Source organism: Marivita sp. S2033 (assembly GCF_046592965.1).
In the GTDB taxonomy this organism is placed as follows: domain Bacteria; phylum Pseudomonadota; class Alphaproteobacteria; order Rhodobacterales; family Rhodobacteraceae; genus Marivita.
On record NZ_JBISBV010000008.1, the window covers coordinates 56390 to 112951 of the forward strand.

Consider the following 56562-nt stretch of genomic DNA (forward strand, 5'->3'; position numbering starts at 1 on the left):
ATCAAACATTCCAGGCATTTCAAACTGCGAGGATGCGCGATCCAACAATGGGTTGTGGTCTGGCCCACAGTGCGCAACGCTACGGCATGACAGAACAATCCACATTCGACGAGATGTGGGGCCACGACGGACAGTTGCGTGAGCCTTACAAGAATTACCACTCCTGGTTCGATCAGGAGGATCCAAAACGATTGCGCGCCAAGAACCGTGAGGCCGAAGAATTGTTCCGCCTCACCGGAATCACGTTCAATGTGTATGGTCGATCAGAGGCCGAAGAGCGGCTCATCCCGTTCGATATAATTCCACGGATCATCTCTGGCGCGGAATGGGCAAAGCTGTGTCGCGGCATCGAACAGCGCGTGCGCGCCATCAATGCCTTTCTGCACGACATCTACCACACGCAGGAAATCCTGAAGGCCGGTCGTATCCCCAGAGAGATGATCGCGAGAAACGAGGCATTTCTGCCCCAGATGATCGGAGCCGATGCGCCGGGGGGCATTTACACCCATATCGTCGGAATTGACCTCGTGCGCACCGGGCCGGGCGAATTCTTCGTGCTCGAAGACAATGCGCGAACGCCCTCCGGGGTGAGCTACATGCTCGAAAACCGCGAAACCATGTTGCAGATGTTTCCAGAGCTGTTTTCCAAAAACCGGGTTCAGTCGGTGCAACAATATCCAACTGACCTGCGCCGCTCGCTTTCCGCATGTGCGCCCAAAATGACGGACGGCACACCGACGGTCGCTGTTCTGACACCCGGTATTTATAACTCTGCCTATTTCGAGCACGCCTTTCTTGCCGATCAAATGGGCGTCGAGCTGGTGGAAGGGCATGATCTACGTGTCGTCGACGGTCGGGTGGCCATGCGAACGACGTGTGGATACAAGCCCATCGACGTGCTCTATCGCCGCGTCGACGACGAATTTCTCGATCCGCTGAACTTCAACCCCGCAAGTCAACTTGGCGTGCCGGGTATCATGGATGTCTACCGCGCGGGCGGCATCACAATCGCGAATGCGCCCGGAACCGGAATTTCCGACGACAAGGCGATCTATTCCTACATGCCCGAGATCGTCGAATTCTACACCGGCGAACGTCCGCTGCTGCAAAACGTGCCGACGTGGCGCTGCTCTGAACCGGATGCTTTGGCATATGTGCTCGACAATCTGGAAGATCTTGTCGTCAAGGAGGTGCATGGTTCGGGTGGCTACGGCATGCTCATCGGACCGACGGCGAGCAAGAAAGATATCGCTGCTTTCCGCAAGAAGCTGAAGGCGCGTCCCAAAAATTACATTGCTCAGCCAACCCTCAGCTTGTCGACCGTGCCGATCTTTACAAAGCATGGTCTTGCACCGCGGCATGTCGATTTGCGGCCCTATGTGCTGGTCAGTCCGGACGGTATCAAGATCACTCCGGGTGGGCTGACGCGCGTGGCCCTGAAACAGGGGTCGCTGGTCGTCAATTCGTCTCAGGGGGGCGGAACGAAAGACACTTGGGTGCTGGAGGAGTAACGACATGCTGGGCAAAACCGCAAACGGGCTCTTCTGGATGTATCGCTACATGGAAAGAGCCGAAAACACTGCACGTCTGATTGAAACGGGACAGCGCATCGCATTGACCCGTCTCAATCAAACCGATGGCGAATGGGCGTCGGTGCTTAAGTCGGGTGATTGTTGGGCCGGCTACAACGCGGCCCATGACGAGGTGAGCCGCGATCTCGCGATTGACTGGATGCTGCGCGACAAGGACAATCCGTCGTCCGTCATCTCGAGCATTTCGGCCGCGCGGCAAAACGCACGACTGGTTCGCACCGCGATCACCGGAGAAGTGTGGGAGGCGGTGAACTCTGCCTTCATGTCGCTCAAGCAAAACCTGTCGCGTCGGGTGGGTGAACGGGATTTGCCCGCCATTCTGCGGCTGATACGCCAGCATTCCGCTTTGGTGCGCGGTGTCACGATCGGCACAATGCAGCGCAATGATATCTATGATTTCGCGCGCCTTGGCACGTTCCTCGAGCGCGCCGACAACACGGCCCGCATACTTGATGTGAAATACTACGTTCTGCTGCCCTCGGCCCGTTCGGTCGGCACGTCGCTCGACAATGTTCAATGGGAGACGATCCTGCGGTCCGTTTCGGCGCGCGGCGGCTTCCGTATGGAATATGGCGGCGGCGGCGGACCGCGGGATATCACGCATTTCCTGATCCTTGACCGGCGAATGCCACGCTCGCTTGCCTTTTGCGCAAGCAAGCTGTGCAACAACCTCAAGTACCTTTCGGAAAACGGAGAGTACGGCCAGGCTTCTATCGATAGGGTCGGCGCGTTGCAGAACGGCCTTTTATCCAGAAACATCGACGACATCTTTGAACACGGCCTGCACGAATTTCTGCAGCAAACGCTTCGGGAATTGACGGGCATTTCACATCAGATCGAGCAGGATTTCAGGTTTTATGACTGACATTATCATCCGGACAAGCTCATGCGATTGAGAATAGAGCACACAACCCGCTACCGGTTCGACACACCGGTGATCTACGGGCTTCAGCAACTGCGCAAAACGCCGAAAAGCACATATAACCAGACCGTCGAGCGCTGGGAAACCCGAATAGATGGCGGCAAGAAAGAGGTCGTGTTCGAGGATCACCATCGTAACACGACCGAGTTGATCAGCTTTGCGCCGGATGCACTGGAACTGTCGGTGCTCAGCCAGGGGGAGGTCGAGATTGAAGATACAGGCGGAGTGCTCGGAGGCCATATCGGCAACACGCCGCTGTGGCTATACGAGATGACCACGCCGCGCACTCAGGCCGGAGCGGGCACGCGCGCTTTGATCAAGGGGTTTGCCGACACCGCAGATGTCGTTCAACTTCACGAGTTGTCAGAGCGTATTCGCACGGCGGTGCCCTATACATTGGGCGCGTCGGAACCGAATTGGTCGGCCGAGGACGCGCTCGCGGCTGCGCAAGGGGTCTGCCAGGATCACACTCATATCTTTATCGCCTGCGCGCGCGCGCTTGGCATCCCGGCGCGGTACGTCTCGGGCTATCTGATGCTTGACGACACCACCGCGCAGGACGCGATGCATGCCTGGGCCGAAGCCTTTGTGCACGGTCTTGGTTGGGTCGGCTTCGATGTCTCGAACGGTATTTCGCCCGACACACGTTACGTTCGTGTCGCAACAGGGCTGGACTATTCCGATGCAGCGCCGATATCTGGCACGCGGATCGGCGGGGCCAGAGAAAACCTACAGGTCCGTATCAACGTGGTACAACAATAAGGGCCGACCAAGTGACATATTGCGTGGGAATGATGCTTCGCCGCGGGTTGGTTTTCATGTCGGACACCCGCACCAATGCCGGGCTCGACAATATCTCGACCTTCAAGAAAATGGCGATTTGGGAAGAGCCGGGTGAACGCGTGATAACGCTGCTCTCGGCGGGGAACCTGGCCACAACCCAAGCCGTCATCAGCCTGCTGGACGAACGCAGCAAGCAACCCGAGGATCGTACGTCGTCGCTCATGCAGGCGCCTTCCATGTTTCAGGCCGCCTGTCGCGTCGGTGACACACTTCGCGAGGTGATCAAGGATCACACCGACACCGGCCAGCGCGCGGAGTCGTTCGGGGCGACACTCATTTTGGGCGGTCAGATCAAGGGCAGCCCGCCGCGCATGTTCCTGATCTATCCAGAGGGTAATTTCATCGAGGCCGGAGAAGACACGCCGTTCTTCCAAATCGGTGAAATAAAGTACGGGCGCCCCATTCTCGTGCGCGCCTATGATCCGGACCTCTCCTTTGAAAGCGCGTTGAAACTGCTTTTGGTCAGTTTCGATTCAACGCTCAAAGCCAATCTTTCGGTGGGTGCGCCGCTGGATTATTTTTGCTACGAAACCGACAGTTTGCGCAGTGACAAGACTGGACGCGTCGATGCCGAAAACCCACAATTCCAGTTGATTTCCAATGGGTGGGGCGATGCGCTGCGGCAGGCGCTCGAGACGCTGCCGGACGTGTCAATAGGAGCTGACGGCGGCATCCTTACAGGAGATTGACACTATGAGCACACGTCCTGTCATTGGCGTCGGCGGAGAGAATTTGATCGATCATGTAACGCGCGACGGCGCGGTGACGGCGTTGCCGGGGGGATCACCCTTCAACGTCGCCCTGGCTCTGGGTCGGCAAACTGCGGATGTGCGCTATCTCACACCGATCTCGACCGACCGCTGGGGTGATCTTCTGGCCGAAACGCTTGAAGCTTCGGGAGTGACGCTGAGTGGTGGGCGTGTGGCAAAACCCAGCACGATTGCCCGTGTGACAGTGACCAACGGGATTCCGACCTACGATTTCGAGCGCGACGGCACTGCGGAACGGGCTGTCACACCGCAATCTCTGGCCGCCATCATGCCCGACGACATCGCGGCGCTTCACACCGGATCACTGGCGCTGACCGAAGGCCTGGATGGTGCTGCGTGGGAAGAAACCTGCAAATCCGCGTTCGAAAACGGGACGTTGGTCTCGCTCGACCCGAATGTCCGCCTGTCGGTGCTTCCCGATCCGGACAGCTTTCGCGACCGCATCTTCCGGATGATGAGCGCGACAGGCCTTCTGAAACTCAGTGACGAAGACCTCGAAGGTCTTTGCCCCGGTCAGACGCAATCCGCCGCAATAGAGTCTGTGCGTGCAAAAACGTCGGCGGCGCTGGTTGTGCTGACCAGAGGACCTGACGGTGCGTCCGGATGGATCGGCGACACGCGCATTGATGTCACGGCACCGCCGGTGCCGGATCTGGTCGATACGGTGGGTGCGGGGGATACGTTTATGGCGACTTTGCTGGCAGGTCTGGCACGGCTCGACGCGCTTCCGCCAGAGAGATTGCGGCGGCTCAGTCGCGACGAAGTCGAAGGACTGATCCGCCGTGCCGGTTTGGCAGCCGCCATAAATTGTGGACGCGCCGGATGTAACCCGCCGACATTGAGCGAGCTTGAGGCAGCATTGTCGGCGTCTTGATCGGCGTTTCCCCAGGATGACGAATTTATGTTTGCGCTTGGGATGTAAGGAATTTTTAACAGTCCGGTGCCTAATAAGGGCGACAATTGGGTCACACCTGCCCTTATCTCGACACTGGAAGACGTCATCGCTCGTGAATTTCCTCCTCTCGATCCTTCATTTCTGCCGCATCGCTATGCACACGCTTGGGGCCGCAAAGGCGTGGCCCTCGGCCCCAAGCAGGTCGGTTTCAGATCGCGAACGCGTCTTCCGCCAGTCCGACCACCTGTATGAGGAAAGCGTCGGTCGCGCCGTCGACGATTTCGGAATAGAACGCATCGGTTTGCGCCATGCTGGATTGCAAAGTCGAATCCGACCCATCGAAACCCTGCATGATTGCGTTGGCGTTCTCCACGTCGGACATACCGCGCGTCACCGCAAAATGCCCGCCGAGCATCGTCTTGCCGGAAAGGTACGCGGCATCTTCAGCACCGCCCGAAGGAGCCTTGGCACCAGCCAGAATGGCCTGAATGAACGTCGGCGGTGTGATGCCACTGTCGGTCTCCAACTGGTTGAGCCAATATGTCAGGCCAGCGGCGTCTGGGTCTCGCCCAAGGACATTCTGGTACACCGTGGTGACGAACTCCGTCGCATCATCGATGCCGCCATACAGCGCACGCGTTTCAGGTTGGTCGAAAAACGAATCTGCGATGTGATCGAGCGTCATCCCGTTGGCGAGTTGGTCTCCCCAGTAACACAGCCCGACCGCGTCGGGCGCGCGATTGAAATAGGCGATGTAAAGCTCGGTCAGTGCGATCAAGTCGTCGCCATTCAACGTCGCAATGCCATCGAACATCTCGACCGACATCCCGCGTTCTCCGAAAGGGGAAACCTCGCTGTCGAAATCCAGCCACTCCACATCGCGCGCCGAGACGGTGTCATTAAGAGGAGAGGCGCGATTTTCAACTGAGATGCTGTCGCCAGAAAGCCGCAACGTGTATGTCGACTGATCCCCTGACAGGACCAGAGTATCGACGCCGCTGCCGCCATCAACTGTGTCGTTGCCTCCGCCGACGATGATCCGGTCATCCCCACCAAGCGCCTCGAATGTTTCGGCCACGCCGGTTCCGGTCAGCGTATCGGCGTCATCGGTGCCGCTGACGACGGAACTTGCTCCTAAACCATCCGACGATTCCTCGATAAATGGCCCGACGATTGCATCCGGCAGATCCATACCGGCTCTATCAGAAAGCCATTCGGCGATGCGACCGATATTCGCGGCCACCGCGGAATGAACGGTGTCCGGTACTTCGAAACCGCTGGGCGGCGCCTCTCCATAGACAGTTGTGTAATGCACCATTGATGCAAGAAAATAGAGCGTCGGGGTTCCGTGCGGGCCATCATCCACAAAGAGGTCGTTCGCACCGAGACCTGTCAGTCCCAGACTCGGGTCGCCGATCATGGCGGCGATCTGGGGGCCGACGCTGATCAGGCGCACGTCCAGATCGGGTCTCGCATCGCGAACCATGTCGGTCAACGACACCCACCAATCGTGCCATTCGCCGGTCATGTAATCTCGCCACGCCGCCAACTCGCTGTCGGAGGGTGGAAAGGACGAGATAAAACCCTCCATCTCGGGCCATGTCTGATAGATGTTGATCGCAGCTCCGGGCGCGCGGGCTTCTGCCCAATCTATGATCCGCAGGGCGGATTGGACCGGCGACGTTGTGGGATCAATCCAATACGGGCTGTCGGGGGATTGGTCCTGAACGAAATTCACCGCTGATATCGTGATTTGGTTGAAGCCGGCATCCGCAAAGCTCTGTCCGGAATCGCGATCCCACGCTTCTGTCACTCCATCGATGGTGATATGCGGGTTTGCTGGAAGATCATCGTGCCGGGTGAGCATCCCCGTTTGCATTGCTGCAGCATAGGAATGCCCGGCTGTTTCCGCCATTGCATCCATCCAATATGCAACCGACAGTTCCGGGTTGCCGACAGCCCAGACATACAAGCTGTTGCCGAAAACGTATTCGCGTACATCGCTAGCTGTTCCGGTGGGGTCGGGAACTGGGTCTGGTGTCGGTTCCGGGTCAGGCATCGGTGCCGGCTCTGGGTCGGGGATCGGATCAGGATCGGGCTCTGGGTCCGGTTCTGGCGCCGGGACAGGATCGGAATCCTGAGGGCGCGTTCCCCAAATGCCATCCTTCATATGATCCGGGGCAGGGTGGCTCTGGTTGAAATCGACGACCGCATCATGGCGCGCGGTGTCGTCAAGAAGGTGTCGCAAAGATCCCCAGCTTCCCCACTGGTTCGGTTCAGACACGTCGACAAACGCATTGAACAACGTGCCGCCAGCAGCCTCCCATCCCTCGAGCAGTTCGGTATAAAGCTGTCCCATTCCGTCGGAGTAGTTCAGGTAAGTGAAAAACTCCGTCAGGGTTTCGTTTCCGGCCCATTGGCCAATGCCGACCACGTGCGTTCCACCTTCGTACATCACAAGGTCCAGACCTCGCGCATCTGCGACGGATTTGTGGTAGCGGAAAAGTTCGAACAATCCCTCAAGGGAATCTTCGGCATTGCCGGTCACCGATCCGTCACGAAGTTCGCGCACGGCCAGATCTTCGGCCAGGTCGAACCGGTGATTGGCGACATATGCAGTCGCGGCCGCGCCGCTCAACCCTTGGGACGCGGCGTCCTGACGCGCCTGCGCTTCGCTTTGTGCAATCCAGTTCAGAACCGTTGTGGCCTTGGCATCTGTACCAAGGCTGTTTCCGAAATAGCCAGTGATGGCATATGTGTCGAAGGACAGGTATGGCGCGTCGTTTGCCGGGTTTTGAGCCTGCCACGCCGGCGCATCGAGGATCGCGTCTTCCAGGCCGGGCCAGTATGTGTGCGTCGAGATGACCTTCACAAGCTGGTCTTCGGCCCCCGAATACACCTGATCCAGAACGCGGGCCATTTCGGCCGACCGAGCACCGTATTCCTGAACCCATCCGTCTCCCAAATCCTGCCCAAACCGCTCTTGTGCCGATTGAGCAGCGTCCTGCGCCTGCTCGAACATCCAGTTCCAGACTTCGTTGGACATTTCGATATGGGCACGCAGGTCGGGGTTCAGGTTGTCGCGCACATAGGACGCGAATTCTCGAATGTATGTCTCGTCAGCGTGCCAGGGAATGTTGAACCACGGCTCTGTCCCTGTTTCATTGGCCAGTTCCACCATCACCTCGAGGGGCACGCCCCCGTGATAGGTGTAATGGCTTTCTTGCGGCCGCTCTGACCAGCTTTGCAGAGTGGAATCGTTGGTTTCCTGCCAGTCCATGAAGCGCAGAGCGTGCACATCGCCGATCACATCAAGCCAGAGCGGGTTGAACAGGTGACCGGCTTCGTACGCATCGATGTGTTCCTGTTTCACCACTTCGATATTTCGCAGATAATCGCCGCGGCCTTGTGGATCAGTTGCACTGATCGACAGGGTGACCATGCCATCGCCCGTCGGGCGGTAATCGAACCAGATTTCACCGTCACCGCGCGATACGATTTCCGCACCGTAAACCGTGATTTCGCCCGTGCCTTCATAGCTGAGCCGGTAGAGCCCGCCGGTATAGGTGGCATCTGCCGGCATTTCCGTCAGAATAAAGGTCTCGATCCGCTCAATACCGGGCGGAATGTCCGTGACCCATCCATTTGCATCAAGCGCTCCCATCGACGCCAGATCTTCTGCCATATAGGCGCCCCATTGACTGTCGGTATGCGCGTGCCAGGGTCGCGCGGTTTTGAAGACGTCCAGGAACGGTTGTTGCACGCTCCAGTCAACGACTCCTCGAAGTCCAAACGCCATCGCAGCGGCAGAAGTTTGCGTTCCAAATACGTCGATCTCGGATTCCATGTCCCACTCCACTGATCCTCGAGGCCCCCACCTCGTGTCTTGAGAGAGCGGTTATGAACGTGATGAAATTGGGGCGGATCGGTGGCATCGAAATGGAGTGCAATTGTTCGAAACGTAGGGAGAATACACGCTGCAACGCAGTGATCATTGCAAGTTCAAGGACTTGATGCCTTGATTGCGCCGGTCTCGCGGGGCGATCGCTTGCGAAACTTGTTCAAACAAGTTCTCGAAAATTTAGCTCAACCGCTGCGCGCCATGACAAGTAGCCCCAGAACGATCAATCCCAGCCCGAAAAGCCGGGTGGCTTGCACTGGCTCGCCCAGGAAGATCATTCCCGATGCCGCCACCATCACAAAGCTCATCGCGACGAACGGATAGGCGAGCGAAAGGTCGAGTTGGCGCAGTGCGAACAACCAGAACACGGTTCCGATTCCGTAAAGGGCGAGGCCCGCGAGCACCATCGGGGAGAAGATCAGCGATGCTGATTTGGCAAGAACGTTAGCATCAGGCGCGAGCGTTGCGCGCCCCACGCCAATCTTGAAGGCGGTTTGCCCGAGGGCCGACAGCGTAACGCTGGCAAAGACCAGGGCGAACGCGGCCAGGGTCATCCGGCGCTCCAGACGATGTCGATCAATCTGGCGCTCACAATGATAACAAGCACCAGACCGACGCAAAGGCGGCTTATCGTGTCTTTCAGTGCGAAAACCACAGGATCGTCGCCGATCTGGCCTCGGCTGGCCCATGTCCAGCTGCGATACGTCCAGAACATCATTATCGGTATGATGAACCACAACAGAAACGGCGAATTGTAGTTGGCGTGCACTGCTGTCGAATTGACATATTGTGCCAGCGTGAGGACCGAAAGCGCTCCGTTCGCGATGCCGAACGTCAAGACAAGCTGGACCTCGGAGGCAAAGTAATTGCGCGATGGCAATCTGGCATTGTCGGTCGCACCGGCCATCCGATCCAACTCGATGAACCTTTTCATATAGGCAAGGCTGAGAAAGAAAAACAGCGAGTAGGTCAGCAGCCACGGGCTCGGCGTCAGGCCTGTCGCGGCCGAACCGGCAAGGATGCGCACGGTATGAAGGAGCGACAGTGCAACCACATCAACGGTGGAATATTGCTTTAAAACAAAGGTATATGCGGTTGTGAGGATGGCGTAGCCGATGAGGACGAAGCCAAACAATGCGTTAATGAAGAAAAAACCGGCTGATACAGAGGCGACCAGCAAGACTACCGCAGCGGGAATGCCTTGCCTGATCGTGAGATCGCCCGCGGCAAAGGGGCGCTTGTATTTTGACGCGTGCTGGCGGTCCGCCTGAATATCCATGATGTCGTTGATCAGGTAGACGCCCGATGCGCAGAGGCTGAAGCAAAGAAACGCAAGGACGCCGGCGAGCATCACCGGAAGATGCACATATTCATGTGCAAACAGGATCGGCACAAAGACCAAAATGTTTTTGGCCCATTGATGGGGCCGCATCGCGGTGAAGAGTGCTTGAAGAGGCGAGATTTTTCGCTGCACGATCAAGGAATGCGCATCGGGATCGCGGCGCATCTCCTGGCGCGCCGCCCGTTGGGGGGCGACGAACCCGGAGCGTGCCGCTGATTGCCAAATCGGGATGTCGGCGGCGCTGTCGCCCAGATATTCAAACGGGCCTTTCGACAACTCGTTGATCGCCCGAAGTTTCTCGGCGCCCTTCAGGTTTCGCCCCGGCTCAGAAGCGATCACCGCGTCGAACAGTTTCAAATGAGCAGCGACGGCGTGAGCGACGGTTGCGTCCGCCGCAGTGGCAAGGATAACACGTCGGCCCTTGGATCGCTCATTGCGGATGTAATCAAGGACCTCATGGCGGTACGGCAGATGAGCAACATCGGGTGGGTTGGATAACGCCAACGATCTCTTTAATCCGGCCAATCCCCCGGCGCGATATGCCTTGAGCGCAGAGCCTATCGCAGTGCGATCGCGCGCAGCATGAACGAGCGATTCCTCAGCGATATCGGTCGCGATCAGCGTTCCGTCGAGATCGACGTAAAGATCGAGCAAGGGATCTGGCGACGGTTTGGAAACGATCCGGGGCATGACGTTCATTTAAACTTGCTCACGCGACAAAGCGCCAAAAAAGTTGAAAAATGCCGGGAAAACCCGTTTGTTTGGTTTGCATTGCGCTTTCGTGGCATTTTCTGCACCTGCCAATCGACTTTTGATCTCAAGGGCTTTTACGCAGTAATGGTTAATTTCGGCCAAAAGACGGCGCGGATTGGCGTTTGCGTGGTTTTGTTCGCAACGGCGTTCCTGCTGCGTGCGTGGGGCGCGGATTTCGGTCTGTTCAACGGCGACGAGCGCGTGAACGACTCGGCGCGGTTTCTGGCGGGCCACTTGGTTCCGACTCAGCACTTTTACCCCCCGTTCTTTAACTACCTCAACGGCGCGGCATTTATCGGGTTGTTCCTGTTCGGTCTGAGCGTCGACATGTGGAGCACGACCGCCGAATTTCGTCAGGCATACTTTAGCGACCCGACGCCGTTCTACCTCACCGCGCGCTATGTCACCGCAGCCATCGGTGCGCTTGCCGCGCCGTTGTTCTTCAGTGCGTCGCGTCGACTCGGGCTTGGCACCGGTCTTGCCGTGATCTCTGCCAGTTTTGCGGCCATCTTTCCCATTGCGGTATTCATGGCCCACATCGCCAAGGGTGACACCGGCCTCGCCGTGTTTTGCCTGGCCGTGGTCTGGACGTTTTTCATGCGTCTGGAAAGCAACCACCCAACGCGATGGAATATCATAATCGGACTCTCGGTCGCGTTGGCGCTTGGTTTCAAACAGTCGGCGCTGCTGTTTCTGGGCCCATTGGCCTTGGCGATGATCGTCGTGCTCGCCGGGCGCGAAGGCAACGTTTCGGCGCTGAAATCCTTTGGCATTGCGCTGCTTTTTGTCGTGATTGCCTGGCCGATCATGAACATAGGTATTCTTCTCGATATCGACGGTTTCTGGGCGTTCCAGCGCATTCAGGCCGTCATGTCGGTGCGCGATCAGGATGGGTTTGGTGCCGGATTGCCGATCACCATGCAGATCTTTGGCGACGCCGTCATCGGGCTGAACCCGGCGATTCTGGCCATTGCATTGATCGTGCCGGTCTGGGCCGCCTCTGGCGCCTGCCGTTTGAGGCTGCGCGATGCGATCATCGGCGTATGGATCGCCAACGCGGTTTCGACCATTGTGATTTCGCTTTTGGTGGGCACCCGACAGCCAGAGCAGCTGTTCCTGCCCAATCTCTACGTTTTCCTTCTGCTTGCCGTTGTTGTGCTGATGGACATGCTGCGGGTCTATGTCCGATGGCCGAGGGCAGTTGTCGCACTCGTGAGCCTGGTTGGGTTCGCCATCATGCTCGCGGGTGCAAAAAACGTCATCGGTCAGGCTCGCGCGACACCGATTGCTCAGGATTTGGCGACCTATCTCCTTGAACACCATTCGGATGCCCGCATACAGACCGGCGTTGTTCTTCCCGTGCCACAAACCGTCGCGGCGCAGCGAATGGAATTGGATCGGCTGGAACGACTAGGCCGGAAATACAACATCGACATGCCCGACATCGCGCCAGAGCGGATCATCGTGGACGATGCGCAGAACGCCTTGTTTTGGGTGCATGCGCCGTTTGTGATGTCAGGACTTGAAGGCGATGGAGCCATAGATCAGGACTTCCCGATCGAGCCGCATGCCTGGCCGGTTCAGCCGGAAGAATGGAACTTACAGAGGTGGCGTGATGCAGGATTTGACGTTTTTGCGGTGAACCATTTCGATTTTCTGGTTGCGATCAGTCGCTCCAGCTACATCCGCACCTTCCACACCGACTTGCAGGAGCACTGCAAAACGGTTCAGAGCTACGACGCGCGCAAACCGTTGTTTCTGGAGTTCGACGTTCGGGTATTCGAATGTCCCTGACGCGCGTCAGGATTTGCGAAGTTTGATCACGACATTCACGCTCGAGATCTCGGCCCCCATCGGGGCGTCAGGAATACGCGCGATCTCAAGTTGATCGGCTGGCGCATCGGTCAAGCGCCCTTCCTCTTCCCAAAAGAAATGCGGATGATCGCGCGTATTGGTATCGAAATAGCTGCGCGCCCCATCCACTGTGACCTCTTGCATCAAGCCCGCGTCGCAGAACGCCCGCAACGTGTTGTACACCGTGGCCTGAGACACCTGTTCTCCGACCTCTTTGGCGGCTGCAAACAAGCTCTCAGCAGTCACATGCCGGTTGTTGCCGTCGCCAACCAAAAGCGAGGCAAGCGCCACACGCTGCCGGGTCGGGCGAATTCCGCCCTTGGACAACCATTGCGTTCCGCGGTCTGTTTCAGGTGACGACATGTCGGTCCCATTTCCTTTGGCTCGCTTTTATATAGGGCGCGAAGGTGGTTTATTTCAATCGGAAATCCCGTGCGACCGGGTTGCAACCCGATCGATTGGCGGGCTTGCGCGTCTGTTCGACGCGGTGCTAAACCATGAGAGACTAGAGAATTTTCCGGGGAGATATGCCGCAAATGTCCGATTTTCCGCGCCGTTTTGATCGTGACGACCTGTTGAAATGCGCGCGAGGCGAACTTTTCGGCCCCGGCAACGCCCAGCTTCCGGAACCGCCAATGCTGATGATGGACCGGATCACCGATATCTCCGGTGATGGCGGTGAACATGGCAAAGGCCACGTCGTCGCCGAGTTCGATATCAAACCCGACTTGTGGTTTTTTGACTGCCACTTTCCCGGAAACCCGATCATGCCGGGATGTCTGGGGCTGGACGGACTTTGGCAGCTGACCGGTTTCAACCTGGGCTGGCGCGGCTGGCAGGGGCGCGGGTACGCCCTTGGCGTGGGAGAAGTGAAACTGACGGGAATGGTGCGGCCGGACCGCAAGATGCTGACCTATTATGTCGATTTCACCAAGGCGGTTCAAACTCGCCGGTTGACGATGGGGGTCGCGGACGGACGTGTCGAGGCGGATGGCGAAACCATCTATCTGGTCAAGGACATGAAGGTCGCTCTGTCGGAAAGCTGATCCGAAAATAGCGCTTCGTGAATTGGGCCTGGAGTGAGACACATTCGCTCTGCTCTTGCTCCTGCCCCCGATCCTGCCCTACACATTCCTGAAACATTTGTAAGGAGCTGTGATGCGCCGTGTCGTAATTACCGGACTGGGAATTGTCTCGTCCATCGGACAATCCGCCGAGGAAGTTGCCGGCAGCCTCAAGGCCGGACGTTCAGGCATTTCTGCAAACGCCGATATGGCCGAACATGGATTTCGCTCTCAGGTCGCAGGCGCGATCGACATCGATCTGGCCCAGCATGTCGACAAGCGGACCTTGCGATTCATGGGCCCCGGTGCGGCCTATGCGCATATTGCGATGGGGCAGGCAATTGCAGATGCGGGATTGAGCGATGCAGAGGTCGTGCATCCGATGACCGGCCTGATCGCAGGCTCAGGCGGGCCGTCGACCAGCGCGATGCTGGCGGCCCATCAGACGGTCCTCCAGACCGGAGCAACCAAGCGGATCGGGCCGTTCGCAGTGCCCAAGACCATGTCCTCGACGGTGAGCGCCAACCTCGCGACGGCCTATCAGATCAAGGGCATGAATTTCTCGATCACCAGCGCCTGTTCGACGTCGTTGCATTGCATCGGCATGGCGGCGCAGCAGATCGCGCTGGGCACGCAGGATGTCATGTTTGCCGGCGGCGGCGAAGAACTGGACTGGACGCTGTCCTGCCTGTTCGACGCGATGGGGGCGATGTCATCCAAGTTCAACGATACGCCAGAGCGGGCGAGCCGCGCGTTTGACGCGGATCGCGACGGGTTCGTGATCTCGGGTGGCGGCGCGATCGTGGTGCTTGAACCGCTGGAGCGCGCGCTTGCCCGTGGTGCGAAGATCTATGCCGAGGTTACAGGATTTGCGGCGACCTCCGATGGCGCGGACATGGTCGCTCCCTCGGGCGAAGGCGGTGAGCGCGCGATGCGTGGCGCGCTGAAAACGCTGCCCGAGGGCCGCGCGGTCAGCTATATCAACGCGCACGGCACCTCGACGCCAGTGGGCGATGTGGGGGAGATCGAAGCGGTACGCCGTGTGTTCGGTGACGGCAGCACACCCGCTGTGAGTTCGACCAAATCGATGACGGGGCACAGCCAAGGCGCGACTGGTGCGCAAGAGGCGATCTACTGTCTGTTGGCGCTGCGCGATGATTTCATCATCCCGTCGATCAACGTGGAAACGCTGGACCCCGCATTGAAGCCGGCTGAAATTGCCACCGAACTGGTGGAGAATGCCGGGCTCGATACAGTGATGACCAACTCTTTCGGGTTCGGCGGGACCAACGGTTCAATGCTCATGTCAAAATATCTGGATTAATATGACCAAGCAATTGCAAGGCAAGCGGGGCCTCGTCATGGGGGTCGCAAACGAACGGTCGATCGCGTGGGGGATCGCCCGCGCGATGGCCGAAGCGGGCGCGGAGCTGGCGTTTACCTACCAAGGCGAAGCGTTTGGCAAACGGTTGGAACCATTAGCCAAAAGCGTCGGGTCGGACTTCATGGTCGATGTCGACGTGACCGACGACGCATCTCTGGATGCCGCGTTTGAAAAACTGGGCGCGCGCTGGCCGACGATAGATTTCGTCGTCCATGCGATCGCATTTTCCGATAAATCCGAATTGACCGGGCGGATCCTCAACACGAGCCGCGACAATTTCAAGACCTCGTTGGATATTTCCGCCTACAGCTTCATTGATGTCGCGCGGCGCGCACATCCCTTGATGGTTGAAAACGGGGGAACATTGTTGACGCTGACCTACATGGGATCAACCCGTGTCACGCCGAATTACAATGTCATGGGCGTGGCCAAGGCTGCACTCGAAGCGGCTGTGCGCTATTTGGCGAATGACCTCGGGCCGGAAGGCATTCGCGTCAACGCGATCTCGCCCGGTCCAATGAAGACGCTGGCCGGTGCGGCAATCGGTGGGGCACGCAAGACGTACAAGCACACCGACGAGAACGCGCCGCTACGCTCGAACGCAACGCTGGAGGCGGTGGGCGGCACGGCTGTCTACCTCGCTTCGGACGCCGGCGCCTGCACCACCGGAGAAATTATTCGCGTTGACGGCGGCTTTCACATTCTTGGCTTGCCGCAATACGAAAACCTCTGATCCGCATATCCGGTCAATCTGTACCAAAGGACTTTTCCCGGAGGAATTGCAGGTTACATGGTGATCGGCGTTGATGGACACCGGAACTCTCGCTGATGGGGACGGTTCGTCTTTCAAGCTGTTTTCGCGAGAGAGAGGGACCATGACCTACAGACTGACGCTTCAGAGTATCGAACCGGTAACGCACGACACGCATCATCTCATTTTTGACAAACCTGCCGGATTTGAATTCACCCCCGGTCAGGCAACCGACCTCTCGCTTGACCGCGACGGCTGGCGCGACAAGAAACGCCCCTTCACCTTCGTCAACCTTCCCAGCGATTCAACGCTAGAATTTGTGATCAAGTCTTATCCGGACCACGACGGCGTGACTGAACAGATCGGACAGTTGGGCATCACCGACCAGGTTCTGATCGAAGACCCTTGGGGCGCAATCGAGGATGAAGGGCCGGGCGTTTTCATCGCTGGTGGCGCAGGAGTGACCCCGTTCATCGCGATCCTCAAGCGCCGGTTGCAAACCCACGGCACTTTAGATGGGTGCCATCTGGTGTTTTCCAACAAGACCGAGAAAGACATCATTCTGCGCGACGCGTTTACATCCATGCCCGGTTTGGTCTGTCACTTCATTGTCACAGACGATCCAGAGAGCGAATTTCAGCGCGACCGGATTGATAAGGAGTATCTGGAGGAGATCGCGAAACAGACGGACGGTCCGTTTTACGTTTGCGGTCCTGAACCCATGATCGACGACATCGTCAGCGCGCTGAAAGAGTTGAACGTGAGCGAAGAGCGCATTGTTCGCGAGGATCTGGGTTGAGGCCGTCGCAGCCCCGAAATCGCGTGATGTGTCGGTGATGGAGAGGTCGGTGTCAGGTATCTTCGGTCTGGACTGACACTGTGATGTCGCTGTTCAACGAATTGCTCACCGTGCAAATGGCCTTGGCCTGCTTGACGACCGCGTCAATCGAATTTTGATCCGCCACGGGCTTGCCGATAACCGTGATCTCAACACTGCCCAAGCGGCTGGGTTCGTCGCCTGCCTTGATCCCGGTCACGCTGACGGTGAACGGAAGAGGTGTCGCGCCGCGCTGTTCAGCGGACCAGCGCACTGATTTCAGGATACATGCGGCCAGCGACGCGAGAAGCAGATCGACAGGCGTGTGTGATGGCGGGTGATCCGTCGACTTTGAAACATCACGGTAGGCGTAGCGAATGGCCGAACTCCCGTCCGAGATGGCAAAGACCGGACCGAATGTTCTTGGTTTAGCACTGAGACCCATGGTTCGGCTCCTATGTCAGAAAAGAAGGTTCGGCAGAAAAAGCGCCAGAATCGGGAAAGCCGTCAACAGCGCGATCATACCCAGATGGATCATCCAGTAGGGAATCGTCGCGACCGCGACCCGACCCAGACTGACTTCGTTGTTGGTCAGCGATGTAAGGACAGACAAGTTCAGCCCGACCGGTGGCGTCACCTGACCGATTTCAATGACGATGGTGATCACGACGCCGATCCAGATCGGATCGAATCCGAGTCCTGTCAGAAGCGGAAAGACGACCGGCAAGGTCATGATCATCAACGACAGACCGTCAAAGAAGCAGCCCATCACAAGGTAAATCAACACAACCAGCAACAGCACGCTATAGGTGCCAAGGCCGCTTTCGGCCACGCCTTCCAGAATTTGCTGCGGCAGCCCCAGGATGCTGACCGATTGCGCCAGAATGGTCGCACCGAGAACCAGAAAGCCGATGGAGGAAAAAAGCAGCACCGAATTGTAAATTGCCTGGATCAGTTTGGCCAAGGTGAGATCACCCCAGACCGACGAGACAACCACAGCCAGTACCACGCCAACACCTGCGGCCTCGGTCGGAGTTGCAAGCCCTGCCACTATTGTGCCGATCACAGCGGCGATCAGTGCCAGAAGAGGCCAGATCTGGCGGAATCCCAAAATGATCTGCCACGTCGTGCTCGACTGCGCATCTCGTGGTGCGAGGGCTGGGTTGCGCATGCATCGCACCAGAATATAGGCCATGAACATCGCGCCCACCAAAATCCCCGGCACGATCCCGGCCGCAAACAGCCGACCGATCGAGGTTTCCGTCAGCGCGCCGTAGATCAGGAATGACAGGCTGGGCGGGATCAAGAGACCAAGCGTACCGCCACCGGCGAGGCTTCCGACAACCGTGTCCTTGTCGTAGCCGCGCTTGGTCATTTCGGGATACGCGACCGAACCCACGGCGGCGGCGGTGGACAGGCTCGATCCGCTGACCGCGCCGAACAGGGTGCACACCGCGATATTGGTATGGAGCAAACCGCCGGGAACGCGCCGAAACACCGGGGAAAATGCGGAATAGGCTTTTTCGCTGATACCGCTGCGCAGCAGGATTTCGCCCAGAAGAATGAACATGGGAACGGCGCTGAGCGTGAAGGAATTGAACACGCTCCAGATCGCGTCAATGGCAAGCGACGTGGCACCGTTCGAATAGAATTGCAAAATCACCAACCCGGTCAGGCCAAGCGCCGCGCCCAAGGCCATGCCGGTGCCGGCGCTGAAGACGATACCGCCGATCAGGGTTAACCAGAATGTCATGTGTCGGTGGTCTCGAAAGGGGTGGTTTCCAGGTTCTCGGGCTTTGCCATGTCGATGATACCGACAACGCGGGCCAGCAGGATCGTTCCGGTGATGCCGAGCGACACCGGCATCAGGATCATCCAGGGCCATAGCAGGATGCGCGTCGTTTCGGTTTTCAAACCGCGCCGGAATGCGAATTCGAACCAAGGGATCGTTTCAAGGATGAGCCAGCCGAAAAAACCGATACCTGCCAACAGCGCGATATAGCTCATACCCGTATGCGCGCCACCCTTCAGGCGGTCCGCGATCAGCGACACACGCACATGGTTTTGCTTCAAGGTAACCATCGGCAGGCCCAGAAAGAGCGACACGCTCAGCATCAACCCGACAACTTCTTCGGTGATGTGCAGCGGCGCATTGGCGAACTTTCGCATCAGGACGCTCGTCACGATGATGCCCACGATCGCCGTCATTCCGAAAGCCGCCAAAGCGGCACACGCCAGGGCCAGCCGTTCCAGCCCCAGCGCGATAAAGGTTTTGAGCGGTTTCGCCATCAGCGGCTTTTAGCGGCCAAGCGCGTCAAGCACACGCTGGCGATAGGCCGGAGCGTTGCCGCCAGCTTCGTCAGCCAATTTTGCCCAGGTTTCTGTCATCGAAGAGACAACCAGCGCACGATCTTCGTCCGAGAAATCCTCGATCCACTCGACGCCGCCTTCGGCCAGTGTCTTGCGGGCCTCCATCTCGCGTTCGAGATCCTTTTCATACTGGTTGGTGCGCTCCCAAAGGTCGTCCGCCGCCTCTGTGATTGCGGTTTTGAGGGACTCGTCGGTGCTTTCCCAAAGATCGGTTGAAACGCCGATGACATATGGCCCGGACGCCATCGGATAGAGGTAGGAGGCGTATTTCGCGACTTCCTGAAGCGACACGGTTCCGGCGTAGAGTGCCGGATACAGCGCGCAATCAACCACGCCGGTTTTCATCGCCACATACATGTCTTCCTGCGGGATGATCTGGGCGGCCACACCAAGATTGGTAAAGGTCTCGACCTGATCACGCGCCCAGACACGCAACTTCTTGGACTTCAACTCTTCAAGCGTGCGAACCGGTTCATTCCGGCAGAACACGGACACCGACAGCATCGGAATGGCGACATAGCCAATTGACGAGACACCCCAGTCGGTGAATTCTTCCTGATAGATCTCGCGCACCGTGGGGATCACTTTCTCGAATTCCTCGATCGAGCCGATGGTTCCCTGCACCACAACCGAGCTGAGTGCCGGCGCGTCGCGACCAAGGTAGTTCGCCCACATGAGGCTCATCTCGACAGCGCCCTTCGGGAGAAAGCGCAACGTGTCGGTGTTGGGCAAGCCAAGCGAGCCGCCGCTGTAAATCTTGAGCGTGAAGTCATCGCCCGTCGCCGCGTTCACATCCTCGACAAACTGCTCCATCTGCGCAGTTTCAGGACGGGTTTCGGGCAGAAAATTATTGAAGCGCCATTCTTCGGCGGTTGCGGTCGAGACTGCCATGCCTAGCGTGGCCAGCCCCAGTGTCGCGCTGGTGAGGATCTTTTTCATGCCGAGTGCTCCTTGCTGTCGATGAAAGCGTTGATCAGGTTTGTAAGTGGCTGCTGCGCGTCTTGCCAGTGTCGCATTGATTTCATGTTGTGTCACTGAACCCTGCCGTCATGTCGCAAGCTCCTCCCAGATTCCGTCTTTCAGAAACGCGCTGATTTGGTCGCGATAGGGGAGGGGGTGAATATTCTGTGCGGCGCGCCAATCCGGGTCGTAGTAGCTGTTTGCATAGCGGTTTCCATCGTCACAAATCACCGAAACGATAGACCCCGATTGATCTTGAGCCTGCATTTGCGCAGCGATCCAGCACAAGCCGTAGAAATTGGTGCCGGTGGAGGCGCCGACACGGCGGAACAGGTGATCCGACAGCGCCATCATTGCGCCGACGCTGGCATTGTCGGGAACCTGGATCATGTGGTCGATCACGCAAGGCAGAAATGACGGTTCGACGCGCGGGCGGCCGATGCCCTCAATGGCAGACCCCTTTTTACCGGTCAGGGCGCAGTCGTCACTCAGGTAATTGTCGTAAAAAACCGAATTCTCCGGATCGACCACGCACAGCCTGCTGTCATATCCCCGGTATCGAATAAAGCGCCCGATGGTGGCAGATGTGCCTCCGGTCCCAGCGCTCATCACGATCCAGCGGGGGACCGGGTGCGGCTCTTCTGCCATCTGAGTGAAAATGCTCTCGGCAATGTTGTTGTTGCTGCGCCAGTCGGTTGCGCGTTCCGCATAGGTAAACTGGTCAAGATAATACCCGCCTGTGTCGTCAGCGATCTGGCGCGCCGCGTCGTAGACCTGCGAGGCGTGATCCACCAGATGACAGCGCCCACCAAACCGCTCGACCGCGTCAATCTTGCTGGCTGATGTCGTCGCTGTCATGACGGCGACGAAATCCAGCCCCAGTTGTCGGGCAAAATAGGCCTCGGACACAGCGGTCGAGCCGGAGGACGCTTCGACCAAGGTGGTGCGTGGGCCGATATGGCCGTTGCACAGGCCATAGAGAATTAACGACCGCGCCAAGCGGTGTTTCAGACTGCCGGTCGGATGGGTGCTTTCATCCTTGAGGTAGATGTCGATCCCCTTGAGTGCAGGCAGTGAAAGGCGGATCAGATGCGTATCCGCCGAGCGATGCGCATCGCGGTTCAGCAGCGCGATGGCGTCGCGCACCCAGCGTCGGGCGGAATCATCGCCTGGATCAATACCTGCATAGCCGAAACACCGACCCGTCGACGCGCTTTTTTCAGCCTTGCGAATGTTCATGATCCCCCCGTCTTTGCAGTTGTGTTGCATCATAAACTCCCCGCTTGCAATCTGAAGTTCATTGCGGTGAGCGGGAGGTATTGACGGGTTTTCCTGTAGGATCAGGCAGTTGCCGTGTCATCCCACCGATTTGCCTGCGGTTCCGAAACGCCGAGAAGATCAATGGCGCGGGCGGCGATCTGGGTGACGATCTCGGCAACGCTTTGCGGATTGAGGTAAAATGCCGGCACCGGTGGCAAGACGATTGCGCCCATTTCGGTGGCGGCTGTCATGTTGCGAAGATGGGCGAGCGTCAGCGGAGCCTCGCGCGCCAGCAGGACAAGCCGGCGCCGTTCCTTGAGTTGCACCCCGGCCGAGCGCGTCAGCAAATTGTCGTCCAGCCCGTGCGCGATCGCAGCCAGTGTGCGCATGGAGCAGGGCGCGACAATCATCCCGGCGACCGGAACAGACCCTGACGCGATACTGGCACCGATATTGGTGTTGTCATGGCACCGCGTCGCCAGAGACCGAAGTTCGTCATAAGCGGTCGCACCACATTCCTCCGCCAGGGTCCGTTCGGCCGCCGCACTGGTCACGAGGTCGATCTCTGCACCCAGCTTTGCCAGCTGCTGCGCGACTGACAGGCCAAGCGCGGCTCCGGACGCTCCGGCGATTCCCAGGATGACGCGCGGCGCGGTCATGGCGCGGTCTCCGGCATCAGACGGGACAGAAGGTCGGCTGCGAATGCGGCATCCTCTGGCGCGGTTTGCATCACCTCGCCCCATTGACGACTGGTTTCGCTTTCGATCTTCACGGTGGCATCAATGCCCATCTTGCCCGCCAGTCCGGCTTGCGGTGAGGCGAAATCCAGATAGTCCATTGGCGTATTCTCGATCATCATCACATCGCGCGCCGGGTCCATGCGCGTGGCCAGAGCCCAGGCAATATCATCCCAGTTCGCCGGATCCAGATCGTCATCCACCACGACGATGATCTTGGTATAGCTGAACTGCGGCAGCATTCCCCAAAGCGCCATCATCACGCGGCGCGCCTGACCGGGATAGCGCTTGTCGATGCTGACGACCGCCATGCGATAGGAACAGGCGGCGGGCGGCAGCCACAGATCACGGATCTCCGGAATTTGCGCGCGAATGGTTGGCAGGGCCAAACGGTTGAAAACCTCGCCGATGATGGCAGGCTCGTCAGGCGGACGTCCTGTAAACGTAGAGAGATAGATCGGCGATTTGCGGTGAGTGATGGCTGTCACATGCATGACCGGAAAGGGTTCGGCCGGGTTATAATAGCCGGTATGGTCCCCGAATGGTCCCTCCGGGGCGGTTTCACTGGGCGACACCCAACCCTCCAGCACGATCTCGGCCTGAGCAGGAACCATTAAGGGAACTGTCCTGGCCGCGACAAGTCGCGGGCGCGCCCCGTTCAGCGCACCGGCGAAGGTCAGCTCCGACACGGTTTCCGGTAGTGGCAGGGCCGAGGACAGCAATGTCGCGGGATCCGCGCCAAGCACGATCGCAACTGGCGTCGCCTCGCCATTCCTCGCCCAACTGCGGTGATGCGCGGCGCCGCCGCGATGGGGCAGCCAGCGCATGATGAGCGTTTCGCGCGATAGCACCTGCGCGCGATAGACGCCGGCATTGTAAGCCCCGATATTGGCAGCGTCCGATCCGTAGGGACGCGTGATCACCACCGGCCAGGTGATGAGCGGTCCGGCATCGCCCGGCCAGTGCGTCTGAACCGGAATGCGAGACAGATCGACATCGGTTCCCTGAAGGACCGTCTCGTGTAGTGGCGCGGAATCGGTAAATTTCGGGCGTGTTGCCAGCGCGGCCTTCAGCATCGGCCAGCGTGACAGCACATCGCGCAGTCCGTCAGGCGGTGCGGGCGTGCGCAGCGCTGCAAGAAACGCGCCCAGGGCATCAAGCTTGTCCAGCGTGATTCCGAGGCCGGCGGCGACCCTCTCGGATGTGCCGAACAGGTTGACCACAACGGGCATTTCCGAAACGGACCCATCCGGCAGCACCGGCGTGTCAAACCGCAGAACCGGGCCGCCGCGTTCCAGAACCGCACGATGAACGGCGGTCATCTGATGTCGGATCGACACCGGATCGGCAATGGCGCGCAATCGGTCGGTGTCGCCGCACCAATCCAGAAAGCTGCGCAAGGTGGGATAGGACGGCAGGTCTCGCACGGTATTTCCTGTCAGGCGGGATATCCCGCGAGTAGCAGCAATAAACCGCAGGCAACTTGATCAAGGTCAATTCCACTGGGCATCCCTGCGACTAAGACAAAGGCTGATGCGCAGACCCCGATACGAAGGAGTGCGACTTGTCTCATCCGACCGAGCAGATCCCGCATTTTCCGGTGCCGATGACCTTGGCCTTGCGCGTTCTGCCGCTCGCGCCGTTGTCGTTCTCGTTGACCGCCGTGTCGCGCAGAATCGCGCGCCAGCACCCCGGACTGTTCCGCCGCCTTGGCGAATACAGCCACACACGGTTCGTGCTTGATCCGACCGACTTGCCGTTCGTCATCCACCTCGATCCCAATGGCGGCGTGCCGCAGGTCACGCTGACGCGCGGTCGTGGCAATGGCGCCGCACGGATTGCAGGCCCGCTCGCGGCTCTTCTCGGGCTCGTTCACGGCGCTTATGACGGTGACGCGCTGTTTTTCTCACGTGATCTGGTCATCGAGGGCGACACCTCGGCGGCGCTCGCGCTGCGCAATGCCATCGATGACGCCGAACTTGATCTCTCCGAGGAAATCTCTGGCTATTGCGGCCCCATGAAAGAGCCGTTGAAGCGGTTCATTGCGTTGATTGAAAAACAAAGCGGCGTCAGCCTGACCCGCGCGGGAGAGGGTGCAACATGGTGATGGAAATCGTTTGTCCGGCGGGAACACCCGCCTCCTTGCGCGCGGCGGTGACAGCGGGCGCGCACACAATTTATTGTGGCTTTGCCGACGAAACCAACGCACGCAACTTTCCCGGCTTGAATTTCGACCGCGCGGAAATGCGCGAAGGGATCGCGTTTGCCCATGCGCGTGGGTCGAAGGTTCTGATTGCGATCAACACCTTTCCCCGCGCCGGGGACGAAGCGCTGTGGCACCGTGCGGTTGCCGATGCCGAAAGCTGTGGCGCCGATGCCGTCATTCTGGCCGATCTGGGGTTGCTGGATCATGCCGCCCGACATCATCCCGGCCTCAGACGGCATCTGTCGGTGCAGGCGGCTGCGGCCAATGTCGATGCCGTCAATTTCTATGCCGACACGTTCGGCGTGAAACGGGTGGTGCTTCCACGCGTTCTTTCGGTGCAGGAAATCGCCGCGATCAATGCCGAAACCGAGGTCGAGACCGAGGTGTTCGTGTTCGGTGGTCTGTGCGTCATGGCCGAAGGGCGGTGCTCGCTGTCGTCTTACGCCACTGGCCTCTCGCCCAACATGAACGGTGTCTGTTCCCCTGCGAGCCATGTGGAATACCATGATGACAGGGGGGTTCTGGATGCAAAGCTTGGTGGCTTTACCATTCACCGCGTCCAGAAAGATGAACCGGCGCCCTATCCGACCCTGTGCAAGGGATGCTTTAGCGCCGGAGAAAAGACCGGACATCTGTTCGAGGATGCCGTCAGCCTGAATGCCGAACACCTGATCCCGCAGTTGCAAAAGGCCGGGGTGACCGCCCTCAAGATCGAGGGACGGCAGCGTTCGCGGTCTTACGTGGCGCAGGTTGTTCGCAATTTCCGCGCCGCCGTCGATGCTCTGGAGGAAGGCCGACCGTTGCCCGAGGGGATGCTGGCGCGGCTGTCGGAAGGGCAGGCGATGACGACCGGCGCATACAAGAAGACATGGAGATAGCCGCATGGAGCTAACTGTCGGACCGAACCAGTTCTTCTGGACAGCAGATCACCTGACATCGTTTTACGACGAACTGGCCACGGCCCCGGTTGACCGGGTCGTTCTGGGAGAGTTGGTCTGTTCGAAACGCCTGCCGTTTTATCAAGATCGAATCCCGGATGCGATTGCAGGACTGCTTGACGCTGGCAAGCAGGTGGCCCTGACCAGCCTCGCGCTCGTCACACTGAAACGCGAACGCAAACTGACCGGAGAGTTGGCCGAGATGGGCGTGGAGGTCGAGGTCAACGACCTGACCGCGTTATCTCACCTGCCCGATGGCACCCGGTTTTCGGTCGGGCCGCTGGTCAACATTTATAACGAGGGGACGCTGGCATGGCTGGCGTCTCGCGGCGCGGCGCGGGTGTGTCTGCCGCCCGAATTGCCCGTGGCCTCTGTCGCCACACTTGCAGCCGCCGGCGCCGATCTGGGCCTGGCGATCGAGGTCTGGGGTCATGGACGTTTGCCGTTGGCCATTTCGGGGCGCTGCTATCACGCGCGCATGCACGGGCGGACCAAGGACAATTGCCAGTTTGCCTGCGAGGACGATCCTGACGGGCTGGAGGTTCGGACATTGGAAGGCAAGCCGTTCCTGGCGATGAACGGGGTGCAAACCCTGTCGGACAGCTACGCGTGCGCCGCCCACCAGATCGACGCGTTGCGCTCTGCTAATGTGCAAGCGCTGCGCCTGTCACCGCAATCCAAGGGGTTCAACACGCTCTGCGGGCTCTACCGGCAGCTTCTCAATGGCGATATCGACGCTCGGCAGGTGACCGGCGCGATTGAGCAGATTGACAAGGACACTCGCCTGTCAGACGGGTTCCTGACCGGCGCGCGTGGCGCGGATTGGTCCGGTAAACTTCAACATGCGTAAGCCTGGAGAGGAGCAGCCATGAAAATTGCGAGCGTCACATCTTCGGAGCGCGGCGGAACCGACCAGGTGCTGTGCGACGTTGCCGCTCGATTGCAATCGCGCGGTGTGTCACTTGCAGGTGTCCTCAAGGACACCGGATATGTCAGCGGGTTTTCAAACGGCTGCGACATGAGGGTGCGTGTACTGCCCGACGGTCCGGTCATCAAGATCACGCAGGATTTGGGGTCTGGGTCCGATGCCTGCCGCCTTGATCCCGGCGCGATTGCGCAGGCTGTCGCCAGCGTCGAGGCGGGCGATTTGAACAGCGCAGAGCTTTTCATCCTTAATAAGTTCGGACCCGAAGAAGCCGCCGGGCGGGGCTTTTGTGACGCGATCGGTGCTGCACTGGAGCGTGGCATCCCGGTTCTTGTCGGCGTAAGCGGCGCAAGCAAGGCGGCCTTCGATGCCTATGCCGACGGGCTCGCCACAGCCTTGGAGCCGCGAACTGACGCGATCCTCACATGGTTTGACGTGCCGGAGGGATCAGATCAAAACCACTGACCGGGTTCCATCAGACCCAGATCGAGAAGCTGTCTGGAATGCCACTCGAACGCAACCGAGTTGTGCCAGCGAAACGTGTCGATCTCGAAGGCTGATCCGGGATTGCGCTTCAATGCCTTGGCGGTGCGGAACGAGATGATCGACGCCGTCAGATTGTTGTGCCACGGGCACGCGTAGGTGTTGTATTCCTCATCATTGAACGTGTGATCATCGCGCAGTTGCAGCCCCGGCTTGGCACAAAACAGCGCGATACGGTCGATCTTGCGGCGTTCGGCCGGAACGTGTTCTTCATACCGCCACCGCAGGCCACCGAAAAAATCGAGTTGCCGGTCTTTCGGGTCATGGGTGACGGGATCGGGCCGACCCAGCGCGTAATAGCCCGAGCGGTCAAGGTAGGCGTCTTCTATGCACACCGCATTGGGGTGCGTATCAAGGTTGCCGGCATAAACATCCACCGTGTAGCACAGCATCGCATCGCGCCGTTCCTCTGTGTGAAAGGCCAGCAATTCCCCGATCGAGCGGGTTTCGCAAAACGGGAAGAACAGGAATTCGGCGTTGTAGCAAAGATAGAACCAGACCCCGGACGCCTTGGCGATGATCGCATTCACGATCGCTTCGCGATTCCGGTCGCGCGCAATGTTGGCATCGACACGGATCACTTGCATTTCGACATCAGCGGCAAGGTCGAATTCGGGTAGCATGAACACGATTATCCGCTGAAACCCGAGCTGAAGGTTATGCCGGAGCGTTGCGTCAACCTCGACCGCATCCTCGACAAAAACCAATGCGACCGGACCCTTGGCGACAGCGCCGGGGTTCCTGGCAAGTAGATCGTCAACACCTGTGTAACGCATAAAGCCGCCTGCTTCGCTTTTCGCCACAGACTCGGTGAAAAAACCGTGCATTGCAAGACGGGGGTGAGATGCGGTATCGGCACGGCCTGAACCCAGCCGGAGGATTGGTGCCGTGACACAGCCGAAAAAGCTTTTCATCAAGACATATGGTTGCCAGATGAACGTCTATGACAGCGAGCGCATGGCCGAAGCGCTGGGCGGTCAGGGCTATGTCGAGACGCCAACCGCTGACGATGCGGACATGATCCTGCTCAACACCTGCCACATCCGGGAAAAGGCCGCTGAAAAGGTGTATTCCGAACTGGGGCGCTACAAGCGGCTCAAGGCGGACAAACCGGATCTGAAGATCGGCGTCGCAGGATGTGTCGCCCAGGCCGAGGGTCGCGAGATCATGCGCCGTCAGCCGATGGTCGATCTGGTGGTCGGCCCGCAAAGCTATCACCGACTGCCGGAACTGGAGGCGCGGACGCGGGCGGGGGAAAAGGCGCTCGACACCGATTTTCCCGAAGAAGACAAGTTCGAAGCCCTGAAGAACCGTCCCAAGGCCAAGCGTGGGCCGACAGCGTTCCTGACAGTTCAGGAAGGCTGCGACAAATTCTGTGCCTTCTGCGTCGTTCCCTACACGCGCGGAGTGGAAGTGTCGCGCCCGCCCGCTCGAATTTTGGAAGAGGCGCGCAACCTCGTGGATCGCGGCGTGCGCGACATCACGTTGCTGGGTCAAAACGTCAACGCCTATCACGGTGCCGGAGAGCGCGGAGACTGGTCGCTGGCGCAATTGATCTGGGCGCTGAATGACGTTGACGGGTTGGAGCGCATTCGCTTCACCACCAGCCACCCCAATGACATGACCGACGATCTGATCGAAGCGCATGGGACATGCCCGAAGCTGATGCCGTATCTGCATCTGCCGGTGCAATCGGGCTCGGACCGGATATTGAAGCGGATGAACCGGCAGCACACGGCTGAAAGCTATCTGGCAATCATCGACAGATTGCGCGCGGTCCGTCCGGACATTTTGCTCTCCGGCGATTTCATCGTCGGTTTTCCCGAGGAAACCGAAGCGGATTTTCAGGCCACGCTCGATCTCATCCGCACCGCGCGTTACGGCTATGCCTACAGCTTCAAGTATTCCACCCGGCCCGGCACCCCCGCCGCGGAGCGTGACCAGTTGCCGGAGGATGTAAAGGACGACCGCTTGCAACGCTTGCAGGCCCTCATCACCGAACAGCAAAAAGCCGCGCAAGACGCGATGGTCGGTCAAGAGATTGGTGTGTTGTTCGAAAAGCCGGGCCGCTTGCCAGGGCAAATGGTGGGCAAGTCCGATCACTTGCATGCGGTGCACGTTCAGGGCGATGACATACAGGCAGGCGATCTGCGGCCAGTGCGCATCGTGGAAAGCGTGCGCAATTCGCTCAAGGGCGAATTGATCGAATAACCACAATTGCTGTGCATGCCAGCAAGATATTGCGGTTTGCTCTTTCCGTCACCGCTTTCTTTGGTAGTATCCCATTGAATCAGGCACGAGGCTGGCAATCCTCGCGCGACCCGGGATCGAAGGATGCACAAATGTTGGGGCGGTTGTCCGCGTTGGTTTTCAGCATTGTGGTGGCGATGCCCGATGGCGCGCTTGCTCAGCAGTCGGAACGTTACATTCCGGGTGTCTGGATTGACCCCGACGGGTGCGAACACTGGGTGATGGATGACGGTGTCGAGGGGTACATGAGCCCGCATTTGCGCCGTGACGGGACACCGGTCTGCCACAAGATCAGCCGGTGTGCGGTGGTCCCTACAGACACCATGTTCGCCACCGCGCGCGCGGACATCACGCAAGGCGGCGTCAACAGCCTGCGCAACTTCTTTGCGGCCAATCCCGCAAACGGCTTTGTCATCGAAGGTCACACCGACAGTCGTGCCTCTGACACAGCCAACATCGCACTGAGCGAACGGCGTGCACGCGCGGTCGCGCAGGTCGCGCGACAAACCGGAGCGCGGGTCTATTCCGTGCGCGGCTTTGGAGAGCGCCGCCCGGTAGCCAGCAATGCAAATGCTGCCGGAATGGCCAAGAACCGGCGGGTGGAAATCCTGTGTTTGCGATGAGGACAACCGGAATGAAACGTGCCACAGCCGTGATGGCGATATGTGCAGGTCTTGCCGGCTGCGAACAATCCACAGCCGACAAAAGTGTGGATCGCGGATGGGACGACAAGCCGCTGAGCGAATTGCAGGCGGGAATCTGGATTGATCCCAACGGATGTGACCACTGGATCATCGACGACGGGGTCGAAGGCTATCTCTCGCCGCGTCTGGACCCGCGCGGCCGTCCGGTCTGTTCTGGCACGCCGGCGGAAAGAAACAGCACCATTGGTGATTTCAAAGGTGGTTCGACGTCAATCATCGGTGATGTCCTGTGATCCGCGCCGCGGATGACTTGCGCTGGTTGGTCGAACTTGACACCCTGTCGTCAAGACCCCTGTACCGGAGCACTCTGTGACCACAGACACCCTATCGGAAGCGATTGTCGAATTTCCGGATAATCGTTTATTGATTGATCTTTGCGGCGAATATGACCGCAACCTCACCGAAATCGAAACGCGTCTGGGCGTGCAAATCCTGCGCCGGGGGAATCAGCTGACGATTCACGGTGAACCCGATGCGCAGAACGAGGCGCGTGACGTGTTGACAGCCCTCTATCAGAGGCTGGAACAGGGTCGTAGCGTGGCGCCCGGCGACATCGACCGGGAATTCCGCATGGCGTCCGAGGATGAAAACGGGGTCGATCAGATCGAAATGTTCGAAGGCGGTCCGGTCGAGATCAAGACCCGAAAAAAACTTGTGGAGCCGCGCACCGACGCGCAGCGGGCCTATGTAAAGTCCCTCTTCGAGAATGAACTGGCGTTCGGCATCGGACCGGCCGGAACCGGCAAAACATATCTTGCGGTTGCTGTCGGCGTGAACATGTTCATCACCGGACAGGTCGACAAGATCATTCTCAGCCGCCCCGCTGTCGAGGCGGGCGAAAAGCTTGGCTATCTGCCGGGTGACATGAAAGACAAGGTCGACCCCTACATGCAGCCGCTCTATGACGCGCTCAACGATTTTTTGCCGGGCAAGCAACTGGCCCGGATGATCGAGGAAAAGACCGTCGAAATCGCGCCCCTGGCCTTCATGCGAGGGCGCACATTGTCGAATGCATTCGTGGTTCTGGACGAGGCACAGAACGCGACCTCGATGCAGATGAAGATGTTCCTGACCCGTCTCGGCGAAGGTTCGCGCATGGTTATCACCGGAGATCGCACGCAAATCGACCTGCCGCGCGGCGTCGCATCGGGATTGCGTGACGCAGAGAGGCTGTTGTCGCATATCCCGAAAATCAGCTTCAATTACTTCACCTCGAAAGACGTGGTGCGCCACCCGCTCGTCGCCGCCATTATCGAGGCGTATGAAAAAGACGCCGAAGCCTCCTGATCTTCATCTTGCCCGATAAACTCCGGGGGTTTGGGGGCTGGCCCCCAAGAGCAGTGCCATGACACGAGTGACCGATATCGTTTTACAGGATCTCCGCTGGGAGCCGGTAAGCCTTGCCGATCTATCCGAACGCGCCGTGCTTAACGTGTTGGAATTTATGGAATTTCCAACTGAAGGTTATGAAGTCTCGATCCTTGGATGCGACGACGACAGGATCTCTGAGCTCAACGCCGAGTTTCGCGGCAAGCCGGTTGCGACCAACGTTCTGAGCTGGCCGGCACATGACCTGAGCGCCGCTGAGGACGGGGCGGAGCCGTCCACCCCGCCGGCACCCGATCCGCTGATGGGAGAGAGTCTGGGCGACATCGCCATCGCATATGACACCTGCCTTCGCGAGTCAGGCGCGGCCGGTAAATCCTTTGACGATCATGTGACCCATTTGATCGTTCATGCAATGTTGCATCTTTTGGGTTACGATCATGTGCGTGACCACGATGCCACGTTGATGGAGGGGTTGGAGACGGAAATACTTGGCAAGATGGGGGTTGCGGACCCATATAGGGAGTAATACGGGCTTCTGGCCTTAATCGGAACAGGACAAGATGGACGATATTGACGGCTCGTCTAACGCAGCGCAACGCGCGCGGGAGATGACAGACAACACGGCGGAGCGCGGAATTCTGACGCGGTTCCGCGATTGGATCGGCGGCACGCCAGACGAGGACGAGGACATCTCAGAGCCTGAAGTCACGCGCGCAACGGCCCCCATCCACGGAATGATCAACCTGCGCCGGATGCGGGTCGAGGACGTGGCAGTGCCGCGCGCCGACATCGTATCCGTTCCCGATACCATCACGCAGGATGAACTGGTCAAGGTGTTCCGCGAAAGCGGGCTGACACGACTGCCGGTTTATAGCGGGACACTCGATACACCTGTCGGGATGGCGCATATGAAAGACCTTGCGCTGAAGCATGGGTTCAACGGCAAAAGCAACAATTTCGACTTGAAGGAACTGCTGCGGCCACTGCTGTTCGTACCGCCCTCGATGCCGATCGGGGTGCTTTTGACCAAGATGCAAACCGAACGGCGCCATATGGCGCTGGTGATCGACGAATATGGCGGCGTTGACGGATTGGTCACGATCGAAGACCTGATCGAACAGGTGATTGGTGAGATCGAGGATGAACACGATCTCTCGGAGGGGCGAAATTTCACTCGGGAGTCGCCCGGTGTTTACATGGCCTTTGCGCGCACACCTCTGGAAGAATTCGAGGCTGAGATCGGGATGAACCTGACCGAGCACGAGGATATCGACGGCGAAGAAATCGATACGCTGGGCGGTCTCGTGTTCATGCTCTCGGGCCATGTGCCGGCACGGGGCGAAGTCGTTCCGCATCCCGAAGGACCGGAATTCGAAGTGATCGACGCCGATCCGCGACGGATCAAGCGTATGCGGGTACGCGTCGGTGAAACCGCGGTCGGAGAGCGGTTCCAGACGCGCGAAGACGCCGGGACTCCCGCCGTTTCGTGATCTAGGGTTGTGATGGTGATACGGGTTCTGGCCGCATTGGGCCTTGGCGCAGTGTTCGCGCTGGGCCAGCCGCCGTTCGACCTCTGGTGGCTGGCGCTGATCGGATTGATCGCGCTCTTTATCCTGTGGCCGAGTGATGCTTCGCCAAAGGCCGCCGCTGTGACCGGCTGGTTTTTCGGTGTGGGCTATTTCACCCTTTCGCTGCACTGGATTTTAGAACCATTTCAGGTCGATGCGGCCGCGACCGGCTGGATGGCGCCATTTGCGCTTGTCGGACTGGCCGGTGGCCTGGCGCTGCTTTGGTCGGCGGCGTTCTGGGGCGGACGCAGGTTAGGGTCCGGTCCCATTTCGATAGCGCTCTGCTGGACGCTGATGGAATTGGCGCGGGCCTATGTCTTGACCGGGTTCCCCTGGGGTTTGGTCGGTTATCTCTGGGCTCCGACTCCCGTGGCACAATGGCACGCGGTTATCGGACCGCATGGTGTAACATTCGCGACGCTGGTTTTTGCCGCTCTGGCGGCGCGGGCGATTGTCTTGCGCAAGTGGTTTGCAGGTGCTGCGGCACTGGCTTTCGGCGCGTGGTTCGGCGGTGCCTGGCTGATGCCGCCAGAACAAGATCTGACAGAACGGCCCGTCGTGCGCCTGGTGCAGCCGAATGCGCCGCAGACGCAGAAATGGGATCCCGATTACATTCCCATCTTCTTTGACCGGCAAATCGATTTCACGGCTCAGTTGCCGCCGCCCGATCTGATTGTCTGGCCCGAAACATCGGTGCCGAATTTGCTGCAAAACGCCGACTATGCGCTCGACGTCATCGCGGATGCGGCGGCGGGCACACCGGTCGTGCTGGGCATCCAGCGCGAGGAGCAGGGGCGATATTACAATTCGCTGGTGAGGCTGGACGGGGACGGCGTCGTAAGCGACATCTACGACAAGCATCATCTTGTTCCCTTTGGCGAATACATGCCTCTCGCCGGGATATTTGCAAAGTTCAATATTCTCGGTCTGGCTGCGCGCGCCAACGCCGGGTATTCACCGGGGTCCGGCCCGGCTTTGGTCGATCTCGGGGTGTTGGGACAGGCGTTGCCGCTGATTTGTTATGAGGCCGTGTTTCCGCAGGATGCGATCGGCACCCAATCGCGGCCTTCGGTTTTGTTGCAGATCACCAACGACGCCTGGTTCGGGACCTATGCCGGACCGCAGCAACATCTGAGCCAGGCGCGGCTGCGCGCCATTGAACAGGGGCTGCCGCTGATCCGTGTGGCCAATACCGGCATCTCGGCGGTCATCGACCCGGCGGGCCGGATCATCGATGCGATTGCATTGGGGCGCGCTGGCTTCATCGACGTCCCGGTGCCCGACGCCATCGCGCCCACACCATACAGCCGAACGGGCGATTGGGGTGCGGTTCTGGTGCTTTTGGTGGCTTTCGCAGCCCTGATCGCCGCCAAACGGCGCGCGCCCCATTGACCCTTTGACATCAGGCGCGTAACGCGAGGCATCATATCCCGTCACAACGGCTTCCTGACGTGACGGCAGACCCTATTGGAGCAATCATGTCCCGAAAGAACTATATCTTCACCTCGGAATCCGTTTCCGAGGGGCACCCCGATAAGGTGTGCGACCGTATCTCGGACGCCGTGCTTGACGCGTTCTTGACAGAAGAACCCGAAGCACGGGTGGCGTGCGAAACCTTTGCCACCACCAACCGCGTGGTGATCGGAGGTGAGGTGGGATTGGCCGACGAGGACAAGCTGGCCGCCTATCTCGATCGCGTTCCCGCCATCGCGCGCGCCTGCATCAAGGATATCGGCTACGAACAGGACAAGTTCCATCACGCAACCTGCGAAATCACCAACCTTTTGCACGCGCAATCTGCCCATATCGCGCAAGGTGTGAACGCCAGCGGTGACAAGGACGAAGGGGCAGGCGATCAGGGCATCATGTTTGGCTACGCCACCAACGAGACCGATGCGTTTATGCCCGCGCCGATCCAGTATGCCCATGCGATTCTGCGGCGCTTGGCCGAAGTGCGCAAATCGGGTGCAGAGCCATTGCTGCGTCCGGACGCCAAATCCCAGATCTCGGTGCGGTACGAAAACGGCATACCGGTCGGCGTGACATCGATCGTGCTGTCGACCCAACACGCCGATGCGAGCCAAAGCTCTCAAGACATCCGCGACATCGTCGAGCCATATGTTCTGGAGGTCTTGCCGGATGGCTGGATCAGCGCCGACACCGAGTGGTGGGTGAATCCCACCGGCACCTTCGTCATCGGTGGCCCGGATGGGGATGCCGGCCTGACGGGGCGCAAGATCATTGTGGATACCTATGGCGGTGCGGCGCCACACGGCGGCGGCGCGTTTTCCGGCAAGGATCCGACCAAGGTCGATCGCTCCGCAGCCTATGCCGCGCGCTACCTCGCCAAGAACGTGGTGGCGGCGGGCATGGCCGACAAATGTACGATCCAGCTCAGCTATGCAATCGGCGTGTCCAAACCGTTGTCGATCTATGCCGATTGCCATGGCACCGGCGACGTTCGACCGGCTGAAATTGAAGCCGCGATTCCCAAGGTGATGGATCTCACACCGCGTGGCATCCGGACGCATCTGGCGCTCAACCGTCCGATCTACGAGCGCACCGCAGCTTATGGTCATTTCGGGCGTGCACCTGATGCCGATGGCGGGTTCAGCTGGGAACGGACCGATCTTGTCGAGGCGCTGAAAAGCGCGATCTGACGGGTCTGACGTGTCAATTTTCTCAAAAGCCGTCCGTCGGGGCGGCTTTTTTGCTATGCGGGTTGGGGAATGGTAAGTCTTATGGACGGTAGGGTCAGAAATGACTCGGGAAACCTTTCCGGGAGGATGCGGCGATGAAAATAATTCGATTGATGGTTGTCTTGGTGGGGTTTGCGACACCGGCACTTGCCGAAACGCAGGTCCGGATCACCAAGGACATCGCGTCTGTCACGGTCGAGACACGAAGCGGGCCGGTGGAGATATCGCGCATTCAGGATAGCGACCACGAAGTGTCGGGCGAGTGGGCGCGCACCTCCCGGCCATGTCCGGAATTTTGCATCCAGCCAATCAGTCCGGCGCCCGGGGTGACCACGATCGGGGAATTGGAGCTGATCGCGATGTTACAAGACCCCGAAGCCGTTGTGGTGGACAGTCGGACACCCGACTGGTTTCAGGGCGGCACAATCCCGGGTGCGGTCAACATCCCCTACACCTACGTTCTTGACGAACTCGGGCAAATGGGATGCGAGCCCGATTTCGACGGCTGGGATTGTTCGGATGCCAAACGTGTCGCGCTATTCTGCAACGGCATTTGGTGTGGTCAATCGCCGACCGCGATCGGCAACATGATCGAAGCAGGGTTTCCGGTGGATCGTATCTTTTACTATCGCGGCGGAATGCAGGTTTGGCGTATGCTGGGACTGACCGTCACCGGTGGCGAATGAAGATTGCAGCCCAAGGTGCACCACGCTAAACCGCGCGCCATGACGGATACCAAGCACCCCTCCGGCGCGCCGTGGCGCAACTTTTATGGCCGTTTCAAAGGCAAGACCCTGCGCAAATCGCAAGAGATTGTTCTGGACGAGGATCTGGCCAAACTCAGCCCCGGCGCGGTGACGTGGGAGGAAAATCCCGACCGCAATCCTCTTGATCTGATGACGCTGTTTGGCGGTAAACCGGTATGGCTCGAGATCGGGTTTGGCGGTGGAGAACATCTTGTGCATCAGGCACAACAGAACCCGGATGTCGGCATCATCGGCTGCGAGCCCTTCATCAACGGTGTGGCGATGCTTTTGGCCAAGGTGCGCGATGCCGGGGTGACAAACCTGCGGGTGTTTCCCGGTGACGCGCGCGACATGTTTGACGTGTTGCCGACAGGCTCGATTGACAAGGCATTCCTGCTTTATCCCGATCCCTGGCCCAAGAAACGGCATCACCGGCGACGGTTCGTGACGCCCGAACATCTTGATCCGCTGGCATCGGTGATGGCTCCGGGGGCAGAGTTTCGGGTGGCAACCGACATCCCCGATTACGTTCGTCAAACGATGATCGAAGTGCCAAGGGCCGGCTTTGAATGGTTGGCGGAAACGCCCGCTGACTGGCGCGTGGCGTGGGATGACTGGATCTCCACGCGGTATGAGAAAAAGGCTCTGCGCGAGGGTCGCGTTCCGCATTACATGACTTTCAGGAAATCGGAATAATGGCGGCGTTCACGATTGCCATTGATGGGCCTGCCGCTGCCGGAAAGGGAACCATCAGCAAGGCCGTGGCTGCGCATTTTGGTGCCGCACATCTGGATACGGGATTGCTCTACCGGGCCGTTGGCGCGCGGATGCTGGCCGGTGAAACACCAGGTGCAGCCGCGCAGGCATTGCAGGCGGAGGATCTTGAAAACTCCGCGTTGCGCAGTGCCGAGGTGGCGCAGGCGGCGTCTGAAGTTGCTGTTCTGCCGGAAGTGCGCGCCGCGCTGCTGACGTTTCAGCGCGAGTTTGCGCGCCGGGACGGCGGTGCGGTGCTTGACGGGCGCGATATCGGAACGGTGATCTGTCCCAATGCCGAGGCCAAGCTTTTTGTCACCGCCAACGCGGAAGTGCGTGCCCGAAGACGGTTCGCCGAATTGCAGGAACGCGGCGCATCGACCGACTTCGCGCGGGTGCTTGCGGATGTCAAAGCCCGCGACCACCGCGACTCGACACGCGCCGACGCGCCGCTGAAGGCTGCCGCTGACTCGGTTGTCATCGATACGTCCGATATGGATATCGACGCGGCCGTTGCGGCAGCGATCGAGGCTGTTCAAGCGCGACTTTAGCGCACAGACTGCGCGAAGGCCTGCCGGGATTTGTCGGCGGCACGCGTATAGGCTTGAACCCGCGCGCGACACGCGGTATAGCCCGCGCGTCGTAGAAAGGCATGAAATGCCGCAAGACAAGATCGGGCAGGGGTCGGCAATCACCGGCCCTTCTTGTTTTGCGACAGCCTTGACCAACCTGTTTCGCCCAAGGCGGACATCAACCCAGACCGGCGGAGACAACCGCACGGCCAGTTAAATGACTCGTAAAGGAAAAAGACGCCACATGGCTCAGAACGTATCTATGGAAGACTTCGAGGCAATGCTCAACGAGAGCCTCGAAATGGACACACCCGATGAAGGGTCTGTCGTCAAAGGCAAGGTCATCGCTGTCGAAGCGGGCCAGGCCATTATCGATGTTGGCTACAAGATGGAAGGCCGCGTCGATCTCAAGGAATTTGCAAACCCCGGCGAAGCGCCCGACATTTCTGTCGGTGACGAGGTCGAAGTGTATTTGCGCTCTGCTGAAAACTCGCGCGGCGAAGCGGTCATCTCCCGCGAAATGGCCCGTCGCGAGGAAGCATGGGATCGTCTTGAAAAAGCCTATGCCGACGACGCGCGTGTCGAAGGCGCGATCTTTGGTCGTGTCAAAGGCGGCTTCACTGTTGATCTGGGCGGCGCTGTTGCGTTCCTGCCCGGTTCTCAGGTTGATGTCCGCCCCGTGCGCGATGCAGGCCCGCTCATGGGTCTCAAGCAGCCGTTCCAGATCCTCAAGATGGACCGCCGCCGTGGCAACATCGTTGTGTCGCGCCGTGCGATCCTCGAAGAGAGCCGTGCCGAGCAGCGCGCCGAAGTTATCGGCAACCTCACCGAAGGTCAGGCTGTTGACGGCGTGGTCAAGAACATCACCGAATACGGCGCGTTTGTCGATCTGGGTGGCGTTGACGGCCTGTTGCACGTGACCGATATGGCCTGGCGCCGTGTGAACCACCCGTCGGAAATCCTTGCCATCGGCGAGACCGTCAAGGTTCAGGTCATCAAGATCAACAAGGAAACGCACCGTATTTCCCTCGGTATGAAGCAGTTGCAGGAAGATCCGTGGGATCTGGTTGCTGCCAAGTATCCGCTGGAATCCACGCATACAGGTCGCGTGACCAACATCACCGATTACGGCGCATTTGTTGAGCTGGAGCCGGGTGTCGAAGGTCTTGTCCACGTCTCCGAGATGAGCTGGACCAAGAAGAACGTGCATCCTGGTAAGATCGTGTCCACCTCGCAAGAGGTTGAGGTCATGGTTCTCGAGATCGATCAGGCGAAACGACGTGTCAGCCTTGGTCTCAAGCAGACCATGCGCAACCCGTGGGAAGTGTTTGCAGAAACACACCCCGAGGGCACCGAGGTCGAAGGCGAAGTCAAGAACATCACCGAATTCGGTCTGTTCGTCGGCCTCGACGGCGACATCGACGGCATGGTTCACCTCTCCGACCTGTCATGGGACGAGCGTGGCGAAGACGCGATCCAGAGCTACCACAAGAACGACGTGGTTCAGGCCGTTGTCACCGAAGTCGATGTCGAGAAAGAGCGTATCTCGCTGTCGATCAAGGCGCTGGGTGGCGACAAGTTCGCCGAAGCGGTTGGCGGCACTAAGCGCGGTTCGATCATCACCGTTCAGGTCACCTCCATCGAAGATGGCGGGATCGAAGTGGAATATGAGGGCATGAAGTCCTTCATCCGCCGCTCAGATCTTTCGCGTGACCGTGCAGAGCAGCGCCCCGAGCGTTTCAATGTCGGTGACAAGGTCGATGTCCGCGTGACCAACGTGGACAGCAAGACCCGCCGTCTGGGCCTGTCGATCAAGGCGCGCGAGATTGCCGAAGAAAAAGAGGCGGTACAGCAGTACGGTTCCTCGGACTCCGGTGCATCGCTCGGCGATATCCTTGGTGCGGCGCTCAAGGGCGACGACGACTGATCGAACTCGACAGTCTGAACATGTTAAACCCCCGCATCCGATGGTGCGGGGGTTTTCTTTTGAGCGTCGTTTGTTTGGCGGGATTGCGTCGAAACCCTGAACCGCTCCAGTCTCGCATTGTGCTTGGTCGAGCTTCGCCGCAGAATGGCGGAAAAACGCAGAATGGCGGAGCAGAGTGATGCGGATGGATCGACGAATTTTCGGACTTGGACTTTTGAGTGTCGGCCTTTCAGGCTGTTCCAACGGTCTGGCGCGCGGCGTATCAGCCCGCGGCCCCAGCGATCTACCGGCAGATTTGCGTCCGGTGCCAAACCCGGCTTACGATCAATGGGTGCTCGCCTTCCAAAACCGTGCGGCCTCGCAAGGGATATCGCAAGACACTCTGAGAGCAGCGTTTCGCGGCGCGGGATATTTGCCCGGCGTCGTGACGCGGGATCGCAACCAGACCGAATTCAAGCGCTCGCTTGAGGATTACCTGTCGATCGCTACGTCCGATGAACGCGTGCAAAAGGGAAGGGCGGCGTTCGCGCGCCATAACGGCACATTGCGCGCTCTTGAGGAGCAGTATGGTGTGGATGCCCGCATCATCACGGCAATCTGGGGGCTTGAGAGCTTTTACGGAGAACGGCGCGGACAGGTGCCGGTGATCTCGGCCACCTCGACCTTGGCCTTTGACGGGCGGCGCGGTCAGTTCTTTGAAAAACAGCTGATCGCGGCTTTGCGCATCTTGCAGAACGGCGACACCACACCGGCGCGCATGACCGGCAGCTGGGCCGGTGCGATGGGACACACACAGTTCATTCCAACGTCGTACTTGCAGTTTGCCGTCGACTACACCGGGGACGGGCGGAGGGATATCTGGTCCGACGATCCAAGCGACGCGCTGGCGTCGGCCGCGGCCTATCTCAAGCGCAAAGGCTGGACGCGCGGCGTGCCTTGGGGTGGCGAAGTCGGCAGCATTGCTGCCTCGGGCTCTGTCATTCAGCCCCAAGCCGGCGGGCCGCGATTTGTGACAACCGGCAATTTCAGGGTGATTAAGAGCTACAACAATTCGGATGCCTACGCGATCGGCGTTGGACATCTGGCCGACCGGATTGGCGGCGGTGGACCGTTGCGCGCCAGTTTCCCGCCGGATGCCAACGGTCTCACCAAAGACGACCGGATCGCCCTCCAGCAACGTCTGACCGCGCGCGGCTTCGACACCGGCGGCGCGGATGGCGTCATCGGAGCAAATACCGAAGCCGCGATCCGGGCTTACGAGGCGCGGCGTGGTCTGCCGGTCACCGGGACACCGTCACAAGCGCTGTTGCAGTCTTTGAGATAGGGCGCTTTCTAAACCGTTACCGCTTGATACAAGCGCCGGTATCTGGCCCATTGCGCGGCGTAGCGGTCTGCCAATTCAGGCCGCGGATCAATGGTGCGGCCAATTGGCGGTGGCGACATGATGGCCTCGACGGACTGTCCGGTTTGGGATGCCATTGCGAGCCGGGCGGCCCCGGAGGCAGCGCCATACTCCCCGCTTGCCGGAAGGTCGAGCGGCAGGTTCAGCGCTGTCGCGATGGTTTCGCACCAGAATGCCGAGCGTGTACCACCGCCAAGAGCAAGCAAACTTCGCAGGGAGGTTCCTGTGGATCGCAACGCGTCAAGGCAATCAGCAAGCGCAAAGCTGACCCCCTCCATCACCGCTTGAGTCATGTCTTTGGGGCCGTGGGAAATGTCGAGTCCGATAAATGCACCCCGAACATGGGCATTGTTGTGCGGCGTGCGCTCGCCCGAAAGATATGGCAGAAACAGCAGGTCGGCAGGACCGTCAATGGTGTCCGGCAAGCTGTTGGCAAGGGTCGCTGCATCCTGATCCAGTGTCCGCGACAGCCAGTTCAGGCTGTCCGTCGCAGCAAGGATCACGCCCATCTGATACCACCGGTCGGGCACCGCGTGGCAAAATGTATGGACGGCTGTCTGAGGGGCGGGGGCACAGGTGTTCTTTGCGGCCAGAAGCACTCCGGATGTCCCCAGTGAAACAAAGCCCTGACCTTCCGAAAGACAGCCCGTCGCACAGGCCGCCACCGCATTGTCACCGCCGCCGCCGACAACATCGACCGCACCTGTGATCCCCCACTGGGCCCCAAGCGATGGACGCAACTGGCCGGTGACTTCCGTGCCCTCATAGAGCGCGGGCATCTGGTCGAGGTGCATATGGCTTAACGTCAAGGCCGTTTCGGACCATCTGCGCCCGCCAACGTCAAGCCACGCGGTGCCGGAGGCGTCGGACATTTCGGTGGCGTACTCGCCGGTCAGCCAGAACCGCAGATAGTCCTTCGGCAACAAAACCTTGTGGATCCTGGCGAACAATTCGGGTTCGTTCTTTTCGAGCCACAGAAGCTTTGGTGCCGTGAATCCGGGAAAGACGATATTGCCGGTAATCTCGCGCATCTGAGGATCGTGATCCAGCACCTTTGCCTCATCATACGCGCGGGTGTCGTTCCACAGCACAGCCGGACGAAGCACTTTTCCGGCCTCGTCGATCAATGTCGCTCCATGCATCTGACCGCTCAAGCCAATGGCACGCACGCTGCCGATGGCAGATGGATCAGCCGCTTTGAGACGGTCCATGACCTTGGTGCACGCGTCGATCCAATCCTGAGGGTGCTGCTCGGACCAACCGGGATGGGGGTGCGGATTGGGATACGAGGCGGCGGCAGACGCCAGAACGTTGCCCCCATCGTCCATCAAGACCGCTTTCAAGCCGGAAGTTCCAAGGTCCAAGCCAATAAACATCCCAGTTCCTTTGCTGCGCCTTGCTTTGAATAGCCGGAACCCTGCGCGCTTTCCAGAAATATTTACGCGCGTAAATTATCTGGCGATACCGGTTCAGGATTTGAATAGCGGGACCGGCAGCTGTGTTGTACTATACGTGGCGACAAAACGCGGATTGAACCGCTGAGTGCGTGTCAAACTGTTGAGGCGAAAGATGTTCCGGGTTCTTCGATTTCTCCGATCAACCGTCGTTTTGATGTGGTTGTGCGGAGCGCTGGCAATCAGCACGATTGCGCTTGGAGTGCAGGCTGTGACCCTGACCGCACAGGTAGCCACCTTGACGGCAAGCGCGACGGCGACCGCGCTGCGCCATCGCAAGGACATGGCCAAGGCGGTATCGAAAACGAAAGCAAAGGCGCGGTTGCGCCGGTTGTTGGTTGCGGTGCCCTTTGTCGGAGGTGGCGCTGCAATCGCGTTCGAAGCGCGCGATTTCCGGGACTGGCAGGCAGACCATCCAGACGGAACCTTCGCTACCTATTCCTGCGAGGTGGCCGAAAGCAGCGCGGAAGTGATGGACGAGGTTCTGCAGGATCTGCCGGAGCTGGTCCGCCCATCGCGTGACGCTGTTTTACAACGATTGCCGAAATGCGACGCGCCGGCCTGAAGAACCGCCCATACGCAAAACCTGCGCGAGATTTGCAGAATTTGAAAGAGTCCCCTATCTTATGAGTGTAGCAGTAAAAAAACAGATTGCGTAAGCGACATGGCGAAGATTGGCAAACAGATTGCGGCGCTTCCGATGCGCTGGACAAAAGGCGGAAAGTTTCAGATTCTCATGGTGACGTCCCGCGATACGGGCCGGTGGATCATGCCCAAGGGCTGGACCATGGATGGAAAGAAACCCTGGACTGCGGCCGAAATCGAGGCGTTGGAAGAAGCCGGTGCCTTGGGATATATCGGGCACGAGGTGATCGGCACATATACCTACCGCAAGAAGCTTGACGATGGCAGTGCGCTCAAGTGCAAGGTTGACGTCTATCCGATGATGGTCGAGCGGTTGAAGCGCAACTGGAAAGAGCGCGATGAACGAACCCGCAAATGGTTCAGTGCCAAGGGTGCGGCGAAGCGCGTGAACGAGCCGGAGCTTGCGGAGCTTTTGCAGACGCTTGCAAAAAAGCCGGCCAAGCAACCTGTGATCAAGGAATTCCTCAAGGCGTCCTAGAGCCGCAATGAGCGATCAGTCGACCGGCAGACCGCTTGGCACTGTCTCGGGTCGGCCCAACGGGCGCTGTCGTGCAGTTTTGCCGGTCAAGCTGTGCAGGAACGCGACGATGTCATCAATTTCGATGTCGGTGAGCGGCACGGGTTCGGCATCGACAAAAGACGCCTGACGCTCCATTTCCAACCTGTCCGATTGGATGATGAAATCAATCTCGCTCAACCAGGGAACGTCCGGCAGCCGGGCCTTGTCACGGGTCCATCTTGCGCGCGCCCCGAGCGGGTCTGCCATGTGGCGGACCATGTCGAGCAGGTTGTCATAGGCTCCATTGTGCCCGTAGGGCGCGGTCAGCGCGACATTGCGCAGGCCGGGTGTGCGAAACCGATAGGCGTCCTCCAGGTCGTCCGTGGCGCCCATGCGTCCAACATCCCGCGGAGCCGGATCCCAGGCGCGGGTGCGACCCGGGCCAAAAGCCGGCAGGGCCATCGCGTGAAATTCCTGATCGGTGAACAACGGCCCATTGTGGCACCGCACGCATCCGGCATCGCCAAAGAACAGCTGACGGCCGCGCTCCGCGTCCGCCGGAAGCGGCGTGCCCTCGGTGAGAAAGGCGTCATAGGGGCTGTCGAAATTGGCCCATTCGGTTCCGATGAACGCCGCCAGCGCGTTGCCGATGTCAACGATCGTGACATCCTCGGAGCGGTCGATGTGATCGAACGCGCTCACAAACATCGCGCCATAGTCCGCAATGGTGCGCACCCGTTTGGCAAGGATCGGCCAGGCTTTGTCGATCCGGTCATGGACGGCGCCGGCGACTTCGTTTTCGCTCGGATTGCCGGCCATTTCGAACTGCGATGTCATCGGGAACAGCGCCTGCGCCGCGAGCAGGGATGTCAGCCCTTGTGGCAGCCATTCGTCAGCCGGGCTGTCATAGCCGTTGCCGTAAAGGTCCGACGGCATCAGTCGCCCGTCATGAAACATCACGCGAATGTCTCGGTGGCCGAGATTCCACAACGCCGGGGCGTTGCGCGGGATACGTTTGCGAATTCGGGTCGAACCATCGCCGGCCGTGCGCTTGGGGCCAAGCCCGCTCCCTCCCTCGCCGATGCCGAGGGACAGGCCGTCGGCACTTCCCAAATCGTGATGGTGACAGGTGCCGCAGGCGATGTTCCGGTTCCCGCTCAGGATCTTGTCATAAAAAAGCAGTTGACCCAGCCGCGCCTGATCCGCATCGAAGGACAGGAAATCCTCGGCCGTGATCGGTTGCGCGATTGCGGCGGGTGCGACGAGAAGTAGACCGGAGATCAAACCGAGATGACGCGCGTGCGATGGATCACCTTGTTTGCGCTGATCGCGGGTGCGGCTTTTGCCGATATCGAAGAGGCGCGCGATTTGATGGAAGAGGGGCGTTTTGCCGAAGCGCATGACGCGCTTTGGCCTGCGGCACGATCGGGCAATGCCGAAGCCGAAGAGTTGATTGGCGTGATGTACGCAATGGGCCTTGGCGTCGAGCAAGACTATGTTCGCGCGTTCGAATGGTATCTGCGTGCGGCGATGAAGGGACATGCCGGAGCGCAGTCCGGCGTCGGTTGGTATTACGAGACGGGTCTTGGCGTACCATCTCCCGATCTTGTGCGGGCCTTCATGTGGTATCAGCTCTCCACCATCGGCGGCGATCCCGACGCGGCGCTTTCGGTCGAGGAAGTGATCAAGAAAATGACGCCGGATCAGATCGAACATGCGCAGCAGCTCGTGGATGATTACAGGGTCTGGCTTTACCCGTTCAGATAGCGCCAGCCTAGCGTGCCGATTGGGCAGGATTATGGCGGCAAACGCTGCTGTTAAGCCACAGCGCCAAGCCATTGCGACATGGCTTGGCGGTAGGATTGTAACGCGGCTCAGTTGAGATCCGCCTCATAGGCCTCGCTGAGCTCTGCTTCAGCCTGATCGACGGCTTCGGTGAGTGCTGTGAAGATCTCCTCTCCACCTTTGACGTTGCTTTGAAACCACTCGTAAACCGGCTCGGCTGCGTCGCGGAACGCGGCCTTTTCGTCAGGTGTGGGAACGTAAAGATCTCCGCCGCCATCGACAAAGTCCTGATACGCCTGGATCGACTTGCGCTTGGGCGATGCAAACGTCGCCTGTTGCAGCGCGGCAAACCCGTCCACGACGACCCGGCGCAAGTCTTCGGGAAGACCGAGGAACGCCTGATTGTTCATCACCCAGATCGCGCCCATGTAGGCGTGACCGTCCAGCGTGACATAGTTCAAACCGGCATCGGGAAACTTCATGTTCATGATGTCGGTGATGCCGTTTTTCGAGCCCTCGACAACGCCGGTCTGCAACGAGGTAAACAGCTCCGGCCAGCTGATCGGTGTCGGTGACGCCCCGAGCGTCTTGACCAGCTCCTGCGGCAGATCGGCGACCACGGTGCGGATTTTCATGCCGGCGAGATCTTCGGGTTTGGTCACGCGTTTTTGCGTGTTGGCAAAGTTGCGCCAGCCGCCGGTATTTCCGATGGTCATGATGCGGATCGCATCGCCGCTGTCGGCAAGCGCCATATCCCGCATCTTGCGGGTGAAATCGCCCGACAAGACATGCTCGGCCACGCGGTCGTCCGACATCAGGTAGGGCAGGTCGAGCACCTGAACGTAGGGAAAGATCCCCGCAGCTCCGCCCGAGGTTGTGACGAACACATCAATCGTACCGTCTGCGACCCCTTGAAGGCACTCTGCGCCGCCGGCGCAAAGTTGCGTGCCGATGAAAAGTTCAACCGCGATGCGCCCGTTTGACGCGTTTTCCACATAGTTCTTGAACACGACGAGACCGTCGTAGTCCTCGTCATTCTCGTTGGAATTTGCCGTTGCACGGATGGTGAAATCCTGTGCCGCGGCCGAAATGGCACTGCCGGTCAGCAGTGCGGCCGTGAGTGCCGCTTTGGTCAGTTTTTTCAGCATTGTTGGTCTCCCTGTTTTTTTGGTTGCTAAGTGGTTGGATCAATCCGCAAACCCGGTCAGACGCGGGATTGCCATGGAGAGGTCTGGGATGAAGGTGATGAGAAAGATTACCACGATCTCGATGGCGAGAAACGGGAGAATGGCACGCGCGATCGTCTGGACCTTTTCACCCGAAACAGAGCTTGCCACGAACAGCACCAATCCCATCGGCGGCGTGGCAAGACCGACGGTCAGGTTGACCGACATGATGATCGCGAAGTGAATGGGGTCGATCCCAAGATCGACGAAGATCGGCCCAAGGATCGGCCCCAGGATGATGATCGCCGGACCTGCATCGAGAAACATCCCGACGATGAACAAGAGCAGGTTGATGAGAAACAGCAAGATCAGCGGATTGTCCGAGAGCCCGAGGATGATCGCGGCCAGTTGTTCCGGAGCGTGGCTGAGGCTGACAACGGTCTTGAACGCCATTGCCGCGCCAACCAGCAGCAGCACGACCGCGCTTGTCATGGCCGCGTTTTGCAGAACGCCCGGTATTTCGCGCAAGCGTAGCGTGCGCATGACGAATATACCGATGATCAGCGCATAGGCGACGGCCACCGCTGCCGCTTCGGTCGGGGTAAACACGCCGCCCAGAATTCCGCCAAGGATGATGACCGGAGTCAGAAGCGGGAAAAACGCCTTCAGGCTGGCCTTGCCTTTTTCGCCCCAGGTCGATTTCGCGCGACTGGCTGGAAAGTCGTATCTGTCGGCCATGAATTTGACCATGATCATCAGCCCCAGTCCGACGAGAATGCCGGGAATGATGCCTGCGAGGAAAAGCGCGGCGACGCTCTCGCCCATGACGTAGGCGTAGATGATCATGATGCCAGAGGGCGGGATGATCGGGCCGATGACCGAACTGGCTGCCGTGATCGCGGCGGCGAAACGGCGGGTGTAGCCCTCTTTTTCCATCGCCGGGATCAGCATCGAACCAAGCGCCGAGGTGTCAGCAACGGCAGACCCGGACAGACCCGCGAACAGCATCGAGGACAGGATGTTCACATGCGCCAGACCGCCGCGCAGATGGCCCATCATGGCTTGCGAGAATTCGACCAAGCGCATGGTGATGCCGCCGCGGTTCATCAGCTCTCCGGCCAGCATGAAAAACGGGATCGCCATCAGCGGAAAGCTGTCCATTCCGTTATAGACGTTGCGATAGAGCAGCGCGAGATCGCGCTCCTGACCGTTGAGAAAGAGCAAGATGCCCGGCGCGGCCAGCAGCGCGAAAAAGACCGGCAGGCCAATCATCAGAAACAGCAGGAACAGAGGCAGGAACCAGATCAGCATCATTTCACCGCCAGGTCTGCTTCGAGCATCGGGCGCAGTCGATCCTCACCGCCAAACAGCGAGATCACGGTGCGTAGGATCAACTCGACATTGACGATGGCGAGCAGGATCAGCCCGACATAAAGCGACATGTACATCCACGCCAGTTTGATCTTGAAGCCGACCATTCCGACAAGCTCAAGCGGCAGGTAGAGCGAGGAGGACGCGAACAGCCAACCTGATTTGACATGGTTCTGACCCAGTTGAATGCCCATCACCATGACCAGAAGCGCCAGCACCAGCAGGATCAATGACAGGATTTCACCAACGCGTCTTGGCAGCGCGTCAACAGCCATGTCGATGGCGACAAACCCGCCACGACGGTAGGCCGAGGGCGCCATGAGGCCGGTCATCCACAACATCATGAAGCGCGCCGCCTCTTCCGGCCAGGGCTGGGCATTGTTGAGGACGTAGCGGAAGAACACCTGCATCAGGATTGCGGCAACCATCAGCGCGATCGCAACAACACCGATGCCGCGACCGATGCGCAGAACGATGTCGTTGAAGACTTGCAACGGGGCGAGAAGCCCCAGCAAAATGGCCATGACTGGCCTCCTCCCTCGTATGCTGCCACATAGTAACGATGGCTGGCCCCGTTTGACTTGCTCCGGGGCGGTTTATGGTTCTTCCGTAAAGCCTCCGAACTGACCGCCGAAAAAGATCAGCGGTGCGCCTTTATTGGTCGTCACTCGCCGGACACGTGCCACGACGATCGAGTGATCTCCGCCATCATGTTCCGCGGTTTTGGTACATTCAAACCGGCTGAGGCAGCCGTTGATCAATGGCACGTCGTTGGCACCGATGCTCCAGTCGAAATGGTCGAATGCGTTGCCGTCGCGCGCAAAAGCCTTGCACATGTTCGCCTGATCCGCGCCGATGACGTGAATGGCAAAATGATCGGCCGCCATGAAAAACGGATAGCGTTCGGATGATTTGGCCGGTGCCCACAGCACAAGGGGCGGGTCGAGCGAGACGCTGGCAAAGCTGTTGGCCGTTATTCCGATCGGCCCGGTGGCCGTCTGACAGGTGACAACGGTCACGCCGGTTCCGAATTGCCCAAGCGCATTGCGGAAATCGACGCCGTCGTCCAGCGCAGGGTCGAAACTATGCGTCAAGGCGTTCATCGTTCAGATCAAGCCACTTCATGGCCAAGGGCGTGGGTGTAAAGATCAAACCATGTCTCCCGGTCGATTTGGACGTTTGCAGCATCGCCGATACGCGCGATGCGGTCCAGATTGTTGGTGCCGAGAACAGGTAGGATGCAAGCCGGATGTGCCAAGAGCCACGCCACAGCGACGGCGGCGATATCGACGTTCTGGTCTTTCGCGATTTCATCGAGCGCGCCATGCAGCCCCGAGAGACGCGTATCGAACAAGGCGCCGCCGCCCAGTGGCGACCACGCCATGAGCGGTTGGGCCTGGCGTTGATGGAAGGCAACATCGCCATTCGTGAAGGGTGCGTGATGCAACAGGCTGATCTCGATCTGGTTGGTGACCAGTTGGGTGTTCATGCCCGATTGCAGCAATTCCCAATCCCAGGGGCGGAAATTCGACGTGCCCACCGCGCGGACCTTGCCCGAGGCAACCAGTTCGTCAAGCGCGGCGCCCGTTTCAGAATGATCCATCATCGGATCGGGGCGATGGATCAATAATAGATCAATATGCTCGATCCCCATCAGCCGCAGCGAGTGATCGACCGATGCCGTGATATGCGCGCGCGAGGTGTCGTAATGCTTGACCCGCGCGTCCGCGTAGCGGCCGGCAGGCGCGACGATTCCACATTTCGTGACGATCTCGATCTTGTTGCGCAGGTCGGGCGTGAGCGCGGCCCCGAACAGTTCCTCGGCCTCGTAGCCGCCATAGATGTCGGCCTGATCCATCGTCGTGATGCCCTGATCCAGACAGGCCGAGATCTTGTTTCGGACATGCTCCGGGCTGGTGTCCTTGTCATCACCGAGCCGCCACATGCCATAGACGAGGCGGCTGAGGTCCACGGCATCGGATAGGTTTACGCGTTGCATCAGCGGCGGACTCCGTTTCCAAGTGGGGTATCAGGCGTGGTGCGCGGCACCCGCCCGTAGGCGTGCGGCAGCGAACAGGTCTTCATCTGCGGCAACACGCGGCTGCCGAAATGGCGGCACTCGTCGATATGGGGATATCCCGACAGGATAAAGGCGCGGATGCCCATCTTTTGATACGCCTCCAGTTCCGACAACACCTGATCGGTCGATCCGACCAGCGCCGCTCCGCAACCGGATCGCGCACGCCCGACACCCGTCCACAGATGCGGTTCGATGAACCCTTCCATATCGGCCAGTTCGCGGTTCTTCGCCTGATGCGATACGCCCAATGACCCAGAGTCCAACGCACGTTCGCGGATGCTCCGGCCCTGCTCGTCATCCAGCTTGCTGACAATATGCTGCGCGTATTCGCGGGCCTCGGCCTCGGTGTCGCGGACAATGACGTGAACCCGCAGGCCGTAATCCAGCGTGCGTCCATAGCGTTCGGCCACGGCGTGCACGTCCTTCATGCGCTGGGCCAGCGCGTCTTTCTTTTCGGGCCACATCAGGTAGACATCGCAATGCTCGCCGCAAAGCTCCAGCGCCGCAGGGGAATAGCCGCCGAAATACAGCAGCGGCCCGCCGGTCTGATAAGGTTTCGCGGGATCGGTCGTCAGTCCCTCGAATTGGTACACCTCGCCCTTGTGGTTGATCTCGTCTTTCGTCCACGCCTGTTTCAGGATCTCCACCACCTCGCGCGACCGTTGGTAACGATAGGCGCTTTCAGCCTTTTCACCGGGGAAGTCCGAGGAAATGATATTCACAGTCAGACGGCCTTCAAGCATGTGATCCAGCGTCGCGATGGTGCGGGCCAACATGATCGGCTGCATCTCTCCGCAGCGCACGGCAGCCAGCATGTTGACGCTGTCGGTGATCGGCGCGCAACCCGCAACGAAGGACAGCGTGTCCTGACCCACTTGGTAGGAGGACGGGCACAGGATGTTTCGAAATCCCTGCGTTTCGGCCTCTTTCACGATGGACGAACAATGCGCCCAGCTTGACCGCAGCTTGCCATCAGGCACGCCCAGGAATTCATAATCGTCGGAGCACAGCGCAGCGAACCACGACACCTCGGCCGCTTCGAGATCGGGAGAGGTGATCGGCACGATCGTCATAAGGTGTCTCCGGGCTGCATCATTAATTCTTGCGTAGCATCGGATTTGATGTAGATCAATAGTGTATCAATTATGGATCTCAAAATGTCCGACCCGCACGCCCTGCCGAAATATGTCCAGATCAGCGAATTGCTGATCCGCGATATTCAATCGGGTCGTCTTGTCGATGGAGAGCGTCTCCCACCCGAGCGCGATATGGCGCTCGGGTTGGGGATCTCGGTCGGCACTCTGCGCAAGGCGCTTGATGAACTCACCACACAAGGCTTTCTGGACCGTGTCCAGGGTTCGGGCAATTATGTGCGCGCACGCCCTGACGCACGGTCGGTCTATGCGTTTTTCCGTGTCGAGTTGCACGAAGGCGGCGGTTTGCCAACCGCAGAGGTCTTGTCGGTCGCACGCCGCCGCAAGCCCGAGGCGCTGCCCGCTTTCGGGCAAAGCGATGAGGGCCATCGCATTCGCCGATTGAGACGTCTGAACGGTATTCCTGCCGTGCTCGAGGAAATCTGGCTCGACGCGGCGTACACCGACACCGTCGATCCGGCGGCGCTGAGCGAGTCGCTCTACCTTTATTACCGCGAAACGCTTGGCCTCTGGATCACGCGTGCCGAGGACAGGCTGGCGCAAGCACCGCTGCCCAACTGGGCGCCCGGCGCGTTCGGCCTGCGCCCCGGTGCGCCCTGCGTTTGTGCAACGCGCATCAGCTACGGGCAGGACAGGAGATCTGCGGAAGCGTCCTGGAACTGGATCAATACAAACGTCGCTGCGTATGTGGCGCGCATCACCTGAAGGATCATCATGGACATCGTCAACTATGGCATCATCGGATGCGGCATGATGGGGCAGGAGCATCTTCGCAATATCGCGCTTCTGGACGGCGCACGGATCGCCGCGATCTATGAGCCGGATGAGCACATGGCTGCCGCTGCGCAGGCAATCGCGCCAGCTGCGCGGATGTGTGTCTCCATCGAGGAGCTGCTGGCGCATGACGGCCTCGATTGCCTGTTGGTGGCCAGCCCGAACCATTGTCACGTCGACGCTCTGGAGCAGATCGCAGCGCTCAATCCGTTGCCGGTGCTGATGGAGAAGCCGTTGTTTACCGCGGCCGCCGACGGCGCGCGGATCGGAGCTATCGCCGCGCGCTATCCTTCGCCGATCTGGGTGGCGATGGAATATCGCTACATGCCACCCGTCCAGACATTCATTCAGGAGGCGCAGCGTGTCACCGGCGGGGTGACGATGTTGAGCATCCGCGAACACCGATTTCCATTCTTGCCGAAAGTCGGAAACTGGAACCGCTTCAACCGGAACACCGGCGGAACGCTTGTCGAGAAATGTTGTCACTTCTTCGATCTGATGCGGCTTATTCTCGGGGCCGATCCGGTGCGGATCAGCGCCAGCGCCGGGCAAATGGTGAACCATCTCGAGGAAAGCTATTCAGGCGAAACTCCCGATGTCTGGGACAGCGGCTATGTGACGGTTGATTTCGAAAACGGCGCGCGCGCGATGCTGGAACTGTGCATGTACGCAGAAGGGTCGCGTTATCAGGAGGAGATCAGCGCGGTCGGGCCGAACGGGAAAATCGAGGTGCTTGTTCCCGGTCCGGGCCGGTTCTGGCCGGATGACCTGGGCGCACCGCCGGTGGCGCAGGTGATTGCCAGCCCGCGTGATCCCAAGGGACCGCAAATCGTGAAAGTCCCCGTCGATCCGATGCTTCTGGATGCAGGAGATCACAACGGTTCGACCTATTATCAACACGCGCGGTTTCTGGATCTGGTCCGCAACGGCGGTGCGCCAGAGGTGAGTATGGACGATGGCGCATGGGCGGTTCGCATGGGGCTCGCGGCGCAGAACGCTGCGGTTTCGCACAGCGTCATCACCACGTTTTAACCACATTCTGACCGTAATTTTCGCGCAACACTTTGCTTCGCCACTGGAAAAAATGGAATCGTCGCGACAATTCAGTCTTTGTGGGGCCGGAATTATCGGCTACGCCTGGATCAGAACAAAAATAAGCCGAACCCGAAAACGGGCGGCATTGAGGTAAAGCGGTGTTGTTATGAATGCGATTAATTTCGTTACCCGTACCCCTGCGGGTGCGACGGAACGTGGTGTGGTTGGCGCGGACAATCAGGGGGCTCTGATCGACGCTGGCAATGGCCGCGAAGTCTCTCTCAATCTGCATCGGTCCGATTTGCGGGGGTACGATCGGGCCGGAAACGACTTGCAGATCACACTGGCAGATGGCCGTGTGATCGTGCTCGAGGATTACTTTGATGCAGGCGCATCAAGCCGGTTGTTCATCAGTACAGATGGTATCCTCAGCGAGGTGACGTTTGCGCAAAGCGATAGTGGTGCGCTGTTTGCCGAGTATGGCGACGTGGCTGCTTGGGGCAAGTGGAGCCCCGACGACGCGCTGATCTTCTTTGACCGCGCCGAAGTGGTGGCTGCCGACATGGTCGCGGCCGACGATGAGGGCGGTGTGTCGATGCTGGCCGCCGGACTGCTCGCCGGAGGTGGTCTGTTGCCGGTTCTGGGCGCGAGCGCTGCCGTGGCGGCAGGCGCTGCGGTCATCGGAGGGAACGGCGACGGCGGCGGCGATGGCGGCGGTGGGCTGGTCGATTCCGGCGGTGACAGCGGCGGCCGGGTTGCCCCCACGGTCAATGATGGCGAATTCAAGATTGGCGGCGATGGCCTGACCGACGCGGATCGCACGGTTCTGGTGAGCGGAACCGCAAACGCTGGCGATACGGTTGTCGTCGTGATCGGTGACAAGACGCAAACCACCACGACAGATGACGATGGCACATGGGACGTGACGTTCACGGGGCCGGATTTCCCGGACGATGGCGTTTATGTCACGACGGTCACGGTGAACGGGGACGGCGAGACAGTGCTGACTGGTCCGGACGTGATCATCGACACCACGCCACCGCCGGTTGCGATCACAAGCGGAACGGCGGCGTTTGGCGAGATCATCACCGACAGCGAATTCGATGGCGGTGCGACGGTAACAGGCACCACCGAAATCGGTGCCTCGGTCGCGTTGATTGCAGGTGGCGTCAGCCATGTCGCGGATGTCGACGGGCAGGGCAACTGGAGCGTTACGCTGACCAGTTCCACCTTCGAACGCGGCGAATACATCGCGGACATCTCGGTGGTCGCGACGGACAGTTTCAGCAATTCGACCACGATCAGTGACGGCATCCAGATCGACACCGTTTCGGGTGTGACGATCAATACCGCGATCATCGAAACCGACGGCATTATCAACGCCGACGAGCGCACCGACGGGGTAGAGATCACCGGAACCACCGATCCGGGCTCGTCTGTCTCGGTTGAAATGAACGGCTATACCCGTGTCGCGAATGTCGATGCACAGGGCAATTGGGCCGTGACTTTCAGCGTTACGGAAATTCCGGTCGGTGAACAGGATCTGACGATCAACGCAACCGCGACCGACGGTGTCGGCAACGTCAGCACCACGTCGGGCGAGGTACGGCTTGACACCTCGGTGCGCAATTTCGACATCACCAGCGAAGCGGGCGGTGCCGATGGTGTCGTCAATGCCGACGAGGCTGCGCAAGGCATGACGGTGACTGGCACCACAGAGCCGGGCGCGACCGTCACGATCAGCCTTGGCGGCGTCTCCAAAGCGGGCAGTGTGGACGCCGTCGGCAACTGGACCGTGACTTTCCTTCCGGGCGAATTGCCGGGCGGTGAGCAGGTTTCGGTCCTGAGCGCCAGCTCGACCGATCTGGCCGGCAACACGGCGACGGAGACGCGGGAAGTGATCTTCGACACCGACGCCGGTCTTTTGACGATCAGCCCCGATCCGGTCGAAACGGATGATGTGGTCAACAAGGTCGAAGCGTCTGACGGCGTGACCCTGACCGGCACGTCAACGCCGAACCAGATGGTCGATGTGACTCTGGATGGCGTGTCCAGAACGGTGCAGACCGACGGGTTCGGGGTCTGGAGCGCGACCTATCAGGCGGGCGAAATTCGCCCCGGCGAGTACGAAGCCCAGATCACCGCCTACACCGTCGATGCGGCAGGCAATGCGCTGACGCGCACGGACAGTGTGATGGTCGACACGTTTGTGCGCAATTTCGCGGTCAGCGGCAATCCGGTGACGGCCGACAACGTTGTGAACGCGGCAGAGCTGAGCGGCGGTGTGACGCTGAGCGGGACGACCGAACCGGGTGGAGCGGTCACGGTTGTTCTCGAAGGGGTTACCCGCATCGCAACTGTTGATGCACAGGGCAACTGGACTGTCGGATATTCCGCGGTTGATCTGCCTGCGGGCACATACACGACAAAGGCCCAGATCAGTACCGAAGACGCTGCGGGCAACACCGCTACCACGTCCAAGACGTTCAACGTGGACACCGAGGTCGTTCCGCTGACATCGACCACCACGCCCGGCGGCGCGGACGGAATTGTCGGCGAAGCCGAAAGCGCGCAGGGCTTTACCCTGACCGGTCAGGTGGAGCAGGGGTCGAGCGTGACAGTCACCATCGCCGGTCAGTCGATGGCCGCTCAGGTCACCGCCAGCGGTGCCTGGTCGCTCGCGGTTCCGCCCAGTGTCATCCCGGTGGTGAATGGCGAAAATGTCTCCATCGGCATCTCGGCGACAGATGCGGCTGGCAATGTGGAATCGATCACGCAGCACATGGTTGTCGACAACGTGGCCCCGGATGCCCCGGACATGACGGCAATCACGCTTGACGGCTCCAAGGAGGTCGAGTCCATCCGGCTGAACCTAACCGACGAAGACGTCGCGATTCATCGCGTCGTCGGTGGCGGGACGCAAAACGTGGCATTCGACGAAAGCCCGGTTACGACTCAAGGCGTTCAGCAGACCGCCTTCAACTTCGACAATGCGGTTCCGGACGGATCACACCTTGTCGTGACGGCGACCGATGCTGCGGGCAATACCTCGGGGACATATGTTGTTCTGGACGATTCCAAGACAACCAGCAGCAGCACAACCGTTGCCGGTAACCTTACCGGGTTCGAAATCGAGACGATCAACCTCGAATATACCGACCAGACGACACTCGAGTTGACCGAAGCCCAGATCAAGGCGCTGTCGAACCGGACCGACGAAGTCAGGATTGTCGGCAACTCGGATGATACGGTCCGGATCAACGGTGCTCAAAAAACCGGCACGCTCAGCGAGAATGGCGAGACCTACAATGTGTATGATTTGGGCGATGCCACCGTCTTGATCGAGGACGACATCACCAGCGTCATAATTTAAGGAACGGCACCGTAATGTTCGGGCTGTTCGCAGCAACGGCCCGGGCCCCGACACAATAATAAAGCTTCAAGCGGGGGCTCACACGACATGAGGCATGGCAAAAGGGCGATGACGGGCGCAATTCTTGCACTGGCCCTGTCGGGGTGCATGCGGGATGTGGGTGACACGACGGTCGCGCGCTTTTTGCAGGCTTTTCCGAACGCCGGCGATCCCGGTGCGTTTGAAGCAACGGCTGCGGCGCCTGATGGGACGCACGTAAAGAACGCATCGCCAATCATCTCCGATCTGGCGGCGCGGCAAAGCGCGTTGGTTGAGGGGTCATCCTATGCGGCAGTGGCGGCTGGGGTGCTGGCGGCCGATGCGCGCGTCGCGGAAGCCGAGTTGCACGTCGCCCGACTGCGCGCCGAAGCGGTGTCAAAGAACTGGCTGCCCACCCTGTCGCCCCGCAT

Annotated in this window: 54 protein-coding genes and 1 riboswitch (1 of these 55 running past the window's edge); of the genes, 34 read left to right on the top strand and 20 right to left on the bottom strand. The window is 59.5% G+C overall.

The features are described from left to right. Positions 1 to 86: 86 nt before the first annotated feature. The 5 genes from ACGKZZ_RS13665 to ACGKZZ_RS13685 are packed head-to-tail and all read left to right on the top strand — an operon-like array spanning position 87 to position 5001. On the top strand, positions 87 to 1511 hold the full coding sequence (locus ACGKZZ_RS13665; RefSeq protein ID WP_411224134.1) for a circularly permuted type 2 ATP-grasp protein: 1425 nt from the start codon (positions 87 to 89) through the stop codon (positions 1509 to 1511). Between the two features lie 4 nt (positions 1512 to 1515). Further along, positions 1516 to 2457 carry an alpha-E domain-containing protein gene (locus ACGKZZ_RS13670; RefSeq protein ID WP_411224135.1) on the top strand — a complete coding sequence of 314 codons (942 nt, stop codon included), beginning with the start codon at positions 1516 to 1518 and terminating at the stop codon, positions 2455 to 2457. 21 nt (positions 2458 to 2478) lie between these two features. Beyond that, positions 2479 to 3276 (top strand): transglutaminase family protein, encoded by a 798-nt coding sequence (locus ACGKZZ_RS13675; RefSeq protein WP_411224136.1) that lies wholly within the window; start codon positions 2479 to 2481, stop codon positions 3274 to 3276. A gap of 29 nt (positions 3277 to 3305) precedes the next feature. After that, positions 3306 to 4046, top strand: coding sequence for a peptidase (locus ACGKZZ_RS13680; protein ID WP_411224137.1), 741 nt, complete (start codon positions 3306 to 3308; stop codon positions 4044 to 4046). Positions 4047 to 4050: 4 nt separating this feature from the next. Continuing rightward, entirely contained in the window at positions 4051 to 5001 is a 951-nt protein-coding gene (locus tag ACGKZZ_RS13685) for a carbohydrate kinase family protein (protein ID WP_411224138.1), read from the top strand. 229 nt (positions 5002 to 5230) lie between these two features. On the opposite strand, the gene ACGKZZ_RS13690 is transcribed toward ACGKZZ_RS13685, so the two are convergent. The 3 genes from ACGKZZ_RS13690 to ACGKZZ_RS13700 all read right to left on the bottom strand — a co-directional run bounded on the left by ACGKZZ_RS13690 (position 5231) and on the right by ACGKZZ_RS13700 (position 10964). After that, positions 5231 to 8869 (bottom strand): DUF4214 domain-containing protein, encoded by a 3639-nt coding sequence (locus ACGKZZ_RS13690; RefSeq protein ID WP_411224139.1) that lies wholly within the window; start codon positions 8867 to 8869, stop codon positions 5231 to 5233. A 239-nt stretch (positions 8870 to 9108) separates the two neighbouring features. Beyond that, positions 9109 to 9477 (bottom strand): hypothetical protein, encoded by a 369-nt coding sequence (locus ACGKZZ_RS13695; protein ID WP_411224140.1) that lies wholly within the window; start codon positions 9475 to 9477, stop codon positions 9109 to 9111. Then, positions 9474 to 10964 carry a UbiA family prenyltransferase gene (locus tag ACGKZZ_RS13700; RefSeq protein WP_411224141.1) on the bottom strand — a complete coding sequence of 497 codons (1491 nt, stop codon included), beginning with the start codon at positions 10962 to 10964 and terminating at the stop codon, positions 9474 to 9476. The genes ACGKZZ_RS13695 and ACGKZZ_RS13700 overlap by 4 nt, the downstream gene beginning before the upstream one ends. A 180-nt stretch (positions 10965 to 11144) precedes the next feature. Here ACGKZZ_RS13700 and ACGKZZ_RS13705 point away from each other — a divergent pair, with 180 nt between their 5' ends. Next, positions 11145 to 12812, top strand: coding sequence for an ArnT family glycosyltransferase (locus tag ACGKZZ_RS13705; protein ID WP_411224142.1), 1668 nt, complete (start codon positions 11145 to 11147; stop codon positions 12810 to 12812). A gap of 6 nt (positions 12813 to 12818) precedes the next feature. On the opposite strand, the gene irr is transcribed toward ACGKZZ_RS13705, so the two are convergent. After that, complete coding sequence (irr, locus tag ACGKZZ_RS13710; RefSeq protein WP_411224143.1) at positions 12819 to 13235, bottom strand: Fur family transcriptional regulator Irr; 417 nt, start codon at positions 13233 to 13235, stop codon at positions 12819 to 12821. A 173-nt stretch (positions 13236 to 13408) separates the two neighbouring features. On the opposite strand from irr, the gene fabA reads away from it, so the two are divergent. From fabA to ACGKZZ_RS13730, 4 genes are all read left to right on the top strand, one after another. Next, positions 13409 to 13918 carry a bifunctional 3-hydroxydecanoyl-ACP dehydratase/trans-2-decenoyl-ACP isomerase gene (fabA, locus tag ACGKZZ_RS13715; RefSeq protein ID WP_411224144.1) on the top strand — a complete coding sequence of 170 codons (510 nt, stop codon included), beginning with the start codon at positions 13409 to 13411 and terminating at the stop codon, positions 13916 to 13918. 112 nt (positions 13919 to 14030) lie between these two features. After that, positions 14031 to 15260 carry a beta-ketoacyl synthase N-terminal-like domain-containing protein gene (locus ACGKZZ_RS13720; protein WP_411224145.1) on the top strand — a complete coding sequence of 410 codons (1230 nt, stop codon included), beginning with the start codon at positions 14031 to 14033 and terminating at the stop codon, positions 15258 to 15260. A 1-nt stretch (position 15261) separates the two neighbouring features. Then, positions 15262 to 16053, top strand: a complete 792-nt coding sequence (locus ACGKZZ_RS13725) for an enoyl-ACP reductase (RefSeq protein ID WP_411224146.1) — start codon at positions 15262 to 15264, stop codon at positions 16051 to 16053. Positions 16054 to 16195: 142 nt separating this feature from the next. Next, positions 16196 to 16870: a flavodoxin reductase gene (locus ACGKZZ_RS13730; protein ID WP_411224147.1), complete on the top strand. Its 675-nt coding sequence runs from the start codon at positions 16196 to 16198 to the stop codon at positions 16868 to 16870. Between the two features lie 52 nt (positions 16871 to 16922). On the opposite strand, the gene ACGKZZ_RS13735 is transcribed toward ACGKZZ_RS13730, so the two are convergent. From ACGKZZ_RS13735 to ACGKZZ_RS13765, 7 genes are all read right to left on the bottom strand, one after another. Continuing rightward, a complete protein-coding gene (locus tag ACGKZZ_RS13735) occupies positions 16923 to 17333 on the bottom strand; it encodes an OsmC family protein (RefSeq protein WP_411224148.1) in 411 nt (136 codons plus the stop codon). A gap of 15 nt (positions 17334 to 17348) precedes the next feature. After that, entirely contained in the window at positions 17349 to 18641 is a 1293-nt protein-coding gene (locus tag ACGKZZ_RS13740) for a TRAP transporter large permease (RefSeq protein WP_411224149.1), read from the bottom strand. Continuing rightward, positions 18638 to 19177 (bottom strand): TRAP transporter small permease, encoded by a 540-nt coding sequence (locus tag ACGKZZ_RS13745; RefSeq protein WP_411224150.1) that lies wholly within the window; start codon positions 19175 to 19177, stop codon positions 18638 to 18640. The genes ACGKZZ_RS13740 and ACGKZZ_RS13745 overlap by 4 nt, the downstream gene beginning before the upstream one ends. A 9-nt stretch (positions 19178 to 19186) precedes the next feature. Then, positions 19187 to 20197 (bottom strand): TRAP transporter substrate-binding protein DctP, encoded by a 1011-nt coding sequence (dctP, locus tag ACGKZZ_RS13750; protein ID WP_411224151.1) that lies wholly within the window; start codon positions 20195 to 20197, stop codon positions 19187 to 19189. A gap of 108 nt (positions 20198 to 20305) precedes the next feature. After that, positions 20306 to 21457, bottom strand: coding sequence for a PLP-dependent cysteine synthase family protein (locus ACGKZZ_RS13755; RefSeq protein WP_411224152.1), 1152 nt, complete (start codon positions 21455 to 21457; stop codon positions 20306 to 20308). 101 nt (positions 21458 to 21558) lie between these two features. Further along, positions 21559 to 22137 (bottom strand): UbiX family flavin prenyltransferase, encoded by a 579-nt coding sequence (locus ACGKZZ_RS13760; protein WP_411224153.1) that lies wholly within the window; start codon positions 22135 to 22137, stop codon positions 21559 to 21561. After that, positions 22134 to 23642, bottom strand: coding sequence for a UbiD family decarboxylase (locus tag ACGKZZ_RS13765; protein ID WP_411224154.1), 1509 nt, complete (start codon positions 23640 to 23642; stop codon positions 22134 to 22136). The genes ACGKZZ_RS13760 and ACGKZZ_RS13765 overlap by 4 nt, the downstream gene beginning before the upstream one ends. A gap of 137 nt (positions 23643 to 23779) precedes the next feature. Between ACGKZZ_RS13765 and ACGKZZ_RS13770 the strand changes: the two genes are divergently transcribed. From ACGKZZ_RS13770 to ACGKZZ_RS13785, 4 genes are read left to right on the top strand one after another with little or no spacing between them, the layout of a single operon-like run. Further along, positions 23780 to 24322, top strand: coding sequence for an SCP2 domain-containing protein (locus tag ACGKZZ_RS13770; protein ID WP_411224155.1), 543 nt, complete (start codon positions 23780 to 23782; stop codon positions 24320 to 24322). After that, positions 24322 to 25299 (top strand): peptidase U32 family protein, encoded by a 978-nt coding sequence (locus ACGKZZ_RS13775; RefSeq protein WP_411224198.1) that lies wholly within the window; start codon positions 24322 to 24324, stop codon positions 25297 to 25299. The genes ACGKZZ_RS13770 and ACGKZZ_RS13775 overlap by 1 nt, the downstream gene beginning before the upstream one ends. A 4-nt stretch (positions 25300 to 25303) precedes the next feature. Continuing rightward, entirely contained in the window at positions 25304 to 26209 is a 906-nt protein-coding gene (locus ACGKZZ_RS13780; protein ID WP_411224156.1) for a U32 family peptidase, read from the top strand. An 18-nt stretch (positions 26210 to 26227) separates the two neighbouring features. Continuing rightward, positions 26228 to 26749 (top strand): DUF2478 domain-containing protein, encoded by a 522-nt coding sequence (locus ACGKZZ_RS13785; protein WP_411224157.1) that lies wholly within the window; start codon positions 26228 to 26230, stop codon positions 26747 to 26749. On the opposite strand, the gene ACGKZZ_RS13790 is transcribed toward ACGKZZ_RS13785, so the two are convergent. Then, positions 26737 to 27603: a glycosyltransferase family 2 protein gene (locus tag ACGKZZ_RS13790; protein WP_411224158.1), complete on the bottom strand. Its 867-nt coding sequence runs from the start codon at positions 27601 to 27603 to the stop codon at positions 26737 to 26739. The two genes, ACGKZZ_RS13785 and ACGKZZ_RS13790, sit on opposite strands and share 13 nt — an antisense overlap. Positions 27604 to 27715: 112 nt before the next feature. Here ACGKZZ_RS13790 and miaB point away from each other — a divergent pair, with 112 nt between their 5' ends. The 13 genes from miaB to ACGKZZ_RS13855 all read left to right on the top strand — a co-directional run bounded on the left by miaB (position 27716) and on the right by ACGKZZ_RS13855 (position 40699). After that, positions 27716 to 29038, top strand: coding sequence for a tRNA (N6-isopentenyl adenosine(37)-C2)-methylthiotransferase MiaB (miaB, locus tag ACGKZZ_RS13795; protein ID WP_411224159.1), 1323 nt, complete (start codon positions 27716 to 27718; stop codon positions 29036 to 29038). Between the two features lie 131 nt (positions 29039 to 29169). Next, positions 29170 to 29700 (top strand): OmpA family protein, encoded by a 531-nt coding sequence (locus tag ACGKZZ_RS13800; RefSeq protein WP_411224160.1) that lies wholly within the window; start codon positions 29170 to 29172, stop codon positions 29698 to 29700. Positions 29701 to 29711: 11 nt separating this feature from the next. Next, the gene (locus ACGKZZ_RS13805; RefSeq protein ID WP_411224161.1) at positions 29712 to 30014 is read left to right on the top strand and encodes a hypothetical protein; all 303 of its coding nucleotides are present in this window, start codon (positions 29712 to 29714) and stop codon (positions 30012 to 30014) included. Between the two features lie 76 nt (positions 30015 to 30090). Then, positions 30091 to 31068: a PhoH family protein gene (locus tag ACGKZZ_RS13810; RefSeq protein ID WP_411224162.1), complete on the top strand. Its 978-nt coding sequence runs from the start codon at positions 30091 to 30093 to the stop codon at positions 31066 to 31068. A 58-nt stretch (positions 31069 to 31126) separates the two neighbouring features. Then, positions 31127 to 31636, top strand: a complete 510-nt coding sequence (ybeY, locus tag ACGKZZ_RS13815; RefSeq protein ID WP_411224163.1) for an rRNA maturation RNase YbeY — start codon at positions 31127 to 31129, stop codon at positions 31634 to 31636. Between the two features lie 34 nt (positions 31637 to 31670). Further along, positions 31671 to 32600, top strand: a complete 930-nt coding sequence (locus ACGKZZ_RS13820; protein WP_411224164.1) for a hemolysin family protein — start codon at positions 31671 to 31673, stop codon at positions 32598 to 32600. Positions 32601 to 32612: 12 nt separating this feature from the next. After that, on the top strand, positions 32613 to 34070 hold the full coding sequence (lnt, locus tag ACGKZZ_RS13825; RefSeq protein ID WP_411224165.1) for an apolipoprotein N-acyltransferase: 1458 nt from the start codon (positions 32613 to 32615) through the stop codon (positions 34068 to 34070). A 35-nt stretch (positions 34071 to 34105) separates the two neighbouring features. After that, positions 34106 to 34153: riboswitch (SAM-SAH riboswitch) on the top strand. Positions 34154 to 34156: 3 nt separating this feature from the next. After that, positions 34157 to 35338 carry a methionine adenosyltransferase gene (metK, locus tag ACGKZZ_RS13830; RefSeq protein WP_411224166.1) on the top strand — a complete coding sequence of 394 codons (1182 nt, stop codon included), beginning with the start codon at positions 34157 to 34159 and terminating at the stop codon, positions 35336 to 35338. 134 nt (positions 35339 to 35472) lie between these two features. Beyond that, complete coding sequence (locus ACGKZZ_RS13835) at positions 35473 to 36063, top strand: rhodanese-like domain-containing protein (protein ID WP_411224167.1); 591 nt, start codon at positions 35473 to 35475, stop codon at positions 36061 to 36063. A 39-nt stretch (positions 36064 to 36102) separates the two neighbouring features. Beyond that, on the top strand, positions 36103 to 36819 hold the full coding sequence (gene trmB / locus ACGKZZ_RS13840; RefSeq protein ID WP_411224168.1) for a tRNA (guanosine(46)-N7)-methyltransferase TrmB: 717 nt from the start codon (positions 36103 to 36105) through the stop codon (positions 36817 to 36819). Further along, on the top strand, positions 36819 to 37427 hold the full coding sequence (locus tag ACGKZZ_RS13845) for a (d)CMP kinase (RefSeq protein WP_411224169.1): 609 nt from the start codon (positions 36819 to 36821) through the stop codon (positions 37425 to 37427). Before trmB ends, ACGKZZ_RS13845 begins: the two co-directional genes overlap by 1 nt. Before the next feature lie 265 nt (positions 37428 to 37692). Beyond that, a complete protein-coding gene (gene rpsA, locus ACGKZZ_RS13850) occupies positions 37693 to 39375 on the top strand; it encodes a 30S ribosomal protein S1 (protein WP_411224170.1) in 1683 nt (560 codons plus the stop codon). A gap of 178 nt (positions 39376 to 39553) precedes the next feature. Further along, positions 39554 to 40699 carry a lytic murein transglycosylase gene (locus tag ACGKZZ_RS13855; RefSeq protein ID WP_411224171.1) on the top strand — a complete coding sequence of 382 codons (1146 nt, stop codon included), beginning with the start codon at positions 39554 to 39556 and terminating at the stop codon, positions 40697 to 40699. Positions 40700 to 40707: 8 nt separating this feature from the next. Here ACGKZZ_RS13855 and xylB read toward each other — a convergent pair whose 3' ends face one another. Next, a complete protein-coding gene (xylB, locus tag ACGKZZ_RS13860; protein WP_411224172.1) occupies positions 40708 to 42153 on the bottom strand; it encodes a xylulokinase in 1446 nt (481 codons plus the stop codon). A 193-nt stretch (positions 42154 to 42346) separates the two neighbouring features. Here xylB and ACGKZZ_RS13865 point away from each other — a divergent pair, with 193 nt between their 5' ends. Both ACGKZZ_RS13865 and ACGKZZ_RS13870 read left to right on the top strand, forming a co-directional pair. Continuing rightward, positions 42347 to 42796 carry a hypothetical protein gene (locus tag ACGKZZ_RS13865; RefSeq protein ID WP_411224173.1) on the top strand — a complete coding sequence of 150 codons (450 nt, stop codon included), beginning with the start codon at positions 42347 to 42349 and terminating at the stop codon, positions 42794 to 42796. 135 nt (positions 42797 to 42931) lie between these two features. After that, positions 42932 to 43354, top strand: coding sequence for an NUDIX hydrolase (locus ACGKZZ_RS13870; RefSeq protein WP_411224174.1), 423 nt, complete (start codon positions 42932 to 42934; stop codon positions 43352 to 43354). A gap of 15 nt (positions 43355 to 43369) precedes the next feature. On the opposite strand, the gene ACGKZZ_RS13875 is transcribed toward ACGKZZ_RS13870, so the two are convergent. Beyond that, positions 43370 to 44776, bottom strand: coding sequence for a cytochrome-c peroxidase (locus ACGKZZ_RS13875; protein WP_411224175.1), 1407 nt, complete (start codon positions 44774 to 44776; stop codon positions 43370 to 43372). Here ACGKZZ_RS13875 and ACGKZZ_RS13880 point away from each other — a divergent pair. Further along, on the top strand, positions 44666 to 45142 hold the full coding sequence (locus ACGKZZ_RS13880) for a tetratricopeptide repeat protein (protein ID WP_411224176.1): 477 nt from the start codon (positions 44666 to 44668) through the stop codon (positions 45140 to 45142). The two genes, ACGKZZ_RS13875 and ACGKZZ_RS13880, sit on opposite strands and share 111 nt — an antisense overlap. A gap of 107 nt (positions 45143 to 45249) precedes the next feature. On the opposite strand, the gene dctP (ACGKZZ_RS13885) is transcribed toward ACGKZZ_RS13880, so the two are convergent. The 6 genes from dctP (ACGKZZ_RS13885) to ACGKZZ_RS13910 form a co-directional block, all read right to left on the bottom strand. Beyond that, positions 45250 to 46308 carry a TRAP transporter substrate-binding protein DctP gene (gene dctP / locus ACGKZZ_RS13885; RefSeq protein WP_411224177.1) on the bottom strand — a complete coding sequence of 353 codons (1059 nt, stop codon included), beginning with the start codon at positions 46306 to 46308 and terminating at the stop codon, positions 45250 to 45252. Positions 46309 to 46347: 39 nt separating this feature from the next. Then, entirely contained in the window at positions 46348 to 47637 is a 1290-nt protein-coding gene (locus ACGKZZ_RS13890; RefSeq protein WP_411224199.1) for a TRAP transporter large permease, read from the bottom strand. After that, positions 47637 to 48221, bottom strand: a complete 585-nt coding sequence (locus ACGKZZ_RS13895) for a TRAP transporter small permease (protein WP_411224178.1) — start codon at positions 48219 to 48221, stop codon at positions 47637 to 47639. Before ACGKZZ_RS13895 ends, ACGKZZ_RS13890 begins: the two co-directional genes overlap by 1 nt. Before the next feature lie 72 nt (positions 48222 to 48293). Then, positions 48294 to 48800, bottom strand: a complete 507-nt coding sequence (locus ACGKZZ_RS13900; RefSeq protein WP_411224179.1) for a flavin reductase family protein — start codon at positions 48798 to 48800, stop codon at positions 48294 to 48296. 8 nt (positions 48801 to 48808) lie between these two features. After that, positions 48809 to 49696, bottom strand: a complete 888-nt coding sequence (locus tag ACGKZZ_RS13905) for an aldo/keto reductase family oxidoreductase (protein WP_411224180.1) — start codon at positions 49694 to 49696, stop codon at positions 48809 to 48811. Continuing rightward, a complete protein-coding gene (locus tag ACGKZZ_RS13910; protein ID WP_411224181.1) occupies positions 49696 to 50850 on the bottom strand; it encodes an LLM class flavin-dependent oxidoreductase in 1155 nt (384 codons plus the stop codon). Before ACGKZZ_RS13910 ends, ACGKZZ_RS13905 begins: the two co-directional genes overlap by 1 nt. 84 nt (positions 50851 to 50934) lie before the next feature. Between ACGKZZ_RS13910 and ACGKZZ_RS13915 the strand changes: the two genes are divergently transcribed. The 4 genes from ACGKZZ_RS13915 to ACGKZZ_RS13930 all read left to right on the top strand — a co-directional run. After that, on the top strand, positions 50935 to 51636 hold the full coding sequence (locus ACGKZZ_RS13915; protein ID WP_411224182.1) for a GntR family transcriptional regulator: 702 nt from the start codon (positions 50935 to 50937) through the stop codon (positions 51634 to 51636). 6 nt (positions 51637 to 51642) lie between these two features. Then, positions 51643 to 52737: a Gfo/Idh/MocA family protein gene (locus ACGKZZ_RS13920; RefSeq protein ID WP_411224200.1), complete on the top strand. Its 1095-nt coding sequence runs from the start codon at positions 51643 to 51645 to the stop codon at positions 52735 to 52737. A 169-nt stretch (positions 52738 to 52906) separates the two neighbouring features. Further along, positions 52907 to 56113 (top strand): Ig-like domain-containing protein, encoded by a 3207-nt coding sequence (locus ACGKZZ_RS13925; protein ID WP_411224183.1) that lies wholly within the window; start codon positions 52907 to 52909, stop codon positions 56111 to 56113. A gap of 108 nt (positions 56114 to 56221) precedes the next feature. Beyond that, positions 56222 to 56562: the 5' end (the start) of a TolC family protein gene (locus ACGKZZ_RS13930; protein ID WP_411224184.1), read on the top strand. The gene runs 967 nt beyond the window's last position; only the first 341 of its 1308 coding nucleotides appear in the window; it begins with the start codon at positions 56222 to 56224; its stop codon lies beyond the right edge, outside the window.

Excerpts from the sequence above, each read along its gene's own strand:
- ACGKZZ_RS13665 (WP_411224134.1), top strand. The coding sequence starts at position 87 with ATGACAGAACAATCCACATTCGACGAGATGTGGGGCCACGACGGACAG.
- ACGKZZ_RS13670 (WP_411224135.1), top strand. The coding sequence starts at position 1,516 with ATGCTGGGCAAAACCGCAAACGGGCTCTTCTGGATGTATCGCTACATG.
- ACGKZZ_RS13675 (WP_411224136.1), top strand. The coding sequence starts at position 2,479 with ATGCGATTGAGAATAGAGCACACAACCCGCTACCGGTTCGACACACCG.
- ACGKZZ_RS13680 (WP_411224137.1), top strand. The coding sequence starts at position 3,306 with ATGATGCTTCGCCGCGGGTTGGTTTTCATGTCGGACACCCGCACCAAT.
- ACGKZZ_RS13685 (WP_411224138.1), top strand. The coding sequence starts at position 4,051 with ATGAGCACACGTCCTGTCATTGGCGTCGGCGGAGAGAATTTGATCGAT.
- ACGKZZ_RS13690 (WP_411224139.1), bottom strand. The coding sequence starts at position 8,869 with ATGGAATCCGAGATCGACGTATTTGGAACGCAAACTTCTGCCGCTGCG.
- ACGKZZ_RS13695 (WP_411224140.1), bottom strand. The coding sequence starts at position 9,477 with ATGACCCTGGCCGCGTTCGCCCTGGTCTTTGCCAGCGTTACGCTGTCG.
- ACGKZZ_RS13700 (WP_411224141.1), bottom strand. The coding sequence starts at position 10,964 with ATGAACGTCATGCCCCGGATCGTTTCCAAACCGTCGCCAGATCCCTTG.
- irr (WP_411224143.1), bottom strand. The coding sequence starts at position 13,235 with ATGTCGTCACCTGAAACAGACCGCGGAACGCAATGGTTGTCCAAGGGC.
- fabA (WP_411224144.1), top strand. The coding sequence starts at position 13,409 with ATGTCCGATTTTCCGCGCCGTTTTGATCGTGACGACCTGTTGAAATGC.
- ACGKZZ_RS13720 (WP_411224145.1), top strand. The coding sequence starts at position 14,031 with ATGCGCCGTGTCGTAATTACCGGACTGGGAATTGTCTCGTCCATCGGA.
- ACGKZZ_RS13725 (WP_411224146.1), top strand. The coding sequence starts at position 15,262 with ATGACCAAGCAATTGCAAGGCAAGCGGGGCCTCGTCATGGGGGTCGCA.
- ACGKZZ_RS13730 (WP_411224147.1), top strand. The coding sequence starts at position 16,196 with ATGACCTACAGACTGACGCTTCAGAGTATCGAACCGGTAACGCACGAC.
- ACGKZZ_RS13735 (WP_411224148.1), bottom strand. The coding sequence starts at position 17,333 with ATGGGTCTCAGTGCTAAACCAAGAACATTCGGTCCGGTCTTTGCCATC.
- ACGKZZ_RS13740 (WP_411224149.1), bottom strand. The coding sequence starts at position 18,641 with ATGACATTCTGGTTAACCCTGATCGGCGGTATCGTCTTCAGCGCCGGC.
- ACGKZZ_RS13745 (WP_411224150.1), bottom strand. The coding sequence starts at position 19,177 with ATGGCGAAACCGCTCAAAACCTTTATCGCGCTGGGGCTGGAACGGCTG.
- dctP (WP_411224151.1), bottom strand. The coding sequence starts at position 20,197 with ATGAAAAAGATCCTCACCAGCGCGACACTGGGGCTGGCCACGCTAGGC.
- ACGKZZ_RS13755 (WP_411224152.1), bottom strand. The coding sequence starts at position 21,457 with ATGAACATTCGCAAGGCTGAAAAAAGCGCGTCGACGGGTCGGTGTTTC.
- ACGKZZ_RS13760 (WP_411224153.1), bottom strand. The coding sequence starts at position 22,137 with ATGACCGCGCCGCGCGTCATCCTGGGAATCGCCGGAGCGTCCGGAGCC.
- ACGKZZ_RS13775 (WP_411224198.1), top strand. The coding sequence starts at position 24,322 with ATGGAAATCGTTTGTCCGGCGGGAACACCCGCCTCCTTGCGCGCGGCG.
- ACGKZZ_RS13780 (WP_411224156.1), top strand. The coding sequence starts at position 25,304 with ATGGAGCTAACTGTCGGACCGAACCAGTTCTTCTGGACAGCAGATCAC.
- ACGKZZ_RS13785 (WP_411224157.1), top strand. The coding sequence starts at position 26,228 with ATGAAAATTGCGAGCGTCACATCTTCGGAGCGCGGCGGAACCGACCAG.
- ACGKZZ_RS13790 (WP_411224158.1), bottom strand. The coding sequence starts at position 27,603 with ATGCGTTACACAGGTGTTGACGATCTACTTGCCAGGAACCCCGGCGCT.
- ACGKZZ_RS13800 (WP_411224160.1), top strand. The coding sequence starts at position 29,170 with ATGTTGGGGCGGTTGTCCGCGTTGGTTTTCAGCATTGTGGTGGCGATG.
- ACGKZZ_RS13805 (WP_411224161.1), top strand. The coding sequence starts at position 29,712 with ATGAAACGTGCCACAGCCGTGATGGCGATATGTGCAGGTCTTGCCGGC.
- ybeY (WP_411224163.1), top strand. The coding sequence starts at position 31,127 with ATGACACGAGTGACCGATATCGTTTTACAGGATCTCCGCTGGGAGCCG.
- ACGKZZ_RS13820 (WP_411224164.1), top strand. The coding sequence starts at position 31,671 with ATGGACGATATTGACGGCTCGTCTAACGCAGCGCAACGCGCGCGGGAG.
- lnt (WP_411224165.1), top strand. The coding sequence starts at position 32,613 with ATGGTGATACGGGTTCTGGCCGCATTGGGCCTTGGCGCAGTGTTCGCG.
- metK (WP_411224166.1), top strand. The coding sequence starts at position 34,157 with ATGTCCCGAAAGAACTATATCTTCACCTCGGAATCCGTTTCCGAGGGG.
- ACGKZZ_RS13835 (WP_411224167.1), top strand. The coding sequence starts at position 35,473 with ATGAAAATAATTCGATTGATGGTTGTCTTGGTGGGGTTTGCGACACCG.
- trmB (WP_411224168.1), top strand. The coding sequence starts at position 36,103 with ATGACGGATACCAAGCACCCCTCCGGCGCGCCGTGGCGCAACTTTTAT.
- ACGKZZ_RS13845 (WP_411224169.1), top strand. The coding sequence starts at position 36,819 with ATGGCGGCGTTCACGATTGCCATTGATGGGCCTGCCGCTGCCGGAAAG.
- rpsA (WP_411224170.1), top strand. The coding sequence starts at position 37,693 with ATGGCTCAGAACGTATCTATGGAAGACTTCGAGGCAATGCTCAACGAG.
- ACGKZZ_RS13855 (WP_411224171.1), top strand. The coding sequence starts at position 39,554 with ATGCGGATGGATCGACGAATTTTCGGACTTGGACTTTTGAGTGTCGGC.
- xylB (WP_411224172.1), bottom strand. The coding sequence starts at position 42,153 with ATGTTTATTGGCTTGGACCTTGGAACTTCCGGCTTGAAAGCGGTCTTG.
- ACGKZZ_RS13865 (WP_411224173.1), top strand. The coding sequence starts at position 42,347 with ATGTTCCGGGTTCTTCGATTTCTCCGATCAACCGTCGTTTTGATGTGG.
- ACGKZZ_RS13870 (WP_411224174.1), top strand. The coding sequence starts at position 42,932 with ATGCGCTGGACAAAAGGCGGAAAGTTTCAGATTCTCATGGTGACGTCC.
- ACGKZZ_RS13880 (WP_411224176.1), top strand. The coding sequence starts at position 44,666 with ATGACGCGCGTGCGATGGATCACCTTGTTTGCGCTGATCGCGGGTGCG.
- ACGKZZ_RS13875 (WP_411224175.1), bottom strand. The coding sequence starts at position 44,776 with ATGCGCTTCGGCAAAACGCCCCTCTTCCATCAAATCGCGCGCCTCTTC.
- dctP (WP_411224177.1), bottom strand. The coding sequence starts at position 46,308 with ATGCTGAAAAAACTGACCAAAGCGGCACTCACGGCCGCACTGCTGACC.
- ACGKZZ_RS13890 (WP_411224199.1), bottom strand. The coding sequence starts at position 47,637 with ATGCTGATCTGGTTCCTGCCTCTGTTCCTGCTGTTTCTGATGATTGGC.
- ACGKZZ_RS13895 (WP_411224178.1), bottom strand. The coding sequence starts at position 48,221 with ATGGCCATTTTGCTGGGGCTTCTCGCCCCGTTGCAAGTCTTCAACGAC.
- ACGKZZ_RS13900 (WP_411224179.1), bottom strand. The coding sequence starts at position 48,800 with ATGAACGCCTTGACGCATAGTTTCGACCCTGCGCTGGACGACGGCGTC.
- ACGKZZ_RS13905 (WP_411224180.1), bottom strand. The coding sequence starts at position 49,696 with ATGCAACGCGTAAACCTATCCGATGCCGTGGACCTCAGCCGCCTCGTC.
- ACGKZZ_RS13910 (WP_411224181.1), bottom strand. The coding sequence starts at position 50,850 with ATGACGATCGTGCCGATCACCTCTCCCGATCTCGAAGCGGCCGAGGTG.
- ACGKZZ_RS13915 (WP_411224182.1), top strand. The coding sequence starts at position 50,935 with ATGTCCGACCCGCACGCCCTGCCGAAATATGTCCAGATCAGCGAATTG.
- ACGKZZ_RS13925 (WP_411224183.1), top strand. The coding sequence starts at position 52,907 with ATGAATGCGATTAATTTCGTTACCCGTACCCCTGCGGGTGCGACGGAA.